At 71.8% G+C, this 45,078-nt stretch carries 43 protein-coding genes and 2 tRNA genes; 26 read left to right on the top strand and 19 right to left on the bottom strand.

What is annotated here, in order from left to right; translation table 11 throughout:
* The coding region (locus tag M4J07_RS19060; RefSeq protein ID WP_255973461.1) for a serine/threonine-protein kinase at positions 1 to 1,223 on the bottom strand (1,223 nt) is incomplete at its 3' end.
* Positions 1,224 to 1,358: 135 nt separating this feature from the next.
* Positions 1,359 to 1,907 carry a helix-turn-helix domain-containing protein gene (locus M4J07_RS19065; RefSeq protein ID WP_255973463.1) on the bottom strand — a complete coding sequence of 183 codons (549 nt, stop codon included), beginning with the start codon at positions 1,905 to 1,907 and terminating at the stop codon, positions 1,359 to 1,361.
* Positions 1,908 to 2,090: 183 nt separating this feature from the next.
* Here M4J07_RS19065 and M4J07_RS19070 point away from each other — a divergent pair.
* A tRNA-Ala gene (locus M4J07_RS19070) sits at positions 2,091 to 2,163 on the top strand.
* Positions 2,164 to 2,259: 96 nt separating this feature from the next.
* Here the strand turns inward: M4J07_RS19070 and M4J07_RS19075 are convergent.
* The gene (locus tag M4J07_RS19075; RefSeq protein WP_255973529.1) at positions 2,260 to 2,964 is read right to left on the bottom strand and encodes a DUF5324 family protein; all 705 of its coding nucleotides are present in this window, start codon (positions 2,962 to 2,964) and stop codon (positions 2,260 to 2,262) included.
* A gap of 327 nt (positions 2,965 to 3,291) precedes the next feature.
* Here M4J07_RS19075 and M4J07_RS19080 point away from each other — a divergent pair, with 327 nt between their 5' ends.
* Complete coding sequence (locus M4J07_RS19080) at positions 3,292 to 3,819, top strand: peptidylprolyl isomerase (RefSeq protein ID WP_255973465.1); 528 nt, start codon at positions 3,292 to 3,294, stop codon at positions 3,817 to 3,819.
* A 115-nt stretch (positions 3,820 to 3,934) separates the two neighbouring features.
* Positions 3,935 to 4,828 (top strand): rhomboid family intramembrane serine protease, encoded by an 894-nt coding sequence (locus M4J07_RS19085; protein ID WP_255973467.1) that lies wholly within the window; start codon positions 3,935 to 3,937, stop codon positions 4,826 to 4,828.
* A 301-nt stretch (positions 4,829 to 5,129) separates the two neighbouring features.
* Here the strand turns inward: M4J07_RS19085 and crgA are convergent, their stop codons facing one another.
* Positions 5,130 to 5,387: a cell division protein CrgA gene (gene crgA / locus M4J07_RS19090; protein WP_255973469.1), complete on the bottom strand. Its 258-nt coding sequence runs from the start codon at positions 5,385 to 5,387 to the stop codon at positions 5,130 to 5,132.
* 153 nt (positions 5,388 to 5,540) lie between these two features.
* Here crgA and M4J07_RS19095 point away from each other — a divergent pair, with 153 nt between their 5' ends.
* Genes M4J07_RS19095 through M4J07_RS19120 form a run of 6 tightly spaced genes read left to right on the top strand, consistent with a single transcriptional unit; the run spans position 5,541 to position 9,966 of the window.
* Positions 5,541 to 6,320: a DUF881 domain-containing protein gene (locus tag M4J07_RS19095; RefSeq protein ID WP_255973471.1), complete on the top strand. Its 780-nt coding sequence runs from the start codon at positions 5,541 to 5,543 to the stop codon at positions 6,318 to 6,320.
* 26 nt (positions 6,321 to 6,346) lie between these two features.
* A complete protein-coding gene (locus M4J07_RS19100) occupies positions 6,347 to 7,054 on the top strand; it encodes a class E sortase (RefSeq protein WP_255973531.1) in 708 nt (235 codons plus the stop codon).
* A gap of 22 nt (positions 7,055 to 7,076) precedes the next feature.
* Positions 7,077 to 7,256, top strand: coding sequence for a hypothetical protein (locus M4J07_RS19105; protein WP_255973540.1), 180 nt, complete (start codon positions 7,077 to 7,079; stop codon positions 7,254 to 7,256).
* Positions 7,253 to 7,891: an aminodeoxychorismate/anthranilate synthase component II gene (locus M4J07_RS19110; RefSeq protein ID WP_255973473.1), complete on the top strand. Its 639-nt coding sequence runs from the start codon at positions 7,253 to 7,255 to the stop codon at positions 7,889 to 7,891. The genes M4J07_RS19105 and M4J07_RS19110 overlap by 4 nt, the downstream gene beginning before the upstream one ends.
* Positions 7,888 to 9,183 carry a class E sortase gene (locus M4J07_RS19115; protein WP_255973475.1) on the top strand — a complete coding sequence of 432 codons (1,296 nt, stop codon included), beginning with the start codon at positions 7,888 to 7,890 and terminating at the stop codon, positions 9,181 to 9,183. The genes M4J07_RS19110 and M4J07_RS19115 overlap by 4 nt, the downstream gene beginning before the upstream one ends.
* Before the next feature lie 48 nt (positions 9,184 to 9,231).
* Complete coding sequence (locus tag M4J07_RS19120; protein WP_255973477.1) at positions 9,232 to 9,966, top strand: class E sortase; 735 nt, start codon at positions 9,232 to 9,234, stop codon at positions 9,964 to 9,966.
* An 80-nt stretch (positions 9,967 to 10,046) separates the two neighbouring features.
* Here M4J07_RS19120 and pknB read toward each other — a convergent pair whose 3' ends face one another.
* The 6 genes from pknB to M4J07_RS19150 all read right to left on the bottom strand — a co-directional run bounded on the left by pknB (position 10,047) and on the right by M4J07_RS19150 (position 18,184).
* The gene (pknB, locus tag M4J07_RS19125) at positions 10,047 to 12,035 is read right to left on the bottom strand and encodes a Stk1 family PASTA domain-containing Ser/Thr kinase (protein WP_255973479.1); all 1,989 of its coding nucleotides are present in this window, start codon (positions 12,033 to 12,035) and stop codon (positions 10,047 to 10,049) included.
* A gap of 204 nt (positions 12,036 to 12,239) precedes the next feature.
* Positions 12,240 to 13,697 (bottom strand): peptidoglycan D,D-transpeptidase FtsI family protein, encoded by a 1,458-nt coding sequence (locus M4J07_RS19130; protein WP_255973481.1) that lies wholly within the window; start codon positions 13,695 to 13,697, stop codon positions 12,240 to 12,242.
* Positions 13,694 to 15,121, bottom strand: a complete 1,428-nt coding sequence (locus M4J07_RS19135) for an FtsW/RodA/SpoVE family cell cycle protein (protein WP_255973483.1) — start codon at positions 15,119 to 15,121, stop codon at positions 13,694 to 13,696. Before M4J07_RS19135 ends, M4J07_RS19130 begins: the two co-directional genes overlap by 4 nt.
* Positions 15,122 to 15,145: 24 nt before the next feature.
* Positions 15,146 to 16,687 (bottom strand): Stp1/IreP family PP2C-type Ser/Thr phosphatase, encoded by a 1,542-nt coding sequence (locus tag M4J07_RS19140; protein ID WP_255973485.1) that lies wholly within the window; start codon positions 16,685 to 16,687, stop codon positions 15,146 to 15,148.
* A 131-nt stretch (positions 16,688 to 16,818) separates the two neighbouring features.
* Positions 16,819 to 17,337, bottom strand: coding sequence for an FHA domain-containing protein FhaB/FipA (locus M4J07_RS19145; RefSeq protein WP_255973487.1), 519 nt, complete (start codon positions 17,335 to 17,337; stop codon positions 16,819 to 16,821).
* Positions 17,338 to 17,347: 10 nt separating this feature from the next.
* Complete coding sequence (locus tag M4J07_RS19150; RefSeq protein WP_255973489.1) at positions 17,348 to 18,184, bottom strand: FhaA domain-containing protein; 837 nt, start codon at positions 18,182 to 18,184, stop codon at positions 17,348 to 17,350.
* Positions 18,185 to 18,615: 431 nt separating this feature from the next.
* Here M4J07_RS19150 and M4J07_RS19155 point away from each other — a divergent pair.
* Positions 18,616 to 18,699 (top strand) — tRNA-Leu (locus M4J07_RS19155).
* 163 nt (positions 18,700 to 18,862) lie between these two features.
* On the opposite strand, the gene M4J07_RS19160 is transcribed toward M4J07_RS19155, so the two are convergent.
* Positions 18,863 to 19,516: an FMN-dependent NADH-azoreductase gene (locus tag M4J07_RS19160; protein WP_255973491.1), complete on the bottom strand. Its 654-nt coding sequence runs from the start codon at positions 19,514 to 19,516 to the stop codon at positions 18,863 to 18,865.
* A gap of 126 nt (positions 19,517 to 19,642) precedes the next feature.
* Here M4J07_RS19160 and M4J07_RS19165 point away from each other — a divergent pair, with 126 nt between their 5' ends.
* The 4 genes from M4J07_RS19165 (at position 19,643) to M4J07_RS19180 (ending at position 23,209) form a co-directional block, all read left to right on the top strand.
* Positions 19,643 to 20,053, top strand: a complete 411-nt coding sequence (locus tag M4J07_RS19165; RefSeq protein WP_374215058.1) for a winged helix-turn-helix transcriptional regulator — start codon at positions 19,643 to 19,645, stop codon at positions 20,051 to 20,053.
* Positions 20,054 to 20,156: 103 nt separating this feature from the next.
* Positions 20,157 to 21,644, top strand: a complete 1,488-nt coding sequence (locus tag M4J07_RS19170) for a DUF2252 domain-containing protein (RefSeq protein ID WP_255973493.1) — start codon at positions 20,157 to 20,159, stop codon at positions 21,642 to 21,644.
* A gap of 307 nt (positions 21,645 to 21,951) precedes the next feature.
* Positions 21,952 to 22,830: a J domain-containing protein gene (locus M4J07_RS19175; RefSeq protein ID WP_255973534.1), complete on the top strand. Its 879-nt coding sequence runs from the start codon at positions 21,952 to 21,954 to the stop codon at positions 22,828 to 22,830.
* A 31-nt stretch (positions 22,831 to 22,861) separates the two neighbouring features.
* The gene (locus tag M4J07_RS19180; RefSeq protein ID WP_255973495.1) at positions 22,862 to 23,209 is read left to right on the top strand and encodes a rhodanese-like domain-containing protein; all 348 of its coding nucleotides are present in this window, start codon (positions 22,862 to 22,864) and stop codon (positions 23,207 to 23,209) included.
* Positions 23,210 to 23,249: 40 nt separating this feature from the next.
* Here M4J07_RS19180 and M4J07_RS19185 read toward each other — a convergent pair whose 3' ends face one another.
* The 6 genes from M4J07_RS19185 to paaA form a co-directional block, all read right to left on the bottom strand.
* A complete protein-coding gene (locus M4J07_RS19185) occupies positions 23,250 to 24,416 on the bottom strand; it encodes an acyl-CoA dehydrogenase family protein (RefSeq protein ID WP_255973497.1) in 1,167 nt (388 codons plus the stop codon).
* A 97-nt stretch (positions 24,417 to 24,513) separates the two neighbouring features.
* Positions 24,514 to 25,629 carry a 1,2-phenylacetyl-CoA epoxidase subunit PaaE gene (paaE, locus tag M4J07_RS19190; protein WP_255973498.1) on the bottom strand — a complete coding sequence of 372 codons (1,116 nt, stop codon included), beginning with the start codon at positions 25,627 to 25,629 and terminating at the stop codon, positions 24,514 to 24,516.
* The gene (gene paaD, locus M4J07_RS19195) at positions 25,626 to 26,225 is read right to left on the bottom strand and encodes a 1,2-phenylacetyl-CoA epoxidase subunit PaaD (RefSeq protein ID WP_255973500.1); all 600 of its coding nucleotides are present in this window, start codon (positions 26,223 to 26,225) and stop codon (positions 25,626 to 25,628) included. Before paaD ends, paaE begins: the two co-directional genes overlap by 4 nt.
* The gene (paaC, locus tag M4J07_RS19200; protein ID WP_255973501.1) at positions 26,219 to 26,947 is read right to left on the bottom strand and encodes a 1,2-phenylacetyl-CoA epoxidase subunit PaaC; all 729 of its coding nucleotides are present in this window, start codon (positions 26,945 to 26,947) and stop codon (positions 26,219 to 26,221) included. The genes paaD and paaC overlap by 7 nt, the downstream gene beginning before the upstream one ends.
* Complete coding sequence (paaB, locus tag M4J07_RS19205; protein ID WP_255973503.1) at positions 26,944 to 27,255, bottom strand: 1,2-phenylacetyl-CoA epoxidase subunit PaaB; 312 nt, start codon at positions 27,253 to 27,255, stop codon at positions 26,944 to 26,946. The genes paaC and paaB overlap by 4 nt, the downstream gene beginning before the upstream one ends.
* Positions 27,252 to 28,241, bottom strand: coding sequence for a 1,2-phenylacetyl-CoA epoxidase subunit PaaA (gene paaA, locus M4J07_RS19210; protein ID WP_255973505.1), 990 nt, complete (start codon positions 28,239 to 28,241; stop codon positions 27,252 to 27,254). The genes paaB and paaA overlap by 4 nt, the downstream gene beginning before the upstream one ends.
* Before the next feature lie 324 nt (positions 28,242 to 28,565).
* On the opposite strand from paaA, the gene M4J07_RS19215 reads away from it, so the two are divergent.
* The 3 genes from M4J07_RS19215 to M4J07_RS19225 are packed head-to-tail and all read left to right on the top strand — an operon-like array spanning position 28,566 to position 31,664.
* On the top strand, positions 28,566 to 29,648 hold the full coding sequence (locus tag M4J07_RS19215; RefSeq protein ID WP_255973536.1) for a DUF5819 family protein: 1,083 nt from the start codon (positions 28,566 to 28,568) through the stop codon (positions 29,646 to 29,648).
* Positions 29,645 to 30,859, top strand: coding sequence for an HTTM domain-containing protein (locus M4J07_RS19220; protein ID WP_255973507.1), 1,215 nt, complete (start codon positions 29,645 to 29,647; stop codon positions 30,857 to 30,859). The genes M4J07_RS19215 and M4J07_RS19220 overlap by 4 nt, the downstream gene beginning before the upstream one ends.
* A 10-nt stretch (positions 30,860 to 30,869) precedes the next feature.
* On the top strand, positions 30,870 to 31,664 hold the full coding sequence (locus tag M4J07_RS19225; protein ID WP_374215059.1) for a TrmH family RNA methyltransferase: 795 nt from the start codon (positions 30,870 to 30,872) through the stop codon (positions 31,662 to 31,664).
* 16 nt (positions 31,665 to 31,680) lie between these two features.
* On the opposite strand, the gene paaN is transcribed toward M4J07_RS19225, so the two are convergent.
* The gene (gene paaN / locus M4J07_RS19230; protein WP_255973509.1) at positions 31,681 to 33,384 is read right to left on the bottom strand and encodes a phenylacetic acid degradation protein PaaN; all 1,704 of its coding nucleotides are present in this window, start codon (positions 33,382 to 33,384) and stop codon (positions 31,681 to 31,683) included.
* Positions 33,385 to 33,589: 205 nt separating this feature from the next.
* On the opposite strand from paaN, the gene M4J07_RS19235 reads away from it, so the two are divergent.
* Positions 33,590 to 35,098 carry a 3-hydroxyacyl-CoA dehydrogenase gene (locus tag M4J07_RS19235; protein ID WP_255973511.1) on the top strand — a complete coding sequence of 503 codons (1,509 nt, stop codon included), beginning with the start codon at positions 33,590 to 33,592 and terminating at the stop codon, positions 35,096 to 35,098.
* Complete coding sequence (locus tag M4J07_RS19240) at positions 35,095 to 35,703, top strand: TetR/AcrR family transcriptional regulator (protein WP_255973513.1); 609 nt, start codon at positions 35,095 to 35,097, stop codon at positions 35,701 to 35,703. The genes M4J07_RS19235 and M4J07_RS19240 overlap by 4 nt, the downstream gene beginning before the upstream one ends.
* Before the next feature lie 29 nt (positions 35,704 to 35,732).
* On the opposite strand, the gene M4J07_RS19245 is transcribed toward M4J07_RS19240, so the two are convergent.
* Positions 35,733 to 36,242: an Lrp/AsnC family transcriptional regulator gene (locus tag M4J07_RS19245; RefSeq protein WP_255973515.1), complete on the bottom strand. Its 510-nt coding sequence runs from the start codon at positions 36,240 to 36,242 to the stop codon at positions 35,733 to 35,735.
* Between the two features lie 174 nt (positions 36,243 to 36,416).
* Between M4J07_RS19245 and pdhA the strand changes: the two genes are divergently transcribed.
* From pdhA to M4J07_RS19280, 7 genes are all read left to right on the top strand, one after another.
* Entirely contained in the window at positions 36,417 to 37,583 is a 1,167-nt protein-coding gene (gene pdhA / locus M4J07_RS19250; RefSeq protein ID WP_255973517.1) for a pyruvate dehydrogenase (acetyl-transferring) E1 component subunit alpha, read from the top strand.
* Positions 37,580 to 38,590 carry an alpha-ketoacid dehydrogenase subunit beta gene (locus tag M4J07_RS19255; RefSeq protein WP_255973519.1) on the top strand — a complete coding sequence of 337 codons (1,011 nt, stop codon included), beginning with the start codon at positions 37,580 to 37,582 and terminating at the stop codon, positions 38,588 to 38,590. The genes pdhA and M4J07_RS19255 overlap by 4 nt, the downstream gene beginning before the upstream one ends.
* 43 nt (positions 38,591 to 38,633) lie before the next feature.
* On the top strand, positions 38,634 to 40,073 hold the full coding sequence (locus M4J07_RS19260) for a dihydrolipoamide acetyltransferase family protein (RefSeq protein ID WP_255973520.1): 1,440 nt from the start codon (positions 38,634 to 38,636) through the stop codon (positions 40,071 to 40,073).
* Positions 40,074 to 40,166: 93 nt separating this feature from the next.
* Positions 40,167 to 41,180 carry a DUF6457 domain-containing protein gene (locus M4J07_RS19265; RefSeq protein WP_255973522.1) on the top strand — a complete coding sequence of 338 codons (1,014 nt, stop codon included), beginning with the start codon at positions 40,167 to 40,169 and terminating at the stop codon, positions 41,178 to 41,180.
* Positions 41,177 to 42,829 carry a molybdopterin molybdotransferase MoeA gene (locus M4J07_RS19270; protein ID WP_255973524.1) on the top strand — a complete coding sequence of 551 codons (1,653 nt, stop codon included), beginning with the start codon at positions 41,177 to 41,179 and terminating at the stop codon, positions 42,827 to 42,829. The genes M4J07_RS19265 and M4J07_RS19270 overlap by 4 nt, the downstream gene beginning before the upstream one ends.
* The gene (locus tag M4J07_RS19275; protein ID WP_255973525.1) at positions 42,826 to 43,923 is read left to right on the top strand and encodes a potassium channel family protein; all 1,098 of its coding nucleotides are present in this window, start codon (positions 42,826 to 42,828) and stop codon (positions 43,921 to 43,923) included. Before M4J07_RS19270 ends, M4J07_RS19275 begins: the two co-directional genes overlap by 4 nt.
* Before the next feature lie 38 nt (positions 43,924 to 43,961).
* Positions 43,962 to 44,942 carry an NAD(P)H-quinone oxidoreductase gene (locus M4J07_RS19280; protein ID WP_255973527.1) on the top strand — a complete coding sequence of 327 codons (981 nt, stop codon included), beginning with the start codon at positions 43,962 to 43,964 and terminating at the stop codon, positions 44,940 to 44,942.
* Positions 44,943 to 45,078: the final 136 nt, after the last annotated feature.

Genomic DNA, 45,078 nt, shown 5'->3' on the forward strand with positions numbered 1-45,078 from the left:
GGGAGCTGGTCGTCGGGCGTCAGCGGCGGGGGGAGGTGGAAGCTTCCCGTCTCCGACATAGAGGGGAGCGGAGCGGGCGTGCCCGGCTCCTGCATCGACTCCTGCACGGGTTCTTGTCGGGCCGGTTCCTGGGCCGGTTCCTGGGCCGGTTCCTGGGCTGGGTCCTGAGCCGGCTCCCGGGCCGGCTTCGGGAGCTGTTCCTGAACCTGGTCCTGGAGCGGTTCCCGGGCCGGCGGCGGCGGCGTGGGCTCGGGCTGCGGCGTGGCGTAGGGCGTGGGGTGCTCGCCCGCGGGGGTCGGACGCGTCGCCGTGGTGTGCACGGGGCGGGCTCGACGGCCGCGGGTGGCGGGGCCGTTCGGACCGAACCCAGGGGGGAGCGGACCGAGTTGATCGAAGACCTCGATCAGCTCGTCGTCGGGGCCGGGCTCGGGCAGCAGCTCCGTGGCCGCGAGGAGGGCCTTGCGGGCGCCGGTGGCGGTGCGGAAGCGGGCATCCGGATCGGGCTGCAGCAGCCCGGCGAGGACACCCCACAGCGGGCCCGGGACGCCTTGCGGTGCGCCGGGAGTGCCGTGGTCCGCGAAGTGCTCGATCAGCGCCTTGGAATCGGGCTTGGCGCCTTCGAGGAGGTAGAGCGCGACGAGTCCCGCGGCGAAGAGGTCGGCGGGGAAGTCGGGCTCCGCGCCCAGGGCCTGCTCGGGCGCGAAGTAACCAGGCGTCCCCACGACGTAGTTGGTCTCCGTGAGACGCGGCTCGCCCTTGCGCATGGCGATGCCGAAGTCCGAGAGGCGCAGGTGCGGCAGGCCGGTGCCGGTGGCCTCGAGCAGGATGTTGGCGGGCTTGATGTCGCGGTGCACGACGCCCTCCGCGTGCACGGCGGTGAGGCCCGACAGGAGCTGGTCGAGCAGGACACAGACGAACTGCGGCGGCAGCGGGCCGTAGTCGCCGATGAGATGGGCCAGCGAGCCGCCCGCGACCAGCTCCATGGTGAACAGGACCTTGTCGTCGTCCGCGGCCCAGCTGGCCGGGGCCAGCACGTGCGGATGATCGATGCGCAGCGCCTGCTCGCGCACGAAGCGCAGCAGCGTGTGGGCGTCGCTCTGCTGGAGGACCTTGGCCGCCACATAGCGGTGGCGCCGGTGGTCCCAGGCGCGCCAGACCGCGCCCACTCCCCCACGGCCGATCGGATCGGCCAGTTCGTACCGGCCGGCGAAGACCTCACCCATGGTTGTGCGTCGCTCCCCTCCCGGGCCCGCGATGCGGAAGGCCCCCTCGGACGTCGCGCAGGGTCCCCCGGTCCACCCCGCGGCCGCCGGCGAGGGCGGCCGCGGAGCAGCACCCGGTGCCGCGTCCCCTCGGGGTCAGCTCTGGTGTGCCTGGTAGTGGGCGACGGCGTCGGAGGTGCGCCCGGCGCCGTACACCCGGAGGAACTCTGCCAGTTCCGGGTGGGTGGGGGCGAGGGAGTCCGCGGCGTCGATGATGTCGCCGGCCGCAGAGACGGAGCGCAGCAGCGACTGGATCTCACGGACGACGCGCTTCACGGTCGGCGCGCCCGAACTGGTCGACGTCTGGCCGGTGTTGGTGAGCATCGACCCGCCCTGCGACTTCTTGATCTCGTCCATGCGCTCGGTGGCCTCGGCCGCGCTGACACTGCCGTCTGCCACCTGGCCCGCCAGGTCCTGCAGCAGCTGCACGCGCTGCACCACGGCCGGGTTGCCGATCTTGGCGCGCTGGCCGCTCATCAGCTGGGACAGCATGGGTGCGGAAAGGCCGAGGACGCCCGCCAGGCGGGCCTGGTTGAGGCCGAGATCCTCGATCAGCCGACGGAAGAGCGCCCCCAGCGGCTCTCCGTACCAGTTCCGCTGGAGCTCCCGGGCTCTTGCGGTAGCTTCCTGCTGTGCGGCGTCCATTGCGTCTCCCCATCGCTTCCCCAAGTACGGTGCTTCGCTGCCGCGAAGCACGTGGGGCATCTTACGGAGAGTGGTCGCCCGCCGGGACCCCCAATCCTTTTGCGGGATACCGGGGGTGACCCGGTACTCTGGTCTGCGGTGCTCGCCCGGGGCGTAGATCTTCCCGTGCGATGCGCTGTTTTCGGGGCCTTAGCTCAGTTGGTAGAGCGCTGTCTTTGCATGGCAGATGTCAGGGGTTCGACTCCCCTAGGCTCCACAGCCCGAAGCCCCTCCGGCCAGGTTCCGTCCTGGTCGGAGGGGCTTCGTCGTTCCTGTGGGCGCCCGGGGTGCGGGCTTCGGCGCGGGGCTCGGCTCAGCGCCTGTCCTCCGGGCCCGCGTCCGCCTCGGCCTCGGCCTGCTTGGCCTGCACCTCGGGGTCGAGGATGGCCTGGCCGCTGCCGTCGACGGAGGTCAGCGGCGTGGAGTCGGGCACCTCGGTGGCGGCCGGCGGCTCGACGAGCCAGTCCGGGTTGGCCTGCTTGTCCCACCACTTCCAGGCGACGAATGCGCCGCCCGCCAGAACTCCGAGGACGGCCAGGCCCTTGGCGAGGCGACCGGCACGTGCCCGGCGCTCGTGCTTGCGGGCGAGCTTGCGGATCTCCTTCGGGGAGACCTGTCCGCGCAGGGCGGCGATGGCGGCCACGCTGCGGGCCGCCGCCTCCTCGCGCACGGGACCGGTCGCGGCCACGGCCTGCTCGATCCGCGGCTTCGAGTACTCGGCGGCCTGGCGGGCAGCGTTCATGGTGCGGACCGCGGCTTCGTGCGCGGCGTGATCGACCTTCGGCGGTACGTGGGTGCGTGCCTGCTCCAGACGCGGAGCGAGGTGGGCGCCGTACTGGACACGCGCCTGCTGGGCTGCCTGCGAGACCTTCGGGCCGAGCACGACGCGGGCGTCGTGCGCGTACTGGGCGGCCCGGTCCTTGGCCGTTTCGGCGTAGGGCGCCACCACTTCCGCGGCGTGCAGCACGCTGTCCTTCGCCGAGCCGGTCGCGGCGCGCACGCTGTCGATGCGGGTCACGGGATCCTCCTCCTCGGTGGCGTACAGGTATTTCACCTTTCCACCCTTTTGCGGATCATGCCTGCCAGAAGAGCCAATGCGGTGGTAAGGCTTGGTAGGACTCAGTAAGGAGCGGTAAGGGGCCTGGCGACGACAATGCCACGGATCGTGGCGGGGCGCGCCTGCTCGGTACCGAGTAGACCGGTTTTCGGTGGCTGAAACCCCGGGTGCCCCGGTCGGTCGGTCGGTGGTGGAAACCCGCGCACAACCCTGACAGGTCCGCCGGGGGCCGCCCCGGCGGAGCCGTGCGAGGATCGGGACGGCACCAGAGTCAACGGAAGGCAGATCGTGGCCGAGCAGCTGTACGCCACCCTCAAGACCAATCAGGGCGACATCGAGGTGCGGCTCCTGCCGAACCACGCTCCGAAGACGGTCAAGAACTTCGTGGAGCTCGCCAAGGGTGAGCGCGAGTGGACCAACCCGGAGACCGGCGAGAAGTCCACGGCCCCGCTCTACGACGGCACGGTCTTCCACCGGGTGATCAGCGGCTTCATGATCCAGGGCGGCGACCCGCTGGGAAACGGCACGGGTGGCCCGGGCTACCAGTTCGAGGACGAGTTCCACCCCGACCTGGCCTTCACCAAGCCGTACCTGCTGGCCATGGCCAACGCCGGGCCGGGGACGAACGGCTCGCAGTTCTTCATCACCGTCTCACCGACCGCCTGGCTGACCCGCAAGCACACCATCTTCGGCGAGGTCGTCGACGAGGCCAGCCAGAAGATCGTGAACGCCATCGCCACCACGCAGACCAATCCGCGCACGGACCGCCCGGTCAGCGACGTGGTCATCGAGTCGGTGACCGTCGAGACCCGGTAAGCCCGGAGGGAACCAATTCGCCCTGCTCGTCCGTAAGGATGGGCGGGGCGCTGTGGTTGTGGGACCCGGCGCCGACGTACTCGTACGAACCGCTCTATCCGAGGGGACGACCGTCATGGACCAGGCGCCCGGCAGCCCGCAGGAACCGCAGGACGCCCAGGGCCTGCCCGGCTGCTACCGGCACCCGGACCGGCAGACGGGAATCCGCTGCACCCGCTGCGAGCGGCCCATCTGTCCGGAGTGCATGGTCAGCGCCTCGGTCGGGTTCCAGTGTCCCGACTGCGTCCGGGGCGGATCGGGGACCGGGCACGCGCCCACCGCGAACCAGCCGCGGACGATGGCCCGGGGCACGGTCGCCACCGACCCCCGCCTGGTCACCAAGGTGCTGGTCGGGATCTGTCTCGCCGCGTTCCTGGTGCAGCTCACGGTCGGGGACCGGTTCACCGACCGGTTCGACATGCTGGGCCGGGCCTGGGTGCCCGGGCTCGGGCTCGAAGGGGTCGCGGAAGGGCAGTGGTACCGGCTGCTGACCGCGATGTTCCTGCACGGCAGCTACATCCACCTGGCCTTCAACATGCTCAGCCTGTGGTGGATCGGCGGTCCGCTGGAGGAGGCGCTCGGCCGGGCCCGCTACCTCGCGCTGTACTTCGTGTCCGGACTCGCGGGCAGCGCGCTCAGCTATCTCCTCGCCGCACCGAACCAGCCGTCGCTCGGTGCCTCCGGAGCGATCTTCGGGCTCTTCGGCGCGACCGCCGTGCTGATGCGCCGGCTCAACTACGACATGCGGCCGGTCATCGCGCTGCTCGTGATCAACCTGATCTTCACGTTCGGCTGGGCGAACATCGCCTGGCAGGCCCACATCGGCGGCCTGGTCGGCGGGCTCGTCGTCGGGTACGCCATGGTGCACGCCCCGCGTGAGCGGCGGGCCCTCATCCAGTACGGGACCTGCGCCGTGGTGCTGCTCGCCGTGCTCGTCACGGTCGTCGTACGGACCGCGCAGCTCACCTGAGCCCGGTATTTCACCGATGATGACCGACGTTGTCCACAGCGTGTGCCGGATCTTGTGCATGCCGTGGGGAACAACTGTGCCCCTTGTCGCTGACCTGGGTTTTCCCAGGAAGGGCAAGGGGCGAACAGGTGGTCGAGCGCGGGGGAGCCAGTCACACCGGCGTCAACACCCAGTGGGTTATCCACAGATCGTCTGACCTTTTCCCCACTGTGGAAAGCCCTGTGGATAACTCAGTGGATAGCTTGGGGCAGAGCTGCTTCCGCGGCTGCTTCCCGGGTTGCTTCCCGAGGGGCTTCCGCGGTCACTTCCACTGCGTGGAGACGCCGAAGCCGGCGGCGATGAAGCCGAATCCCACGACGATGTTCCAGTTGCCGAGGGAATCGATCGGCATGGATCCGTCCGTCACGTAGAAGACGACAATCCAGGCAAGTCCGATCAGGAACATCGCCAGCATCACCGGGGCCACCCAGCCGCGGTTCGTCAGCTTGATGTTCGCGGCCTGCTTCGAGGCGGGCGGCGGCGTGTAATCGGCCTTCTTGCGGATACGTGACTTCGGCACGAGGGTCTCTCCTGTCGATGCGCTGCGTGGCCGCGCAGGGAACGTGGGCTGGCTCCGGAGCAGCGTACAAGTGGAAGTTCAAGGGAATCTGAGCGCTCCCCCGGGCGTCCGTTAGCGTAGTGCTTCCGCGGCGCCGAAGGAGATAAGGGTACGTTGAGCAATTCTGCCGACCCTCGAACCGGGCCTGACAAAGGTTCCGCCCGGGGCCGATTCCGGCCCGTGCGGGTGCTCACAGTGGGCGTTTTCGCCCTCGCCGGGCTCATCTTCTTCACCAGCTTCAATACGGCCAAGGGCACCAATATCCGTACGGATGCGTCCCTTCTGAAGCTCTCCGATCTGATTCAGGAGCGCAGCCACAACAACAAGGAGCTGGAGGAGTCCAACAGCGGTGCGCGCGACGACGTCGAGGCGCTCGCCGAGCGGGACGACGGCTCCACCAAGGCGGAGGACGAGAAGCTGGACGGCCTGGAGAAGGCGTCCGGGACGAAGAAGCTGAAGGGCGAGGGCGTCTCCGTCACGCTCGACGACGCCCCGCCGAACGCCACGGCCAAGCTCCCCGGCTACCCGGAGCCCCAGCCCAACGACCTCGTCATCCACCAGCAGGACCTCCAGGCCGTGGTGAACGCCCTGTGGCACGGCGGCGCCGAGGGCATCAAGGTCATGGACCAGCGCCTCATCTCCACGTCGGCCGTGCGCTGCGTCGGCAACACCCTGATCCTCCAGGGCCGGGTCTACTCGCCCCCGTACAAGATCACGGCCGTCGGTGACCCGGAGAAGCTGAAGGACGCCGTCGCGGCCTCGCCGGAGATCCAGAACTACATGCTCTACGTCAACGCCTACGGGCTCGGCTGGAAAGTCGAGGACGACGGGGCGGTGACTCTTCCCGGCTACTCGGGCACAGTGGATCTCCACTACGCGAAGCCCGTGAACTAGCCGCCAGAAGACACCGGGGGGTGTCGGTGCGAGTCGTCGTCAGGACGTTCAGCGAGCTGTGCATCACCGTCGGCGCCGTGATCGTGCTGTTCGTCGTGTATGTGCTGTTCTGGACCGGGGTGAAGGCCGACAGCGCGATGGACCGGCAGATCGACGTCCTCCAGGACCAGTGGGCGAAGCGGCCCGTCGCGACCGCGACCCCCGCTCCGGACGCCTCGGCGGATCCGTCGACGGACTCCTCGCCGCCGAAGCCGGCCGCGTACCAGGACGGCAAGCCGTTCGCTGTGATGTACATCCCGCGGCTCGGTTTCACGTGGAACAAGCCGGTGCTGGAGGACACGAAGGTCGGGACCCTGAAGAAGGGGCTCGGGCACTACTCCGGCACCGCGCAGCTCGGGCAGAAGGGGAACTTCTCCGTCGCCGGGCACCGGCGCACGTACGGCGACCCGTTCAAGGACTTCCCGAAGCTGCGGCGGGGGGACGCCGTGGTCCTCACGGACGGGACCACCTGGTTCACGTACCTCATCGACACCGGGCCGTACAAGACGGTGCCCAGCGACATCGGCGTCATCGACCCCGTGCCGCGCAAGTCCGGCTACGACGAGCCGGGCCGCTATCTGACCCTGACGACGTGCGAACCCGAGTGGGGTCACAGCCATCGGCTGATCGTCTGGGCGCACCTTGATTCCACTCAGCCTGTGGAGGCAGGGAAACCGGAGGCGTTGCGCCGTTAGTCTGGTGCGGTACGCAGACGGTGTGGAGGGAGCGACCGGCATGTACGGCTGGATCTGGCGGCATCTGCCGGGGAACGCGTGGGTGAGGGCACTGATCTCGTTGGTGCTCGTCCTCGCGGTCGTGTACGTCCTCTTCCAGTACATCTTCCCGTGGGCCGAGCCGCTGCTGCCCTTCAACGACGTGACGGTGGACGGCCAGTGAGTGCGCGCATTCTCGTTGTCGACAACTACGACAGCTTCGTGTTCAACCTCGTCCAGTACCTGTACCAGCTGGGCGCCGAGTGCGAGGTGCTGCGCAACGACGAGGTGACCACCTCGCACGCGCAGGACGGCTTCGACGGCGTGCTGCTCAGCCCGGGTCCCGGCGCCCCCGAACAGGCGGGCGTGTGCATCGAGATGGTCCGGCACTGCGCCGCGACCGGGGTGCCCGTCTTCGGCGTCTGCCTCGGCATGCAGTCGATGCAGGTCGCGTACGGCGGTGTGGTGGGCCGGGCGCCGGAGCTGCTGCACGGCAAGACCTCGCTCGTCCGGCACGGCGGCAAGGGCGTCTTCGCGGGCCTGCCCGACCCGTTCACGGCGACGCGGTACCACTCGCTGGCCGCCGAGCCCGGCACCGTACCGGACGAACTGGAGGTCACGGCGCGGACCGAGGACGGCATCGTCATGGGCCTGCGCCATCGAGAACTGCCCGTCGAGGGCGTCCAGTTCCATCCGGAGTCGGTCCTCACCGAACACGGGCACCTGATGCTGGCGAACTGGCTGGAGGAGTGCGGGGACGCGGGAGCGGTGGCCAGATCGGCCGGGCTCGCGCCCGTGGTGGGCAGGGCCTCGGCGTGACCGCGCTGCGCCCGGAGCAGGACGGGGCAGGTGGGTTCGAGGAGGCCGTACGGCGGCTCGACGACCCGCTGAACGACCCGCTGCCGGGCCGGCACCCGTCACCGTGGTTCCGGGCGGCGGGAGCGGAACCGCAGGAGCAGCCGCAGACGGCGGCTGAGCGCCCGGAGCCCGAGCCCGAGTGGTACGACCCCGAGGGGTACGCGCAGGACTGGTACGGGGCCCAGCAGGGGCCTCGGCCGACGGCGCAGACACCACCACCGGCGCAACCGCACACACAGCCGCAGCCTGAGGCGTATGCGCAGCCTCAGGCACCGACACCGGCACCGACACCGACAGCGGCACCGGTGCCCACACCCGCGCCGCCCCTGGCGCGGGACGACGAGACGGTCGCCCTGCGCACCGCCGACACCCGCCGAATAGCCGAAGCCGGCCAGGAGTCCGCACCCGAATCCGCGCGAGAGCCCGAGCCGGTCGCCACCGGCGGCCGTGCGGCCCGCAGGAAGGCGGCGAAGCGGGGCGGCGGGCGGCACGCGGGGGCGGCGGCCGCGGCACCCGCCGAGAGCGACGACGACCGGCCGCTGAGCCGGGTCGAGGCGCGGCGCGCGGCCAAGGCCCGCAAACCGAGCGCCGGGGTGATCGCGAGCCGGGCGATCGGCGAAGTCTTCATCAGCATCGGGGTGCTGATGCTGCTGTTCGTCACGTACCAGCTCTGGTGGTCGAACATCCGGGCCCACAGCCTCGCGGGGAACGCCCGCCACCACCTCGAGGACGACTGGGCGAGCGGCAAGGGCAAGCCCGACACGTTCCAGCCCGGCCAGGGCTTCGCGATCCTCTACATCCCGCGCCTCGACGTCGTCGTGCCGATCGCGGAGGGCATCAGCAAGCCCAAGGTGCTCGACAAGGGCATGGTCGGGCACTACGGCAAGGACAGCATTCCCACGGCGATGCCGGACGCGAAGCAGGGGAACTTCGCGATCGCCGGGCACCGCAACACCCATGGCGAGCCGTTCCGCTACATCAACCGCCTCGAACCGGGCGATCCGATCGTCGTCGAGACCCAGGACACGTACTACGTGTACAAGATGGCGAGCATCCTTCCGCAGACGCCGCCGTCCAACACGACGGTGCTCAATCCGATCCCGGCGGGCTCCGGATTCACCAAGGCGGGTCGTTACATCACTCTGACGACCTGCACTCCGGAATTCACCAGTACGTATCGAATGATCGTCTGGGGCAAGATGGTCGAGGAGCGCCCGCGCAGCAAGGGGAAGCCGGACGCGCTCGTCGAGTAGGCGTTCACCGGCAGCGGCACTACGGGCACAGGGACGGGGCAAGAGGAAGTGGCAGCGACGACCGACCACGAGGAAGAGGCCGAGCAGAAGGCCCCCTCGCCCCCGCCCCGGCGCGGCCGGATCGCGACCGCGGTCAGCGTCTTCGGCGAACTGCTCATCACGGCGGGCGTGCTCCTGGGCCTGTTCGTCGTCTACTCGCTGTGGTGGACGAACGTGATGGCCGATCGCGCGGCGGACAAGCAGGGCGACAAGGTGCGCGACCACTGGGCCGACAACGCCGGCCCCGGCGCCCTGGACACCAAGGACGGCATCGGGTTCCTGCACGTACCGGCGATGAACAAGGGCGAGGTCCTGGTCGAGAAGGGCACCACGTCGAAGGTGCTCAACGACGGTGTGGCCGGCTACTACACGGACCCCGTGAAGGCGACGCTGCCGACCAGCGGCAAGGACGGCAACTTCTCGCTGGCCGCGCACCGGGACGGGCACGGCGCCAAGTTCCACAACATCGACAAGATCAGCAAGGGTGATCCGATCGTCTTCGAGACGAAGGACAACTGGTACGTCTACAAGGTCTTCAGCATCCTTCCGGAGACCTCGAAGTACAACGTGGACGTCATCGGCCAGGTGCCCAAGGAGTCCGGAGTGAAGAAGGCCGGGAAGTACATCACGCTGACGACCTGCACCCCGGTCTACACCTCGCGCTACCGGTACGTGGTCTGGGGCGAGCTGGAGCGCGTCGAGAAGGTCGACAGCGAGCGGACCCTGCCGAAGGAACTGCGCTAGCGGCCTTTGCCGTACGACGAAAGACCGGAGCCCCGGCCCCCTCTCCAGGGGGCCGGGGCTCCGGTCGTCACCGCTTCGGCTCAGCCGCGCAGGCCGCCGAAGAGGCCGCCGTTGTCGCCGTTGCCGTTCCCTCCGCCGCCCACCGTGGTCAGCGTGACCGTGGTGCTCGCCGGGTCGGACGGGGTGTTGGCCGCCGGGTCCTGGGTGACGACGCGGGCGTCGTCGCTCTGGTCGCTGCCGGCCGCGAACTGGATGTTGGTGAAGCCCGCGTCCTGAAGGATCTTCTTGGCGTCCTTCACCTTCTGGCCCTGCACACCCGGTACCGCGGTCTGCGCGGCCGCCTTGGCGACCTTCAGCTGGACCGTGGAGCCGGGCTCCGCCTGGCTGCTCGCGGCGAGGCTCTGGCTGAAGACCTTGCCGGGCTCGGCCGCGGTGGACTCCTCCTCGGTGCAGCTGGCCTGGAGGTCGCTGTCCTTGAGCTGGGCCGTGGCCTCCTCACAGGTGAGGTTGCCGCCGGAGACGTTCGGGACGGTGACCGTTTCCTTCTTCTTGGCCACGGTCAGGGTGATGGTGCTGCCCTTCTGGACCTCGGTACCGAGCTCGGGGTCCTGGTCGAGGACCGTCCCCGGGTCCTCGGTGGACTCCTTGGACTTGGTCTCGACCGTGAACTGGTACTTGCCGCCCTCGAGCTTGGCCCGCGCGTCGTCGATGTTGTCGCCGATCACGCTGGGCACGGCCACCTTCGGCGCACCCGTCGACATCCGGACCGTGATCGTCTCGTTCTTGCCGAGCTGACCGCTCTTCGGGTCCTGTGTGCAGACGGTCTTGGCCGGCTGGTCCTCACAGGCCATGGGGGTGCCCTTGACGACCTTCAGGTCGACGTTCCCGGCCTTCTTCTCGGCCGCGGCGAACGTCTCGCCCACCAGGTTCGGCACGTCGACCTTGTCGTCGCCCGCGCCGCTGCCGCTGAACGCCCACTTGCCGATCAGGATCGCGCCCACGAGTACCAGGACGCCCGCGAGCACCAGCAGGATCGTCGACGTGCGGTTCTTGCTCTGGCGGCGCCGGTCGGGGCGGTCGTCGTAGCCGTAGCCCCCGTCGTCCGGATTGACCGGGGGCAGCATCGACGTCTGGGCGCCGCCGTTCTGCGGGCGCAGCATCGCCGTCTGCTGGTCATCCGGGTGGCCGCCGTAGCCGACCGCGCCCATGGCGGCCGTGGCCGCGACGGGCTGGCCGTCCAGGCACGCCTCGATGTCGGCGCGCATCTCGTCGGCCGACTGGTAGCGGTAGTCGGGGTCCTTCGTCAGCGCCTTGAGGACGATGGCGTCCATCTCGGGCGTGATCTCGGGGTCGAACACCGACGGCGGCTGCGCCTCTTCCCGCACGTGCTGGTACGCCACCGCGACCGGGGAGTCCCCGACGAACGGCGGACGGACCGTCAGCAGTTCGTACAGGAGGCAGCCGGTCGAGTACAGGTCGGAGCGGGCGTCGACCTGCTCGCCCTTGGCCTGCTCCGGCGAGAGGTACTGGGCCGTGCCGATGACCGCCGCGGTCTGCGTCATCGTCATGCCGGAGTCGCCCATCGCGCGGGCGATGCCGAAGTCCATGACCTTCACCTGGCCGGTGCGGGTCAGCATGACGTTGGCCGGCTTGATGTCGCGGTGGACGATGCCCGCCCGGTGCGAGTACTCCAGGGCCTGGAGGATGCCGACCGTCATCTCCATGGCGCGCTCCGGCAGGAGCTTGCGGCCGGAGTGCAGCAGCTCACGGAGCGTGGAGCCGTCGACGTACTCCATCACGATGTACGGGATGGAGACCCCGTCGACGTAGTCCTCGCCCGTGTCGTAGACCGCCACGATCGCGGGATGGTTGAGCGAGGCGGCCGACTGGGCCTCCCGGCGGAACCGGGCCTGGAACGACGGGTCGCGCGCGAGGTCCACCCGCAGCGTCTTCACCGCCACGGTGCGGCCGAGCCGGGTGTCATGCGCGAGGTAGACCTCCGCCATGCCACCACGGCCGAGCACCTGGCCCAGCTCGTACCGGCCGCCGAGGCGACGCGGCTCTTCCATGGTTACCTACCAGCCCTCTCCGTCGGTCCCGACCGTCCCGTGCGGGGTCGGGCGGTGTGCTGTCCGGGCATACCGTACCCGGCTTGCCCGGCGTGACCTGGCCACCACCGTGACCCGTGACAGGACCGGTATCGCCACGTGCGTCTATGTGAAGAACGGGTGACCGGGGTCACAAGCCTCTGTGAACCCCGGTCACTTCCGTCACTACTTGCTGTTGATGACCGCTTCCATCACGCTCTTCGCGATCGGGGCGGCCAGACCGCCACCGGAGATGTCCTGGCGGCTGGCCTCGCTGTCCTCGACGACCACGGCCACGGCGACCGGGAAGCCCGACGACGTCTTCGCGTAGCTGACGAACCAGGCGTACGGCTTCTCACTGTTGTCGACGCCGTGCTGGGCGGTACCGGTCTTGCCGCCGACCGTGGCGCCCGGGATCCGCGCGTTCTGGCCGGTGCCCTCGTTGACCACCGTCTCCATCATCGACTGGAGGTTCTGCGCGTTCTCCTCGGAGAGCGGCTTGCTCAGCTCCTTCGGCTCCGTCTTCTCGATGGTGTCGAGGTTGGAGGCCTTGAGCTCGTCGACCATGTACGGCTCCATGAGCGTGCCGTCGTTGGCGATCGCGGAGGCGACCATGGCCATCTGCAGCGGGGTGGCCGCGGTGTTGTACTGGCCGATGGACGACAGGGCCGTCTGCGACGGGTTCATGTTGTCGTCGAAGTTCGACGCGTTCGAGCGGACCGGGACGAACTGCTCCTTGTTGAAGCCGAACTTCTCGGCCTCCTCGACCATCTTGTCGTTGCCGAGGTCGGAGCCGATCTTGCCGAAGACGGTGTTGCAGGAGACCTTCAGGGCGACCCGCAGCGTCGCGTCCTCACACGGGATGTTGCCCTCGTTCTTCAGCGGGGTCGTGGTGCCCGGCATGGTCCACGGCAGCGGCGTCTGCGTCTTCTTGTCCGGGGCGTAGTCGCCGCTCTCCAGCGCGGCCGCGGCCGTCACCAGCTTGAACGTCGAACCCGGCGGGTACGTCTCGCGCAGCGCCCGGTTCAGGAGCGGCTTGTCCTTGTCCTTGTCGAGCTTCGCGAACGTCTCGCCGTCCGCGGTCGAGTTCCCGGCGAAGGACGACGGGTCGTACGACGGTGTCGACGCGAGCGCCAGGATCTTGCCGGTGGACGGCTCGATGGCGGCGACGGCTCCCTTGCCGCGGTTCTTCAGGCCGTCGTAGGCGGCCTTCTGCGCGGCGGCGTTGAGGGTGGTGACGACGTTGCCGCCCTCCTTCTTCTTGCCGGTCACCATGTCGAGGGTGTTCCGGAAGAAGAGCCGGTCGTCGTTGCCGGTGAGGATGCCGTCCTCGAGGTTCTCGATCTGGCTGGCGCCGACGACCTGCGAGGCGTAGCCGGTGACGGGCGACCACATGGGTCCGTCCTTCCAGGTCCGCTTGTACTTCAGGTCGGTGCCGGAGGTCGCCTTGGAACCGGTGATGGACTTGCCGTCGACGACGATGTCGCCGCGCGGCGTCGAGTACCGGGCGATGATCACGCGGCGGTTGTCGTCGTCCGAGGCGAGCTGGTCGGCCTTGACGTACTGGAGCCAGTTGTCGCGGATCAGCAGGGTCAGGATCAGGAGTCCGCAGAAGATCGCGATCCGGCGCAGGGGCTTGTTCACGGTCGGACCACCTGGGTCATCTCGGCGTCGGGGCTCGGCGTGGGGCTGGGTGCCGGGCGGCGGGCGGTGTCGCTGATGCGGATCAGGATGCCGATCAGCGCCCAGTTGGCGATGACGGACGAACCGCCGTACGCGAGGAACGGCATCGTCATACCGGTGAGCGGGATGAGGCCCATGACACCGCCCGCGACGACGAACACCTGGAGGGCGAAGGCACCGGACAGACCGACGGCGAGCAGCTTGCCGAACGGGTCGCGGGCCGCGAGCGCGGTGCGCACGCCCCGCTCCACGATCAGCGCGTAGATCAGCAGGAGCGCCATCAGACCGGCCAGCCCCAGCTCCTCGCCGAAGGTGGCGAGGATGAAGTCGGAGTTGGCGGCGAACCGGATCAGCTCGGAGTGGCCCTGGCCCCAGCCGGTGCCGAGGGTGCCGCCGGAGCCGAAGGCCCACAGGGCCTGCATGGCCTGCTCGGAGTGGCCGCCCACACCGGCCCGGCTGAGCGTGTACTCCTTCATCGGGTCGAGCCAGGCGTCGACGCGCTGCTGGATGTGCGGCTCGAAGCTGGCCACACCCACGGCGCCGACCGCGGACATCAGCAGACCGAAGACGATCCAGCTGGTCCGCTCGGTGGCGACGTACAGCATGATGACGAACATTCCGAAGAACAGCAGCGACGTACCGAGGTCGGTCTCGAAGACCAGGATGAGGATCGAGATCCCCCAGACCACGAGGATCGGACCGAGGTCGCGGCCGCGCGGCAGGTACAGGCCCATGAAGCGGCGCGAGGCGAGCGCCAGGGCGTCCCGCTTCACCATCAGGTAACCGGCGAAGAAGACCGCGAGCACGATCTTCGCGAACTCACCGGGCTGGATGGAGAACGAGCCGACGTGGATCCAGATCTTGGCGCCGTAGAGGTTCACGCCCAGGCCCGGCACCAGCGGCAGCAGCAGCAGGACGATCGCGCCGAGCATCGAGATGTACGTGTAGCGCTGCAGGACGCGGTGGTCCTTCAGGAAGAACAGCACGGCGATGAAGAGCGCGATGCCGATCGCCGTGTACATGAGCTGCTTGGGCGCGGCGCTGCCCGCCTGGCCGATCGACTGCAGCAGCTCGGACTGGTCGAGCCGCCAGATGACGACCAGGCCCAGACCGTTGAGGAGCGTGGCCAGCGGCAGCAGCAGCGGGTCCGCGTACGCCGCGAACTTGCGCACCACGAGGTGGGCGACGCCGGCGAGCAGGCCGAGGCCCAGGCCGTAGCCGAGCAGGCCGGCCGGCAGCGAGCCGTCGAGGGCCAGGCCCACGTTGGCGTACGCGAAGACGGGGATGACCACGGCGAACACCAGCAGCATGAGCTCGGTGTTGCGCCGGCTGGGCGCGCCGATGGCGCCGATGGTCGACGTATGGGTCGTGGAACTACTACTCATGGCGTGCTGAGGCCCCCAACGGCTCTACTGCTGTGCGCACGCCTTGGCCAGCTGCTGCTCTTCCTCGGAGAGAGTGGGGCCAGGGGTGGGCGTGGGAGATGACGGTGACTTGGCCTTGCCGGACGGCGAGTTCGACGGGTTCGGCGTGGGGGTCTCCGAACGGAACGACGCCTTGGAGGCGGTGCCCCCGGTCGTCGTGCCGCCGGCTTCGCCCTCGCCGGTCTTCGCGTTCTTCTCGCTCTCGGCCTGCTGCCGCTCGGCCTGCTTCTTGCACGCGTTGGCCTGCGCGGACAGCTCGTCGATCTTGTCCTGGGCGGCCGCGAGGTCGCCCTCGGCGATCGTGGCCTCGACCTGCTTCTGCTGGTACGGAGGCAGGTACTTGAGCTCGATCTCCGGGTGGTCCTTCTCCACCTCGGACAGGCTCACCCAGGCGAGATCCTGGTTGATGCCGCGGTAGAGCGCGACGTGCTCGTCGTTCGAGCCGACGAAGTACTGGGTCTGCGTCCAGCGGTAACCGCCGTACAGGCCACCGCCGATGACGGCGAGCGCGAGCACGGTGTACACGGATCTCTTGAGCCACTTGCGGCCGCGGCGCGGCTTCACGAAGTCGTCGTCCGCGTACGCGCCGAAGCCCCCCTCGGGTGCGTAGCCGGTGGTGTCGCCGCTGCCGGGCGGGCCGAACTCGCCGCCACCGCCCTGGCCGGGGACCGGCCTGCCGAGCCCGGCGGCACGGCCCGCGGGGGTGTCCATGCCGCCGTTGTCGTGCAGCTGGTGCTGGTTCTCGGCGACCGCGCCGACGATGACCGGGGCGTCCGAGATCTGGCCGGCGAGGGTGTCGCCGCTGTCGATGTCGAGGACGTCCGCGACGATCACGGTGATGTTGTCGGGGCCGCCGCCGCGCAGCGCCAGCTGGATCAGGTCCTGGACCGTCTCCTGCGGGCCCTGGTAGCTGGCGAGCGTCTCCTCCATCGTCTGGTGGGAGACGACGCCGGACAGGCCGTCCGAGCAGATCAGGTACCGGTCGCCGGCCCGCACCTCACGGATGGAGAGGTCGGGCTCGACGTGGTCGCCGCTGCCCAGCGCGCGCATCAGCAGCGAGCGCTGCGGGTGCGTGGTGGCCTCTTCCTCGGTGATGCGGCCCTCGTCGACGAGGCGCTGCACCCACGTGTGGTCCTGCGTGATCTGCGTGAGGACGCCGTCCCGCAGCAGATAGGCGCGCGAGTCCCCCACGTGTACGAGACCGAGTCGCTGCCCCGTCCACAGGAGGGCGGTGAGCGTGGTCCCCATGCCCTCGAGCTGGGGGTCCTCCTCGACCATCATGCGCAGCTGGTCGTTGGCCCGCTGAACGGCGGTGCCGAGCGACGTCAGGATGTCGGATCCCGGTACGTCGTCGTCGAGCGCGACGATGGTCGAGATCACCTCGGACGAGGCGACCTCACCGGCGGCCTGGCCGCCCATGCCGTCGGCGATCGCGAGCAGCCGCGGACCGGCGTAGCCGGAGTCCTCGTTGCCCTCGCGGATCATGCCTTTGTGCGATCCGGCGGCGAAGCGCAGTGACAGACTCATGCGCACCTCGCCCGTCGGCTCCGGGTACATCCGCACGGTGCCCACCCTCCGGTCGGGAGCGCGCCGGTGTCCGTCGTCCGGACCGCCGCGTCGGCTCGCTCGCTCCGCTCGCGCTCATTCATGATGTAGCACTACTTCCGCAGCTCGATGACGGTCTTGCCGATGCGGATCGGTGCCCCCAGCGGGATCGGCGTGGGAGTCGTGAGGCGGGTCCGGTCGAGATACGTGCCGTTGGTGGACCCGAGATCCTCGACGATCCACTGGCCGTCCCGGTCCGGATAGATCCTGGCGTGCCTGCTGGACGCGTAGTCGTCGTCCAGCACGATCGTGCTGTCGTGGGCACGGCCGAGCGAGATGGTCTGCCCCTGCAGCGCCACCGTCGTCCCCGTGAGGGTGCCCTCGGAGACGACCAGCTTGCTGGGGGCGCCACGGCGCTGGCGGCCGCCGCCCGACTGCTGCTGGCGCTGCTGCGGAGGCGCGGACTGGCGTGCGGCCTGCTGCTGCGGCCGCCCGCCCTCACGCCGTGCGCCGCGCTGTGTGACGCGCGTTCCGAACAGGTCGCTGCGGATGACCTGGACGGCCACGATCACGAACAGCCACAGAACGGCCAGGAAACCCAGCCGCATGACCGTCAGGGTCAGCTCTGACATTGCCCCCGCTTCACCCTTCGGCTTGCCGGTAAACGATGGTGGTGGAGCCCACGACGATCCGCGAGCCGTCGCGGAGCGTAGCGCGGGTGGTGTGCTGCCCGTCCACCACGATCCCGTTGGTGGACCCGAGGTCCTGGATCGTCGAGGGCGTGCCGGTGCGGATCTCGCAGTGCCGGCGAGAGACGCCGGGGTCGTCGATCCGCACGTCGGCCTCGGTGGACCGGCCGAGCACGAGGGTGGGGCGGGAGATCTGGTGCCGGGTCCCGTTGATCTCGATCCAGTGCCGCACGCGGGCGCCCGGCATCGGGCTCGCGCCGGGGCGCTGGGCCGCCGCTGCCGGGGCCTGCGGAGGCCGGCCGGGAGGCGGGCCCGCGGGCATCGGCGGGGCCGCGGTGGGCTGCGGGTAGCCGTAGCCGCCGGGCGCCTGGTTGGGACGGGCCGCCGTGGGGCGCTCGGGGCGCTCCTGGCTGGTGGACGAGGCGAGGGTGCGGCTGCGCACGCGGTACAGACCCGTGTCCAGGTCCTCCGCCTTCTCCAGGTGCACCTTGATGGGGCCCATGAAGCTGTAGCGCTGCTGCTTCGCGTAGTCGCGCACCATGCCCGACAGTTCGTCGCCGAGCTGTCCCGAGTAGGGGCTCAGGCGCTCGTAGTCGGGCGCGCTGAGCTCCACGATGAAGTCATTGGGGACGACCGTCCGCTCGCGGTTCCAGATCGTCGCGTTGTTGTCGCACTCGCGCTGCAGCGCGCCCGCGATCTCGACGGGCTGGACCTCGGACTTGAAGACCTTGGCGAAGGTGCCGTTGACCAGACCCTCGAGACGCTGCTCGAACTTCTTCATGACTCCCATGGGGCACCTCCTCCTTCGTGGCCGTCCTGCTCGCCGTGGTTCGCCTGCTCTGGTTCTTCCTCGTACTGCTTACTGATCGTATCCACGCGTCGGGAAATCGGCTGGTTCCCCCTGTCCGCCCGCTCGATGAGTGTCGACGCTCACAGCCCCTCTCGCGGCCCCTCTTGTGAGGGATCGTAGAGGTGGCCTCAGGACAGTGTCCCGTACGCGGCTGTGGACGGGACGGCCTCCGGCAGGACCGGGACAGGACCGTGGCCGGGGCGCGACGCGGCGGTGCCGTTCGTGCGGGGGTGTGCCGAGGTACGTCGGGTCAGGTGCCCGGCCGGGGGCCCCGGAAACGGATGTGAATCCACCCTCCGCAGCGTGCTAATCTTCTGGATGTCGGAAGGCGCTCACCCCGAAAGGGCGAGGGGCCGGAAGACACACCCAATGCGCGGGTGGCGGAATAGGCAGACGCGCTGGATTCAGGTTCCAGTGCCCGCAAGGGCGTGGGGGTTCAACTCCCCCCTCGCGCACAGCGAAAAGCCCCGCAGATCTTCGGATCTGCGGGGCTTTTGCGTTCCCCGGGAAGCCCGTGGGGCGTGCACGGCGAAGGGCGCCGCAGGCCGATGGCCTGTGGCGCCCTTGTGCGTGCGCGGTGCGTTCCCTGTGGGTTATGTCACCTTCACGCCGCCGCCGTCACGCGGCGGTGCGGGCGGCGATCTCCTTGCCCTTCACGCGGGCGTCCTGGAGAGCCTTCTCACGGGAGGCCTCGTAGAGCGGGACGAGTTCGGCCATCGCCGGGTTGACGGGGGCCATGGTCAGCTCCGGGACGATGAAGTCGAGTTCGAGGCCGAGGGAGTCGCGCAGGATCGCGGTGAGGAAGTTCTGCACGTACTCCATGCCCTCGCGCGGGGTGCCCGGGGCGTACGAGCCGCCGCGGCTGGCGACGACGGTGACCGGGGTGCCCTTGGCGGACGGGGTCTCCACGCCCGCGGTGCGGCCCATCAGGATCACGTTGTCCAGCCACGCCTTGAGGGTGGAGGGCACCGAGAAGTTGTACATGGGGGCGCCGATGAGGATCGCGTCCGCGTTCTCCACCTCCTCGATCAGCCGCACGCGCTCGGCGAAGGCGGCGGCCTGCTCCGGGGTGTGCGTGGCCGGGTCGGCGAAGCCCGCGAGGTGGACGTCGGCGGTGATGTGCGGCACCGGGTCCGCCGCGAGATCCCGGTAGACGACCGTGCCTTCGGGGTGCTGCTCCAGCCAGGCCTGGCGGAAGGCGTCCGTGACGGGGCGCGAGGCGGAGGCGGGACCGGCGAAGACGGACGAGTCGATGTGCAGCAGCGTGGCCATGGTTTCTCCCTTGAGAACGCTAGGGGCGCACCCTGGGCGCCGGTCTAGCCATTTCGTATGTAGCTAGTAATAACACAGGGGCTTACTTTTTTTCATCCCCGTACGGGAGCGCAGTACTCTGGACCCATGGCGGGCAACGCGGAAGACAGGAACGGGACGGGCACGGGCGCTGCCGTGGCCCACGGTCCTCAGGCGTGTTCGACGGTCGACATCGGGATGACGCGCGTCTTCGGGCTGCTGGGGAAGCGGTGGTCGGGGCTCGTCGTGGCCGCGCTGATGCAGGGCCCCGTGCACTTCGCGGACCTGCGCCGGGCCATCCCCGGGATCAGCGAGCGCATGCTGTCCGACCGGCTCACGGAGCTGGGCGCGGCCGGGCTCGTCGTGCGCCAGGTCGACGAGGGGCCGCCGCTGCGCGTCTCCTACCGGCTCACGGCGGCGGGCGCCGCGCTCGGACCCTCGCTGCAGGAGCTGGGGAACTGGGCGGAGAAGTACCTCGGCGCCGAGGGCGGGACGTGCCCGGAGGAGTTCCGGAAGTGACGCTCCCGCACGTGATCGACATCACCTGAGGCGGTACGGTCGGGACCGGTCACAGCGGTGGGCGTGCACGGCTCCGTAGGACGGGGCGGGGGAGGCGGTCGGCATGGGCGGACTCGGTGAATCGGTGGTGGCTCTGCCGCGCCAGGGCGGCGGGGACGGCGGGCCGCGGGACGCGCGGCGGCTGCCCCGGGTGCCGGGGTTCGCGGCGGTTCCCGGCGCCTCCGGCGGGTCGGCGGACGCGCACGGTGCGGCGGTCTCGTCGAAGGCGGCCGGCAAGGCGCTGCGCGGGCGGGTGCCCCGGGCCTCGCACGCCGACTTCGCGCTGGGCGCCGACCGGCCGGACGCCGTCGCCGCCGTCGAGGAGTCCAACCGCGGCCGGATCGACGAGCTGACCCCGATCCGCGTCGGGCGGATGGCCGCCACCCCCTTCGCCTTCCTGCGCGGGTCCGCCGGGCTGATGGCGTACGACCTGGTGCGCACGCCGCTGACCGGCATCGGCGCGCAGATCTGCGGCGACGCCCACGCGGCCAACTTCGGTCTGTACGGCGACGCCCGCGGCGGCCTCGTCATCGACCTCAACGACTTCGACGAGACCGTGCACGGCCCCTGGGAATGGGACGTGAAGCGGCTCGCCACCTCGCTCGTGCTCGCCGGGCGGGAGGCCGGTGCGGACGAGGACACCTGCCGCAGGGCCGCGCACGACACCGTGGGCTCCTACCGGCGGACCATGCGGCTGCTCGCGAAGCTGTCCGCGCTCGACGCGTGGAACGCCATCGCGGACGAGGAGCTCGTCTCCCACACCGACGCGCACGATCTGCTCGGCACCCTGGAGCGGGTCTCCGAGAAGGCGCGGCACAACACCAGCGGCCGGTTCGCCGCCAAGTCCACGGAGGCCGTGGCGGGCGGCGGGCGGCGGTTCGTGGACGCGCCGCCGGTGCTGCGCCGGATCGCCGGCGACGAGGCGGCCGCCGTCGCCGGGGCGCTCGCCGGGTATCTGGACACGCTGTCCGAGGACCGGCTGCCGCTCCTGGCCCGGTACGCGATCCACGACGTGGCGTTCCGCGTCGTGGGCACCGGCAGTGTGGGCACGCGGTCGTACGTGGTGCTGCTGCTCGACCACCGCGGCGAGCCGCTCGTGCTGCAGGTGAAGGAGGCGCGGCCGTCGGCGCTGCTGCCGCACCTGGCCGCGGCCGGGTTCGAGGCGCCGGCCGTCGAGCACGAGGGGCGGCGCGTGGTGCTCGGGCAGAAGCGGATGCAGGTGGTCAGCGACATCCTGCTCGGCTGGACCACGGTCGGCGAACGGCCTTTCCAGGTCCGCCAGTTCAGGAACCGCAAGGGCAGCGTCGACCCGGCCGCGCTCGCCGCCGACCAGGTCGACGACTACGCCCGGATGACGGGTGCGCTGCTCGCCCGCGCCCACGCGCACAGCGCCGACCCGCGGCTGATCGCCGGGTACTGCGGCAAGAACGAGGAGCTCGACGAGGCGGTGGCCGCCTTCGCCGTGACGTACGCGGACCGGACCGAGGCGGATCACGCGGAGCTGGTGCGGGCCGTGCGGGACGGCCGGGTGGCGGCGGAGGCCGGGGTGTGAGTCCCGTCCTCGGGGCGGCCGTCCCCGGCGCCCGGTCGGCGCGGGGAGGGCCCCCTGGGGCGTGCCCTAGGCTGGACGGGTGACGACCCCGGAGAGCGATGTGGCAGAGCAGCCGGAGCAGCCGGAACATCCGGAGGAGCGGCCGGGGCGGCTCGGGCAGCCCGAGCGGTCCGAGCAGCCGGGGCAACCGGCGGAGCAGCCCCGGGAGCGCCTCAAGGACCGCCTGAAGGAGCGCCTCGAACAGCGTGCCGAGGAGCGGGCTGCCGAGGAGCGGGCGGCTGACGCGGAGTCTTCCGGTGCGGCCGACCTGAGCGGTGCGGCCGAGTCGGGCGATGCGGCTGAGCAGGGCGGTGCGGCCGAGCAGGCTGCCGGGGAGTCGGCTCAGGGTGCGGTCGCGGAGCCCGTTCGGGAGCGGGCCGAGGAGCGGCTGGAGCGGGCCGTGCGGGCCGCCGAGCAGGCGCTGATCGAGTTCGAGATCGCCGTGGAGACCTTCCGGGTCGAGGTGGAGAACTTCTCGCGGATCCACCACCAGAAGCTCGGGCCGATGTACACGCGCCTCGACGAGCTGGAGGCGCTGATCGCGGAGGCCACGGCCGCGCGCACCGGCGATCCGGAGGACCGGCGCAAGGCGGACGAGGCGCGGTCCCGGGTGATGCCGATGCCGGGCGTCGAGGAGCTCTTCCACGGGTGGATGGACGGGGACGGGCTGTTCCCGGAGGCCGCCGCGATGCTGACCGAGCAGCCGGTGCGGCCGCCGCAGCGGGTGCGGCCCAGCGACGAGGCCCGCAAGCTCTACCGCGAGCTGGCCCGCAAGGCGCACCCGGATCTGGCGCAGGACGACAAGGAGCGGGCCCGGCGCGACGAGTTCATCGCTCGGGTCAACGCGGCGTACGGGCGCGGTGACGAGACGCTGCTGCGCGAGCTCGCCGCGGAGTGGGCCGCGGGCCCGGTGCCGCCCGAGCGGCAGCCGTCGCCCAGCGAGGAGCTGTACGCCCGCCTGGAGTGGCTCGCCCAGCGCAAGGAACTGCTCACGGCGGTCGCGCGGGAGCTGGAGGAGAGCGCCATCGGCTCGATGCTGCGGATGGCGCCGGACGACCCGGACACGCTGCTCGACGAGATCGCCGAGCAGCTGCTCGCGCAGGTCGCCGAGCGGGAGGCCGAGCTGGAGCGGCTGACCGCGTCCTGAGGCGGTGCGTGCCTCGGGTAGCGTCGGGGGCATGGTTTTCGGTTCTGGTGTGCCCACGATCGGTGTCGACGAGCTCAAGGACGGCGACTTCCTCCTCGATGTGCGGGAGGACGACGAGTGGCAGGCGGGTCATGCCGCCGCCGCCCTGCACATCCCCATGAGTGAGTTCGTCGCGCGCTACGGCGAGCTGACCGAGGCCGCCCCGCAGGACGGCCGGGTCAACGTGGTCTGCCGGGTCGGCGGCCGCTCCGCCCAGGTGACGCAGTACCTGCTGCAGCAGGGCGTCGACGCGGTGAACGTGGCGGGCGGCATGCAGGCGTGGGAAGCGGCCGGCCGTCCGGTCGTGGACGACAAGGGACAGCCGGGCGCCGTCGTCTAGGACCCGCTCAGCCTCCCGACCGGTCGGTCGCGGGACCCGCTCAGCCGAGCGGGTGGGCGGCGAGCAGGTCGCCGAGTGCCTCTTCGTGCGCGGCGGCCGGGCCGAGCGACAGCTCCAGGTGCTTGGCCCACGCGTGGTAGCGGTGCAGCGGGTAGTCCGTGTCGGCGCCGAAGCCGCCGTGCAGGTGCTGTGCGGTCTGCACGACGCGTCGTACGCCGTCGGACGCCCAGGTCTTGGCGACCGCCACGTCACCGGCGACCGGCAGGGCGCCCGCGGCACCGCTGCTGATGCGCCAGGCGGCCTGCCACAGGGTGGCCTCCATGGCCCGCAGATCGATGTAGCGGTCGGCGGCCTGCACGGCGACGGCCTGGAACGTGGCGATCGGATGCCCGAACTGCTCGCGCTTGCCCGTGTAGTCGCTGGTCATCTTGAGGACGCCCTCGCCGAGGCCGAGCGCGAGCGCGCAGGTGCCGGTGGCGAGCAGATCGTGCAGCCGGGGCCAGGCCGCCGCGTCCTCGATGACGTGCCGGGGATCGATGTGCACACCGTCCAGCCGCAGTTCGGCCAGCCGCTCGCCGGTCGTGGAGATCTGCTCGGCGACGGTGAGGCCGGGCAACTCCGACGCCTGCCCCGCGGCCGGGCCCGGGAGGATCGCGAGGACCGCGGAGCCGTCGCCGGTGTGGGCGGGCACGACGATCCGGTCGGCGCCGAACGCCCAGGGCACCGCCGTCTGCACCCCGTCCAGGATCCAGCCCGCGCTCGCGGTGTCCGTCTCGCACCGGGCCGTGACCGCGAGCTCGGCCGGGTCGTGCCCGGTGCGGCCCGCCGACGCCACGGTCAGGGCGAGCTCGCCGCGGCCCGCGCGGGGGAGGATCTCCTGCCTCAACTCCTCGTCGCCGTACGCCTGGACGGTCGCCGCCGCCGCGCTGTGCTCGAGGAGCGGGAGCCGGGCGAGGACCTTCGCGGACTCGCGCAGCACCAGGCACAGGGCGACGGCGTCCAGCCCCGCCCCGCCATGCTCCGGCCCGATCAGCAGGCTCAGCAGATCGGCGTCGGCGGCCTTGGCCCACAGCGCGCGGTCGAAGTCGTCGGCCACGGCGCCCGAGGTGAGCGAGGGGCTCGGTACGCCGTCGGGCGCCACCGGAGTGAACACCGCCTTGGCCGCCTCGACGGCCGCCTGCTGCTCCTCGGAGAAGGTGAAGTCCACCGGTCGTTCCTCCCGTTCCCACTGCCCACCAGGATCTGACGGACCGTCAAGATAGAGCAGGCGCTCCGAGAAGAGAACAGGTTCTACATGGCCGTGCTCAGCGGTCGAAGTCCAGCTCCACCTTCTCCGTGGTCGGATGGGACTGGCAGGCCAGCACGTAACCGGCCTCGGTCTCCTCCGGCTCCAGCGCGAAGTTGCGGTCCATGGCGATGGAACCCGAGACGAGGAAGGCGCGGCAGGTGCCGCACACGCCGCCCTTGCACGCGTACGGCGCGTCCGGCCGGTTGCGCAGCACCGTCTCCAGGAGGGACTCCCCGTCCTGCACCGGCCAGCTGCCCGAACGGCCGTCGAGCTGCGCGGTCACCGTGCTGTGCGCGGGCGCCGAGACCCCGCCCGGACGGGCCGGACGGACCGGTGCCGGGCCGTCGTCCACGTGGAAGATCTCCTCGTGGATGCGGTCACGCCGCACGCCCAGGCCCCGCAGTGCCCGCTCGGCGCCCTGCACCAGGCCGAACGGCCCGCACAGGAACCAGCCCGCCACCCGCTCCACCGGCAGCAGCGCGGGCAGCAGCTCCGCGAGCCGCTCCCGGTCGAGCCGGCCCGACGCGAGCCCGGCCTGCTGCTCCTCCCGGGAGAGCACGGTGACCAGCTGGAACCGGTCGGCGTACCGGTCCTTCAGGTCGGCGACCTCCTCCAGGAACATCGTCGACGCGGTGGTCCGGTCGCTGCGGATCAGGCAGAACCGGGCCTCGGGGGTGCGCTCCAGGAGCGTCGTCGCGATCGAGAGGACCGGGGTGATGCCGCTGCCGCCGACCACCGCGGCGTAGTGCCCGGGGGCCGGGTCGAGGGTGAAGCGGCCGGCCGGGGTCATCACCTCCAGCTCGTCGCCGACGGCGATCTCCTTGTGGGCGTACGTCGAGAACGCGCCGCCGTCCACCAGACGCACGCCGACCCGCAGCAGCCGCGGCGCCTCGTCGGCCGGAGCCGCGGAGCAGATCGAGTACGTGCGACGGATCTCGGCGCCGTCCGCGGTGCGGCGCAGGGCGAGGTGCTGGCCCGGTGCGTAGCGGTACGCCTCGCGCAGCTCGTCGGGGACGGTGAAGGTGAGGGCGACGGAGTCGTCGGTGAGCCGGTCGACCGCCGTGACCCGGAGCCGGTGGAACCGGGCCCTGGGCGTGCCCTGCGCCACCTCGGGAGTCGCCTCCTGGGTCATCGCAACTCCTTGAAGTGGTCGAAGGGTTCACGGCAGGCGAGGCAGCGGCGCAGCGCCTTGCAGGCCGTGGAGGAGAACCGGCTGAGCAGCTCGGTGTCGGTCGAGCCGCAGTGCGGGCAGGCGATCGCGTCCGTCCCGTCGGCCGGGTCCGTCCCGTCGGTGCCGCCCGGCCCGCCGGTGTGCCGGGTCGGGCCGAGGGCGACGGCGACCGGTCCGGCGGGCGCGCGCGTGGTGCGCGGCGGCGCGATGCCGAACTCCCGCAGCTTGCGGCGGCCTTCGGGCGTGATGTCGTCCGTCGTCCAGGCGGGGGAGAGCACCGGGCGGACGGTGACGTCGGGGACGCCGTGCTCGTGCAGGACCCGCTCGATGTCGGTCGACATGGCCTCGATCGCGGGACACCCCGTGTACGTGGGGCTCAGCTCGACCTCGACCCGGCCGGGGCCGAGCGTGTGCACGGCGCGCAGCACGCCCAGCTCGGTCAGGCTCAGGACGGGCAGCTCGGGGTCGGGCACCGAGCCGGCGATCCTGCGCAGCTCCGCCTCGAGCGGTGTCTCCCCGCCGGCGGCCTCGTGCGGGGCGCGGGCGAGCGTCACCATGACGCCCCCGGATGGCTGCGGTGCAGGTGCTGCATCTCGGCGAGCATCCGGCCGAACGACTCGGTGTGCAGGCCCTGCCGCCCGGCACCGGCGCTCCAGGCACCGGTCTGCGGGCCGTCGGGCACCGTCAGCGTGGCCTCGCGCAGCACCGAGGTCACCGTCGCGTGCCAACTGACCCGCATCTCCTGCCAGTTGACGGAGACTCCCGGGACGGGCTGGAACAGCTCGCCCGTGAAGCGCCACAGGGCGTCGACCGCGCGCTGCGTCCGGGCGTGGCTCTCCTCCGTGCCGTCGCCGAGGCGCAGCGTCCACTGCCGGGCGTGGTCCTGGTGGTAGGCCACCTCCTTGACCGCCTTGGCGGCCAGCGGCGCGAACTCCGATTCCCCGTCGGCCAGTTGGCCGTACAGCAGCTGCTGGTACACGGAGAAGAAGAGCTGGCGGACGATGGTGTGCGCGAAGTCGCCGTTCGGCTGCTCGACCAACTGCACGTTCCGGAAGGCGCGCTCCTCGCGGAGGTAGGCCAGCTCGTCCTCGTCGCCCGCCGTGCTCAGCAGGACGCGGGCCTGACCGAGCAGGTCGAGCGCGATGTTCGCCAGGGCGACCTCCTCCTCCAGGACCGGGGCGTGGCCCGCCCACTCCCCCAGGCGGTGCGAGAGCACGAGGGCGTCGTCGCCGAGGGCCAGGGCGGCCGCCGCGACGTCGGTCTGCACGGGCTGCGTCACAGGTGCTTCACCCCTTCCGGGATCTCGTAGAACGTGGGGTGCCGGTACGGCTTGTCCGCGGAGGGCTCGAAGAACGGGTCCTTCTCGTCCGGCGAGGAGGCGGTGATGGCCGCCGACGGGACGACCCAGAGCGAGACGCCCTCGCCGCGCCGGGTGTACAGATCCCGCGCGTTGCGCAGGGCCAGCTCCGCGTCCGGGGCGTGCAGGCTGCCGGCGTGGGTGTGGGCCAGGCCCCGGCGGGAGCGCACGAAGACCTCCCACAGGGGCCACTCCTGCCCGCTGGAGGTGCTGCTGGGGGTCTCGCTCATGCCGCCCTGCCTTCTTCCGTCGTGGCCTTGGAATGCTTGGCCGCGTGGGCCGCTGCGGCCTCGCGCACCCAGGCGCCCTCGTCGTGGGCGCGCCTGCGCTGGGTGATGCGCTGCTCGTTGCACGGCCCGTTGCCCTTGAGGACCTGCTTGAACTCCGTCCAGTCGATCGGGCCGAAGTCGTGCTGGCCGCGCTCCTCGTTCCACCGCAGCTCCGGGTCGGGGAGCGTCAGGCCGAGGGACTCGGCCTGGGGGACGCAGATGTCGACGAAGCGCTGCCTCAGCTCGTCGTTCGAGTGGCGCTTGATCTTCCACTCCATCGACTGCGCCGAGTGCGCCGACTCGTCGTCGGGCGGGCCGAACATCATGAGCGAGGGCCACCACCAGCGGTCCACCGCGTCCTGGGCCATCGCGTGCTGCGCCTCGGTGCCCCGGCTGAGCGCGAGCAGCAGCTCGTACCCCTGCCGCTGGTGGAAGGACTCCTCCTTGCAGATGCGGACCATGGCGCGTGCGTACGGCCCGTACGAGCAGCGGCACAGCGGCACCTGGTTCGTGATCGCCGCGCCGTCCACCAGCCAGCCGATCGCTCCGACGTCGGCCCAGGTCAGCGTCGGGTAGTTGAAGATCGACGAGTACTTCTGGCGGCCGCTGTGCAGCTTGTCGAGCAGCTCGTCGCGGCCCGTGCCGAGGGTCTCCGCCGCGCTGTACAGGTACAGCCCGTGCCCCGCCTCGTCCTGCACCTTCGCCATCAGGATCGCCTTGCGGCGCAGGGAGGGGGCGCGCGTGATCCAGTTCGCCTCGGGCTGCATGCCGATGATCTCGGAGTGGGCGTGCTGGGCGATCTGGCGCACCAGCGTGGCGCGATAGGCGTCGGGCATCCAGTCGCGCGGCTCGATGCGCTCGTCCGCCGCCACGGCCGCGTCGAACGCGGCCTGGAACCCGGCGGTGCCGTCCGGCCGCGCCGTCTGCTGCGGTGCTGCTGTCGCCATTCCAGGCCCCCTCGACCTCGGCTGTCCGGTTCACGGCCGGGCCCTGGCCCGCTCCCGACCGATCGTTCGGTTCGTCGGATTCAATGGTGGGGCGCGGCGCCGTAGGGTGTCAACCCTGAACGTCCCGGCCTGTGGATAACCGCAGGCATCTGTGCCGGGCCGCCGCTCCCCAGTACCGTTCCGTGCGTCGCAGCCGCGGGACGTCGACGCGGAATCGGTTCGGCGTCGGGCGCCGGACGCCGGATGGGCCAGAGGATCGAAGGACCGGGATCGGGGAGACCGATGGAGACGGAAACAGGCGCCGCGGACGAGGGCGCCCGTCCCCTGCCGGAGCGGGCGGTTCCGCAGTCGGCCGGGCCCGGCCTCGTCGATGCCGGATCCGGGTCCGGGGCCGAGCCCGCTGAGTCCGGTCCAGGGTCCGGGCCTGAGCCCGCTGACTCTGGACCTGAGCCTGAGCCTGAGCCCGCAGCCTCCGGTCCCGGGCCTGAGCCCGTAGCTTCCGGTCCCGGGCCTGAGCCCGTAGCTTCCGGTCCCGGGCCTGAGCCCGCCAGTCCCGGACCCGGGCCTGAGCCCGCCGGTTACGGGCCTGAGCCCGCTGATTCCGGGCCCCGACCCGGTCCCGGGCCTGAGCCCGCCGGGTCCCGGCCCGAGCCCGGACCCCGATCGGCCGATCCCGGTCCCCGTCCCCGACCCGAGCCCGCCCTGCCGCCGCCCACTCGCCCGGGCATCGCCGGGCTCTCCTTCCGGTACCAGGTGGTCGCGGCCCTCGCCCTCGCGATCGTCGCCGTCGGCGCCTGCTTCCACCTCGCGATGGTGTTCCTGCACGTCGCGCCCGCGAACACGGTGTCCAAGCAGCACGGCGCGCTGGTCGACGACTGGGTCTACCCGGAGTTCGAGCAGAACTGGAAGCTGTTCGCCCCCAACCCGCTGCAGCAGAACATCGCCGTGCAGGCCCGCGCCGAGCTGCGCACGCCCGACGGCGAACTGCGGCAGACCCGCTGGTACGACCTGTCCGCGCAGGACGGCGCCGCCATCGACGGGAACCTGCTGCCCAGCCACACCCAGCAGAACGAACTGCGCCGCGCCTGGGACGTCTACGTGGGGACGCACGACGCCCAGGACCGGCCCACCGGCCTGCGCGGCACGCTGTCCGAGCAGTACCTGCGCCGCATCCTCGTGCTGCGGCTGGCCCGGCTGGACGTCGGGGGCGGCAAGGACGTGATGGAGCGCGTCCAGGTCCGCTCCCGGTCCACCACGATCGAGCCGCCGAAGTGGAGTGACGAGAAGGTGAACCAGAAGCCGCTCTACCGGCAGGTGGCCTGGTGGACGGTGACCTCGCACGACGCGCCGCTCGACAGCGGCACGCGCGTGCGGGTGCTGGCCCCGACGGCCGGCGGTGCCCGGTGAGCCGCGTCGAGGTCCCCGTCACGGGACGTCTCGCCACCGGTGTCCAGCGGGTCACCGCGTCCGCGCTCGGCCCGTACCAGAGCGCCGTCATACGGATCGGGTTCTCCGCGACCTGGCTGCTGTTCCTGCTGCGCGAGTACCCGCACCGCCAGGAGCTGTACGGCCCCGACGGGCCGTGGAGCTGGGGCATGGCGCAGCAGCTCATCGCGGACAACGACGCGTTCACCGCGCTGATGTGGTCCGACGGCCGGGTGTGGTTCGAGTTCGTCTACGCGGCGGCCGTGCTCGCCTCCCTGCTGCTGATGCTGGGCTGGCGGACGCGCACCATGTCGGTGTTCTTCATGATCGGCGTGCTGTCGCTGCAGAACCGCAGCGTCTTCCTGGGGGACGGCGGCGACAACGTCATCCACCTCATGTCGATCTACCTGGTCCTCACCCGGTGCGGGCAGGTGTGGTCGCTCGACGCGCGGCGGGCCGCACGCGCGCGGGAAGGGCTGTTCACCGAGGACCGGGCCGGGCCCGTCCTGTGGTGGGTCGTGGGCCTCGCGCTCTCGGTGACCACGTTCATGGGCGACCTGAGCGGCGGCTGGGCGGCCTTCTTCTGGGGGCTGTGGGGCGTCCAGGGGGTGTGGTGGTACCTGAACCGCCGCGACCCGTTCGGCCAACCGCGCCTGCTGGGCGACGTCGTCGCGAACCTCGTCCACAACGCCGCCCTCCTGATGATCATGGTCGAGGCGTGCCTGATCTACGCGACGGCCGGCTGGTACAAGATCCAGGGCAGCCGCTGGCAGGACGGCACCGCGGTCTACTACCCGCTCCACCTGGACTACTTCTCGCCGTGGCCCGCCCTGGGCGACCTGCTCACCGCGTACGGCCCGATCGTGCTGCTCGTGACGTACGGGACGGTCGTCGTCCAGGTCGCCTTCCCGTTCACGGTCTTCAACCGGCGCGTGAAGAACGTCCTGCTGGCGCTGATGATGGTCGAGCACTCCGTCATCGCCGTGGTCCTCGGACTGCCCTTCTTCTCGCTCGCGATGATCGCCGCCGACGCGGTGTTCCTGCCGACGTCGTTCCTGAAGCGGATCGGCGGCCGGGCGGCACGCGCGCGTGGCCGCGTTCTCGCCCGTACGAGGCGTGCCGCGGTGCCCGGCCAGCGTCCGGCGGACGGCGTCGAGCCGCTGGCGGCTCAACCGCCCACGGCGCGAACGTAGGCTTCCTGCCATGAGCGGGACGGACACGGCGGACGGCATGCGGCACACCACCCCCGAGGGCGCCGTGCGCGACTGGCGGCGGCTCGCGGACACGGCGGTGCTGCTCGACGGGTTCCACGCGCTCAAGCACGCCGTGCGCTTCGACGCCGACGTCCCCGTCGCGCTCGCGGCCGACCGGGCGGCCACGCTCGCGCTGGCGGACGACCTGGCCCCCGACGTCGTACCGGAGCTGGCCGGGCTCCTCGTGGAGGTCCCGGGCGACGTGCTGCGCGGGCTCGTGCCGCGGCTGCACCCCACCGGGGTCGCCGCGCTCGCCGGGCGCCCCGCACGGGCCGACCACCTCGCCGCGCTCGGCGGGACCGGACGCACGACCCCGGTCGTCGTCCTCGACAACCCGCGCAACCTCGGCAACGCGGGCGCCGTCATCCGCCTCGCCGCCGGCTACGGCGCCACCGGCGTCGTCACGACGGGCAGCCTCGACCCCTGGCACCCCACGGTCGTCCGGGGCGGGGCCGGGCTGCACTTCGCGACCGCCGTGGAGCGGCTCGCGGTCGACGAGCTGCCGAGCGGCCCGCTGTACGCGCTCGACCCCGAGGGCGCCGACATCCGCGGCCTGAGGCTGCCGGACGACGCCCTGCTGGCCTTCGGGTCCGAGCGCAGCGGCCTGTCACCCGAACTGCGCGAGCGCGCCGACCAGTTGGTGTCCCTGCCGATGCGGCCCCAGGTGTCCAGCTACAACCTGGCCACCAGCGTCGGGATGACGCTCTTCCACTGGAGCGCGCACAGCACGCACGCGCCCCAGTAGATCTCCTGCCAGTGCCTCACACGGTCTCGCGGCGGACCTCGACCACGCGGAAGCGGTTCGCCACGAAGGCCCCGTCGCACAGGGCCGCGTTCGCCGCGGGGTTGCCGCCCGAGCCGTGGAAGTCGGAGAACGCCGCCGTCTGGTTCACGTACACCCCGCCCGTCAGGTTGAGCGACAGCTGGGCGCACTCCTCCAGGCAGACCTCCTCGACGGCCTGCGCCACCTCCTCGGAGGTGGTGTACGCGCCGACCGTCATGGCGCCCTTCTCGCGCACCGTGCGCCGCAGCAGCTCCACCGCGTCCTGAGTGGAGTCGACGGCGACCGCGAAGGAGACCGGGCCGAAGCACTCGCTCATGTAGGCGGCCTCCGCGTCGGGCTTGGCGCCGTCCAGCTTGACCATCACCGGGGTGCGCACGACGGCGTCGGGGAAGTCCGGGTTGCTGATCTCCCGGGTGGGGAGGGCGACTTCGCCGAGGCCCGCGGCCGCGTCCAGGCGGGCCTTCACGTCCGGGTTCACCAGGGCGCCCAGCAGTGCGTTCGCCCGGGCGTCGTCGCCGAGGAGGCCGCTGACCGCCTGCGCGAGGTCCGCGACGACCTCGTCGTACGACTTCGGGCCCTCGTCCGTGGTGATGCCCTCGCGCGGGATCAGCAGGTTCTGCGGGGTGGTGCACATCTGGCCGCTGTACAGGGACAGCGAGAACGCCAGGTTCGACAGCATGCCCTGGTAGCGGTCGGTCGAGTCGATCACGACCGTGTTGACGCCGGCTTTCTCCGTGTAGACCTGCGCCTGCCGGGCGTGGGTCTCCAGCCAGTCGCCGAAGGCGGTCGAGCCCGTGTAGTCGATGATCTTGATCTCGGGGCGCACGGCCAGGGTCTTGGCGATGCCCTCGCCGGGCCGCTCGGCCGCCAGCGCCACCAGGTTCGGGTCGAAGCCCGCCTCGGCGAGGACCTCGCGGGCGACCTGGACGGTGAGCGCGAGCGGCAGCACCGCGCGCGGGTGGGGCTTCACGAGCACCGGGTTGCCGGTCGCCAGGGAGGCGAACAGGCCCGGATACCCGTTCCACGTCGGGAACGTGTTGCAGCCGATCAGCAGCGCGACGCCGCGCCCGACCGGCGTGAACTCCTTGGCCAGCACCAGGGGGTCGCGCTTGCCCTGGGGCTTGGACCACTCCGCGGTGTCGGGGGTGCGCACCTGCTCCACGTACGCGTACGCCACGGCTTCGAGGCCGCGGTCCTGTGCGTGCGGGCCGCCGGCCTGGAACGCCATCATGAAGGCCTGGCCGCTGGTGTGCATGACCGCGTGCGCGAACTCGTGCGTCCGCGCGCCGATCCGGGCCAGGATCTCCAGGCAGACCACCGCGCGCACCTCGGCGCCCGCCTCGCGCCACGCGCGCATGCCCGCGCGCATGGCCGGCAGCAGGGTGTCGACGTCGGCGTGCGGATAGGTGATGCCCAACTCGATCCCGTACGGCGAGACTTCACCCCCGACGAAGTCGTCCGTGCCGGGCTGGCCCAGGTCGACGCGGGTGCCGAGCAGTGCGTCGAAGGCGGCCTTGCCCTCCGGCATGCTCAGGCTGGGCCGCCCCTCGGTGTCCCCGTACGCCTTGGGGTGCTCGGGGTGGGGGGACCAGTAGGCGCGGGTGCGGATCGTCTCCAGCGCCTTGTCGAGCGTCGGCCGGTGCTGGGCGATCAGGTCGTGGGCGGTCAGGTCGGCGGCCATGGCGGACCAACTCCTCGTCGGCAGCGGCTCTCCGTCGAGCCGCAGAGCTGGGGCGGGACTGGGGCAGGGCTGGGCAGGGACGAGCGGACAGAGTTAGAGTAACCGAACGATCGGTCGGGACAAGGGGGTGCGGAGAAGCTGTGGAAAACCGGCTCAATGAGCCCCGCGCCCGCGCGGTGCCGCCGGGTGCGGGAGGATCACCGGCATGACAGCACATGAGCGTCTCGTGGGCGTGGTGGGCACCGGCACCATGGGCCAGGGCATCGCCCAGGTCGCCCTGGTCGCGGGGCATCCCGTCCGGCTGTACGACGCTGTTCCCGGCCGGGCGAAGTCGGCCGCCGAGGCGATCGCCGCCCGGCTCGGCCGGCTCGTCGAGAAGGGCCGGATGTCCGCGGACGAGCGGGCGGCCGCCGTCGGCCGTCTCGCGCCCGCGCAGACGCTGGACGAGCTGGCGGACGCGGCCCTCGTCGTCGAGGCCGTCCTGGAGCGGCTGGATGTCAAGCAGGCGCTGCTGCGCGACCTGGAGGCCGTCGTCGCGGACGACTGTCTGCTCGCCACGAACACCTCGTCCCTGTCCGTCACGGCGATCGGCGGGGCGATGCGCCTGCCGGGACGTTTCGTCGGACTGCACTTCTTCAACCCGGCGCCCCTGATGCCGCTGGTGGAGGTCGTCTCCGGCTCCGCCACCGACGTCACCGCGGCCACGCGCGCGTACGAGACCGCACGCGCCTGGGGAAAGACCCCCGTGGCCTGCGCCGACACCCCCGGCTTCCTGGTGAACAGGATCGCGCGGCCCTTCTACGCGGAGGCGTTCGCGGTCTACGAGGACCAGGGCGCCGAACCGGCGACCATCGACGCCGTGCTGCGCGAGAGCGGCGGCTTCCGGATGGGGGCCTTCGAACTGACCGACCTCATCGGCCAGGACGTCAACGAGGCCGTGACGCGCTCCGTGTGGGAGGGCTTCTTCCAGGACGTGAAGTTCCGGCCGTCGCTGGCCCAGCGCCGGCTGGTCGAGGCCGGGCGCACCGGCCGCAAGTCGGGCCAGGGCTGGTACGCGTACGGGGAGGGCGAGGAGCGCCCCGAGCCGCGCACGGAGGCCCCCGCCGACCAGCCCGCCTACGTGGTCGCCGAGGGCGATCTGGGGCCCGCGCGCGAGGTGCTCGCCCTCATCCGCGAGGCGGGCATCGAGGTGCGCGAGGAGGACGAGGACAACGGCACGCGCCTGGTGCTGCCCGGCGGCGGCCAACTCGCCCTGGCGGACGGGCAGACGTCGATCGAGTACCGGGACGTCGTCTACTTCGACCTCGCGCTCGACTACCGCAAGGCGACCCGGATCGCGCTGGCCGCGGCCCGGGACGCGAACCAGCGCACCGTGCAGGAGGCCGTCGGCCTCTTCCAGGCGCTCGGCAAGGACGTCAGCGTCATCGGGGACGTCCCGGGCATGATCGTCGCCCGTACCGTCGCCCGGATCATCGACCTGGCGCACGACGCCGTCGCCAAGGGCGTGGCCACCGAGGAGGACGTCGACACCGCCATGCGGCTCGGCGTGAACTACCCGCTGGGACCCATCGAGTGGAGCCGCAGGCTCGGCAAGAACTGGGCGTACGCCCTCCTCGACGACCTGCATCTGCGCGATCCCTCCGGGCGCTACGCGCCGTCCCTGGCGCTCTATCGCCACTCGTACGCCCCCGACAAGCGGGAGGGCTCCGCATGACCACAGCACGACGTGACCCCGCCGTACGGCGCGACACCTACACCCCCGACAGCCTGCTCGCGGTCGCTGTGACCGTCTTCAACGAGCGGGGCTACGACGGCACGTCCATGGAGCACCTCTCCAAGGCGGCGGGCATCTCCAAGTCGTCGATCTACCACCACGTGACGGGCAAGGAGGAGTTGCTGCGCCGCGCCGTCAGCCGTGCGCTGGACGGCCTCTTCGGGATCCTCGACGAGGAACCCGCGCGCGTGGGACGCGCGGTGGAGCGCCTGGAGCACGTCACGCGGCGCATGGTCGAGGTGCTGACCGCCGAACTGCCCTACGTGACGCTCCTGTTGCGGGTGCGCGGCAACACGGGCACCGAGCGGTGGGCCATGGAGCGCCGCCGGGAGTTCGACCACCAGGTCGCCGCGCTGCTCAAGGCGGCCGCGGCCGACGGGGACGTGCGCAGCGACATAGACGTGCGGCTCGCCACGCGCCTCGTCTTCGGGATGATCAACTCGATCGTGGAGTGGTACCGGCCCGACGGCGGCGGCCTCGCCGACCGCGAGGTGGCCGACGCCGTCGTGGAACTGGTCTTCCAGGGCCTGCGCAAAGAAGGCTGACGGGCCGGCCGCACGCCCTCCGACAGGCCCTAGGCGTCCGGCTCCAGGTCCTCCTCCTCGAAGACCAGCAGCGTGCGGGTGCTGAGCACCTCGGGGATGGCCTGGAGCTTGGTGAGGACGAGTTCGCGCAGGGCGCGGTTGTCCTGTGTGTGGACCAGGATGAGCACGTCGAAGTCGCCGCTGACCAGCGCGATGTGTGAGGCCTCGGGCATCCGGCGCAGCTGGTCGCGGACCGTGCGCCAGGAGTTCTGGACGATCTTGAGCGTGATGTACGCGGAGGCACCCTGACCGGCCCGCTCGTGGTTGACGCGGGCGCCGAAGCCGCGGATCACGCCGTCGTCGATGAGGCGGTTGATCCGGGCGTACGCGTTCGCCCGTGACACATGGACACGCTCGGCCACCGAACGTATCGACGCCCGGCCGTCCTTCTGCAGCATCTGCAGGATGTCGCGGTCGATGGCGTCCAGTGGACGGGCCGCGGGGTCGTAGCCGCCGGATTCCGGACCCCCGGAGCCGTCGGCCATTTGTTCAGATGCCATGTGCCCCCGCCTCCTTACCATGGACGTACTGCATTCATCTCAGGCTGTGGAGAACCGTTTGTCCACAGCCTGGAGGTGCCTGTAGCCAAAATGTGCCGACGACCGAACAATCGGTAGGTGAGGCGCATCACATCCGACGCGCCTTCACAGCCACTCCCACGAGGAGGTGCCGTCATGACGGTCATGGAGCAGCGGGCCACCCGCGGCGCCGGCGCACCGACGCCGCCGCCCGCCTGGCAGCCCCGCACGGACCCCGCGCCGCTGCTGCCCGACGCGGAGCCCCATCGGGTGCTGGGCACCGACGCCGCCGCGGACGCCGATCCCGAGCTCCTGCGCCGGCTCTACGCGGAGGTGGTGCGCGGCCGGAGGTACAACGCGCAGGCGACCGCCCTGACCAAGCAGGGCCGTCTCGCCGTGTACCCCTCGACGACCGGCCAGGAGGCCGCCGAGGTCGCCGCGGCGCTCGCCCTGGAGGAGCGCGACTGGCTCTTCCCCAGCTACCGCGACACCCTCGCCGCCGTGGCCCGCGGCCTCGACCCCGTCCAGGCCCTGACCCTGCTGCGCGGCGACTGGCACACCGGCTACGACCCGCGCGAGCACCGCATCGCGCCGCTGTCCACACCGCTGGCGACGCAGCTCCCGCACGCCGTGGGCCTTGCGCACGCCGCACGGCTCAAGGGCGACGACGTGGTGGCGCTCGCCATGGTGGGCGACGGCGGGACCAGTGAGGGCGACTTCCACGAGGCGATGAACTTCGCCGCCGTCTGGCAGGCGCCGGTCGTCTTCCTGGTGCAGAACAACGGGTTCGCCATCTCCGTGCCGCTGGCCAAGCAGACCGCGGCGCCGTCCCTGGCCCACAAGGCCGTCGGGTACGGGATGCCGGGCCGGCTGGTCGACGGGAACGACGCGGTGGCGATGCACGAGGTCCTCACCGAGGCCGTCACCCGCGCGCGCGGGGGCGGCGGTCCGACGCTGATCGAGGCCATCACGTACCGGATGGACGCGCACACGAACGCCGACGACGCGACCCGCTACCGCAGCGACGCCGAGGTCGAGACCTGGCGCGCGCACGACCCGATCCTGCTCCTGGAGCGGGAGCTGACGGAGCGCGGACTCATCGACGAGGCGGGGATGCAGGCCGTGCGCGACGACGCGGAGCGGATGGCGGCGGCCCTGCGCGAGGCCATGAACCAGGACCCGGTGCTGGACCCGATGGACCTGTTCACCGACGTGTACGCCGAGGAGACCTCCCAACTGCGGGAGCAGGCGGCCCAGTTGCGGGCCGAGCTGGAGGCCGAGGCCGAGGCGTCCGAGGGATCGCAGGAAGGGGGCGGGGAATGACCACCGTCGCCGCCAAGCCGGCCGCCAAGCCGGCGACCATGGCGCAGGCGCTCGGCAGAGCCCTGCGGGACGCCATGGCCGACGACCCGACCGTGCACGTCATGGGTGAGGACGTGGGCACCCTCGGCGGTGTCTTCCGGATCACCGACGGGCTCGCCAAGGAGTTCGGCGAGGACCGCTGCACGGACACGCCGCTGGCCGAGGCCGGCATCCTCGGCACCGCCGTCGGCATGGCGATGTACGGCCTGCGGCCCGTCGTGGAGATGCAGTTCGACGCGTTCGCCTACCCGGCCTTCGAGCAGCTGATCTCGCACGTCGCCCGGATGCGGAACAGGACGCGCGGCGCCATGCCGCTGCCCATCACCGTCCGCGTGCCCTACGGCGGCGGCATCGGCGGCGTCGAGCACCACAGCGACTCCTCCGAGGCGTACTACATGGCGACGCCCGGCCTCACCGTCGTCACGCCCGCCACGGTCGCCGACGCGTACGGGCTGCTGCGCCGCTCGATCGCCTCCGACGACCCGGTCGTCTTCCTCGAACCCAAGCGCCTCTACTGGGCGAAGGACTCCTGGAACCCCGAGGCGCCGACGGACGTCGACCCCATCGGCACGGCGGTGGTCCGCCGCCCCGGGACCAGCGCCACGCTCATCACGTACGGGCCGTCCGTGCCCGTCTGCCTGGAAGCGGCCGAGGCGGCCCGCAGCGAGGGCTGGGACCTCGAAGTGGTCGACCTGCGCTCCCTGGTGCCGTTCGACGACGCGACGGTCGCCGCGTCCGTGCGCCGCACCGGGCGGGCGGTCGTGGTGCACGAGTCGGGCGGTTTCGGCGGGCCGGGCGGGGAGATAGCCGCGCGCGTCACCGAGCGCTGCTTCCACCACCTGGAGGCGCCGGTGCTGCGGGTGGCCGGTTTCGACATTCCGTATCCGCCGCCGATGCTGGAGCGGCACCATCTCCCGGGAGTGGACCGGGTGCTGGACGCCGTGGCGCGGTTGCAGTGGGATCAGTGAGAGTGGGACCGGTGCAGGACGGCGGGGAAGGGACGGTGCGCTGATGGCACGGGTTCTGGAGTTCAAGCTGCCCGATCTCGGGGAGGGGCTCACCGAGGCGGAGATCGTGCGATGGCTGGTGCAGGTCGGTGACGTGGTCGCCGTCGACCAGCCGGTCGTCGAGGTGGAGACGGCCAAGGCGCTCGTCGACGTGCCGTGCCCGTACGCGGGCGTGGTCACGGCCCGCTTTGGTGACGAAGGGTCCGAACTGCCGGTCGGCGCACCGCTGCTGACGGTGGCCGTCGGGGCGGAGGACGCGGCTCCCGTCGCTGCCGGGGTGTCCGGGGCTGCCGGTGTCGCCGGTGCCGGGTCGGAGAGTCCCGAGAAGGCCGAGAAGGCCGAGAAGACTGAGAAGTCGGAAGGCTCGGGGAACGTGCTGGTGGGGTACGGGACCGCCGCCGCTCCGGCGCGGCGCAGGCGGGTCAGGGCCGCGGCGGCCGAAGCGGCGGCCACGCGCCCGACGGCCCTGCGCGAGCCCGTCGCGCCGCCCGTCCGCCCCGACCGGCCCGCCGGTCCCGTCCCGGTGATCTCCCCGCTCGTCCGCAGGCTGGCCCGTGAACACGGGCTCGACCTGCGGGAATTGACGGGTTCCGGCCGGGACGGGCTCATTCTGCGGGCGGACGTGGAGAGCGCGATGACGGCCCGCGCCGAGGCGCCCGCCGCGGCACCCGTATCAACGACATCCGTATCCACGACACCTGCACCGGCCCCCACGGCGCCCGCTCCCATGACAGCCGCCCCGCAGGGTCACCGCACGCCCCTGCGCGGCATCCGGGGCGCCGTCGCCGACAAGCTGTCCCGCAGCCGGCGCGAGATCCCCGACGCCACGTGCTGGGTGGACGCCGACGCCACCGAACTCATGCACGCGCGCGTGGCGATGAACTCCGCGACCGGCCCGTCCGCCGGGCCGAAGATCTCCGTCCTGGCGCTGCTCGCCCGCATCTGCACGGCGGCCCTGGCCCGCTACCCGGAGCTGAACGCCACGGTGGACATGGAGCGGCGCGAGATCGTGCGGCTCGACGAGGTGCACCTCGGGTTCGCCGCGCAGACCGAGCGCGGGCTCGTCGTCCCCGTCGTACGGGACGCCCACGCGCGCGGGGCCGAGTCGCTGAGCGCCGAGTTCGCGCGGCTCACCGAGGCGGCGCGGACCGGGACGCTGACGCCGGGCGACCTGACCGGCGGCACCTTCACGCTGAACAACTACGGGGTGTTCGGGGTCGACGGCTCCACGCCGATCATCAACCACCCCGAGGCCGCCATGCTCGGCGTCGGCCGGATCACCCCCAAGCCATGGGTCCACGAAGGGGAGTTGGCGGTCCGCCAGGTCGTCCAGCTCTCCCTCACCTTCGACCACCGGGTGTGCGACGGGGGCACGGCGGGCGGCTTCCTGCGCTACGTGGCGGACTGCGTGGAACAGCCGGCGGTGCTGCTGCGCTCGCTCTGACCGCGGGCGGCGGCCGGACCGCCGCCCGCGGATCATCCGCGCCGCCACCCCCTCGGGGGTGGCAATGATCCGCAGTACGCCCATACTCGGGGGATGACCGAAGCCGTCGGGCAGCCCGAGCAGCGCCGTTCCCCGACCGACCGCGCGCTCGGCGCCGCGGGCCGGGGCGGCGACGCCTACGACGCCCTGGTGCTCGCCGGAGGCGCCGCACGCCGCCTCGGGGGCACGGACAAGCCCGGCGTCCGGGTCGGCGGGCGGGCGCTGCTCGACCGGGTGCTCGCGGCCTGCGCCGGAGCCCGCGCCACGATCGTGGTCGCCGAGCCGCGGCCGACCGCGCGCCCTGTCGGCTGGGCCCGCGAGGAGCCGCCCGGCGGCGGACCGCTCGCCGCGCTGGACGCGGGAGTCCAGGCCCTGAGCACGCCGGTGGACGAGCCGCCGAACGGGCCGCCGAGCGGGCCGGGTGGCCGGGCCACGGTCCCCGACCTGGTCGTCGTGCTCTCCGCCGACCTCCCGTTCCTGGCGGAGCGCACCGTACGGCTGCTGCGCGACACGCTGGACGGGACGACCGCCGACGGGGCGCTGCTCAGCGACGCCGACGGCCGGGACCAACCCCTTGTCGCCGTCTACCGGAAGACCGCGCTGCAGCGGGTACTCGGCGCCCTGAAGGCCGAACACGGGTCGCTGAGCGGGCTTCCGCTGCGTCTGCTCACCCGCGATCTGCACCTCACCCGCATCACCGACCCCGTCGATCCCGTCGCGTCCTTCGACTGCGACACCTGGGACGACATCGCCGCCGCTCGGTCACGGATCAGGGAGCATGGGCACGTGTTGGACGAATGGATCACCGCAGCCAAGGACGAACTGGGCATCGACCTGGACGTCGACACCGGCGTCCTGCTCGACCTCGCCCGCGACGCGGCCCACGGGGTCGCGCGCCCCGCGGCGCCGCTGACGACGTTCCTCGTCGGATACGCGGCGGCGCAGGCGGGCGGCGGCCCCGAAGCCGTCGCGGCCGCCGCGGCGAAGGCCGTCGCGCTCGCCGACCGCTGGGCGAAGGAGGCCGAGTCCGGGGCCGGGCCCGGCGGCGCCGCGCCGGACGCGGGATGAGCGGCGGCAACGGGCGGGCGGCGCAGGCCGACCCGCTCGACGGCGACGTCGACGAGGCGCTCGCCCTCGCGAACGACAACCGGGGCCGGGGACCGGCCGCCGCCGGTGCCCCCGCGCCGGGCCGGCAGGCGCAGGACAGCGCGGACCGGGTCCACGAGACGCCCGGCCGGGGCCCGGTTCCCGGGGCGCAGGCCGCCGCCGGCGCCGACCGGCCGGCGGACCGGCACCGGGCGACGCCCTGGCCCGAGGCCCGGCGGATCGCCGCCCGGGCAGGTCGCCACGCGGCGGAGCACCGGGCCCGCACGGCGCCGGCCCCCGAGCCTGCGGAGACGCAACTCCCGCTCCCGGACGGCCTCTTCACGGCCTCCGACGGCGGCGCCGCGGCAGCGTCCGACGCCCCGCGCACCCCGCGCGGGGCGACCCGGCTGCCGCTCGACCGGGCGCTCGGGCTGATCCTCGCCGCCCCGCTGACCGCCCTCACCGATCTGCCGTCGTTCGACACGTCCGCGATGGACGGCTGGGTGGTGGCCGGTCCCGGCCCCTGGGCCGTCCGCGACGAAGGCATCCTCGCCGGGCACGGCCGGCCCGCGCCGCTGGCCGACGGCGAGGCCGCGGCGATCGCGACCGGCGCCCGCATTCCCGCGGAGACCACCGCCGTCATCCGCAGCGAGCACGGACACCTCGACGGCAAGGGCCAGTTGCACCCGCTGCGCGACGTCGCGCACGGGCAGGACATCCGGCCGCGCGGCCAGGAGTGCCGCAGCGGCGACCTGCTGCTGCCGGCCGGCGCGCTGGTCACCCCGGCCGTTCTCGGACTCGCGGCCGCCGCCGGTTACGACGAGCTGGTCGTGGTCCCGCGGCCGCGGGCCGAAGTCCTCGTCCTCGGCGACGAGTTGCTCACCTCGGGGCTCCCCCGCGAGGGCCTCATCCGGGACGCGCTCGGCCCGATGCTGCCGCACTGGCTGCGCGCGCTCGGCGTCGAGGTGATCGCCGTACGCCGGCTCGGTGACGACGCGAAGGCGCTGCTCAAGGCCGTTCGCGGATCCAAGGCCGACCTCGTCGTGACCACCGGCGGCACCGCTTCGGGCCCCGTCGACCACGTCCACCCGACCCTGCGCGCGCTCGACGCGGAACTCCTCGTGGACGGCGTCAAGGTCCGCCCCGGCCACCCGATGCTGCTCGCCCGGCTCACCGGGGGACGGCACCTGGTCGGACTGCCGGGCAACCCCCTGGCGGCCGTCTCCGGCCTCCTCACCCTCGCCGAGCCCCTGCTGCGCGAACTCTCCGGGCCCGCCCAGTACGGCTCCGCCCCCAGCACCTCGGCCGGGTCCGGCTTCGCCCAGGACGCCGGCGCCCCCCTGCACAGCCCCGTCCACGGGCACCCGCACGACACCCGTCTGGTTCCCGTCGTGCTGCGTCAGGACGACGGCAGCGGCCACGACTGGGCGGTTCCGCTGCACTACAACGGCCCGGCGATGCTGCGCGGGGTCGCCGCCGCCGACGCGCTCGCTGTCATCCCGCCCGGTGGCGCCAAGGAGGGCCAGGAGGTCGAGATCCTCGATCTGCCATGGTCGTGGAGCGCGGGAAACCCTGGAGCCACAGGGAGTCCCGGGCCCAACTCCGCGGGCAACGAAGGGTGTTTCACGTGAAACTGGCCGGCCATGACGCCATCGCGCGCCAAGCCGACGAGAAGACCGCGACCTACCGGGTGAAGCTGCCCCGGCGGATCGTGGAGCGTCCGCTGCGTCAGGTCGCCCGGCGGGTCCTGATGGCGCTCGGCGTGCTCGTCCTCACCGCGCTCCTCGTGTGGTTCGACCGCAGCGGATACAACGACAACTCCGACGGCAGCGTCGACCTTCTCGACGCCTTCTATTACGCGACCGTCACCCTCTCCACCACCGGATACGGCGACATCACGCCGGTCAGTGACGGGGCGCGTCTGACCAACATCTTCGTCATCACGCCACTGCGTGTGCTCTTCCTGATCATCCTGGTCGGCACCACGCTCGAAGTCCTCACCGAACGGACCCGGGAGGAATGGCGCCTGAACCGCTGGAGGTCCAACTTGCGTGACCACACCGTCGTCGTCGGCTTCGGCACCAAGGGCCGCAGCGCGGTGGAGACCGTCTGTGCGACCGGCCTCAAGCCCGAGCAGGTCGTGGTCGTCGACCCCAGCAGCAAGGTGATCGACGCGGCCAACGCCCATGGCTACGCGGGCGTCATGGGTGACGCCACGCGCAGCGACGTCCTGCTGCGCGCCGAGGTGCAGCGGGCCCGCAAGATCATCATCGCCACGCAGCGGGACGACACCGCGGTCCTGGTGACGCTCACCGCACGCCAGTTGAACCGCAGCGCGAAGATCGTCGCCGCCGTGCGCGAGGAGGAGAACGCGCCGCTGCTGCGCCAGTCCGGCGCCGACGCCGTGATCACCAGCGCCAGCGCGGCCGGCCGGCTGCTCGGTCTGTCCGTGCTCAGCCCGCACGCGGGCATGGTCATGGAGGACCTGATCCAGCAGGGCAGCGGTCTCGACCTGGTCGAACGGCCGGTCATAAAGGCCGAGGTCGGGCTGAAGCCGAAGGAGGTCGACGACCTGGTCGTCAGCGTCGTCCGCGGGCACCGCGTGCTCGGCTACGACGACACGGCGATCGGCACGCTCCAGCTGACGGACCGGCTGATCACGATCGTGCGGGTCACACCGACGACGCACGTCGCACCGGACTCCAAGCCGTTGCCGCAGGACTGACCCGGCTCCGGGGGGCGTACGGGAGTAGCCTCGCGCCCATGTATGCGATCACGATCCCGGAACCCGGCGGACCCGAGGCGCTCGTCTGGGCGGAGGTCCCCGACCCCGTACCCGGCGAGGGCGAAGTCCTGGTCGAGGTGGTGTCCAGCGCCGTCAACCGCGCCGATCTGCTCCAGCGGCAGGGCTTCTACAACCCGCCGCCCGGCAGCTCCCCGTACCCCGGTCTGGAGTGCGCGGGCCGCATCGCCGCAATCGGCCCCGGCGTGGCCGGCTGGTCCGTCGGGGACGAGGTGTGCGCGCTGCTGGTGGGCGGCGGCTACGCCGAGAAGGTCGTCGTCCCGGCCGGGCAGCTGCTGCCGGTGCCGCAGGGCATCGACCTCGCCACGGCGGCCGCGCTGCCCGAGGTGACCTGCACCGTCTGGTCGAACGTCTTCATGATCGCCCACCTGCGGCCGGGCGAGACGTTCCTGGTGCACGGCGGCTCCAGCGGCATCGGCACCATGGCGATCCAGCTGGCGAAGGCCGTCGGCGCCAAGGTCGCGGTCACCGCGGGCACCAAGGAGAAGCTCGACTTCTGCGCCGAGCTGGGCGCGGACATCCTGATCAACTACCGCGAGCAGGACTTCGTCGAGGAGATCCGCGAGAACACCGCGGGCAGCGGCGCCGACGTCATCCTCGACAACATGGGCGCCAAGTACCTGAACCGCAACGTCGACGCCCTCGCGGTCAACGGCCGCCTCGCCATCATCGGAATGCAGGGCGGCATCAAGGGCGAGCTCAACATCGCCACGCTGCTCGGCAAGCGCGGCGCGATCACCGCGACCACGCTGCGGGCCCGCCCGCTGGCCGAGAAGGCGTCGGTCGTCGCGGCCGTGCGCGAGCACGTGTGGCCGCTGATCGAGGGCGGCCACGTGCGGCCGATCGTGGACCGCACGCTGCCGATGAGCGACGCGGCGCAGGGCCACCGGGTCCTGGAGGAGTCGGGCCACATCGGCAAGGTCCTGCTGACCCTCCCGTAACGGCGACGGGGCGGCGGCTCAGCGGCGCAGCCGCAGCGCCAGGAACGCGATCCCGCACCCGGTCAGCAGCAGCCCCGCCCCCAGCGGCAGCACGTTCACCAGCGGCCCGGTCCCGCGCGGCACGACGGCCTGCCGT

It is taken from the genome of Streptomyces longispororuber (assembly GCF_024448165.1).
GTDB lineage: Bacteria > Actinomycetota > Actinomycetes > Streptomycetales > Streptomycetaceae > Streptomyces > Streptomyces longispororuber_A.

Bases quoted from the DNA above. Each gene is read 5' to 3' on its own strand.
- M4J07_RS19265 (WP_255973522.1), top strand. From the start codon at position 40,167: ATGACCGAAGCCGTCGGGCAGCCCGAGCAGCGCCGTTCCCCGACCGAC.
- M4J07_RS19085 (WP_255973467.1), top strand. From the start codon at position 3,935: ATGGACCAGGCGCCCGGCAGCCCGCAGGAACCGCAGGACGCCCAGGGC.
- pknB (WP_255973479.1), bottom strand. From the start codon at position 12,035: ATGGAAGAGCCGCGTCGCCTCGGCGGCCGGTACGAGCTGGGCCAGGTG.
- M4J07_RS19150 (WP_255973489.1), bottom strand. From the start codon at position 18,184: ATGGGAGTCATGAAGAAGTTCGAGCAGCGTCTCGAGGGTCTGGTCAAC.
- M4J07_RS19240 (WP_255973513.1), top strand. From the start codon at position 35,095: ATGACCACAGCACGACGTGACCCCGCCGTACGGCGCGACACCTACACC.
- M4J07_RS19235 (WP_255973511.1), top strand. From the start codon at position 33,590: ATGACAGCACATGAGCGTCTCGTGGGCGTGGTGGGCACCGGCACCATG.
- pdhA (WP_255973517.1), top strand. From the start codon at position 36,417: ATGACGGTCATGGAGCAGCGGGCCACCCGCGGCGCCGGCGCACCGACG.
- M4J07_RS19165 (WP_374215058.1), top strand. From the start codon at position 19,643: ATGGCGGGCAACGCGGAAGACAGGAACGGGACGGGCACGGGCGCTGCC.
- paaE (WP_255973498.1), bottom strand. From the start codon at position 25,629: ATGACCCAGGAGGCGACTCCCGAGGTGGCGCAGGGCACGCCCAGGGCC.
- M4J07_RS19180 (WP_255973495.1), top strand. From the start codon at position 22,862: ATGGTTTTCGGTTCTGGTGTGCCCACGATCGGTGTCGACGAGCTCAAG.
- paaD (WP_255973500.1), bottom strand. From the start codon at position 26,225: ATGGTGACGCTCGCCCGCGCCCCGCACGAGGCCGCCGGCGGGGAGACA.
- M4J07_RS19255 (WP_255973519.1), top strand. From the start codon at position 37,580: ATGACCACCGTCGCCGCCAAGCCGGCCGCCAAGCCGGCGACCATGGCG.
- paaN (WP_255973509.1), bottom strand. From the start codon at position 33,384: ATGGCCGCCGACCTGACCGCCCACGACCTGATCGCCCAGCACCGGCCG.
- M4J07_RS19225 (WP_374215059.1), top strand. From the start codon at position 30,870: ATGAGCGGGACGGACACGGCGGACGGCATGCGGCACACCACCCCCGAG.
- M4J07_RS19065 (WP_255973463.1), bottom strand. From the start codon at position 1,907: ATGGACGCCGCACAGCAGGAAGCTACCGCAAGAGCCCGGGAGCTCCAG.
- paaA (WP_255973505.1), bottom strand. From the start codon at position 28,241: ATGGCGACAGCAGCACCGCAGCAGACGGCGCGGCCGGACGGCACCGCC.
- M4J07_RS19280 (WP_255973527.1), top strand. From the start codon at position 43,962: ATGTATGCGATCACGATCCCGGAACCCGGCGGACCCGAGGCGCTCGTC.
- M4J07_RS19135 (WP_255973483.1), bottom strand. From the start codon at position 15,121: ATGAGTAGTAGTTCCACGACCCATACGTCGACCATCGGCGCCATCGGC.
- M4J07_RS19245 (WP_255973515.1), bottom strand. From the start codon at position 36,242: ATGGCATCTGAACAAATGGCCGACGGCTCCGGGGGTCCGGAATCCGGC.
- M4J07_RS19170 (WP_255973493.1), top strand. From the start codon at position 20,157: ATGGGCGGACTCGGTGAATCGGTGGTGGCTCTGCCGCGCCAGGGCGGC.
- M4J07_RS19145 (WP_255973487.1), bottom strand. From the start codon at position 17,337: ATGTCAGAGCTGACCCTGACGGTCATGCGGCTGGGTTTCCTGGCCGTT.
- M4J07_RS19260 (WP_255973520.1), top strand. From the start codon at position 38,634: ATGGCACGGGTTCTGGAGTTCAAGCTGCCCGATCTCGGGGAGGGGCTC.
- paaB (WP_255973503.1), bottom strand. From the start codon at position 27,255: ATGAGCGAGACCCCCAGCAGCACCTCCAGCGGGCAGGAGTGGCCCCTG.
- M4J07_RS19160 (WP_255973491.1), bottom strand. From the start codon at position 19,516: ATGGCCACGCTGCTGCACATCGACTCGTCCGTCTTCGCCGGTCCCGCC.
- M4J07_RS19140 (WP_255973485.1), bottom strand. From the start codon at position 16,687: ATGAGTCTGTCACTGCGCTTCGCCGCCGGATCGCACAAAGGCATGATC.
- M4J07_RS19270 (WP_255973524.1), top strand. From the start codon at position 41,177: ATGAGCGGCGGCAACGGGCGGGCGGCGCAGGCCGACCCGCTCGACGGC.